This is a genomic window from Rhodopirellula sp. MGV, from assembly GCF_002251265.1.
In the GTDB taxonomy this organism is placed as follows: Bacteria; Planctomycetota; Planctomycetia; order Pirellulales; family Pirellulaceae; genus Stieleria; species Stieleria baltica_A.
This window is the reverse complement of record NZ_NPDI01000035.1, coordinates 1-41,490: the sequence shown is the minus strand read 5'-3', so window position 1 is coordinate 41,490 and position 41,490 is coordinate 1. Positions and strand designations below refer to the sequence as shown.

Annotated in this window: 27 protein-coding genes and 1 tRNA gene; 11 read left to right on the top strand and 17 right to left on the bottom strand. The window is 54.4% G+C overall.

Translation table 11 applies throughout. The features are described from left to right. From CGZ80_RS11990 to CGZ80_RS11975, 4 genes are all read left to right on the top strand, one after another. On the top strand, positions 1–528 hold a 528-nt coding region (locus tag CGZ80_RS11990), incomplete at its 5' end, for a PDZ domain-containing protein (protein WP_143543888.1). Between the two features lie 223 nt (positions 529–751). Continuing rightward, positions 752–1,852, top strand: coding sequence for a cis-3-hydroxy-L-proline dehydratase (locus tag CGZ80_RS11985; RefSeq protein WP_094414646.1), 1,101 nt, complete (start codon positions 752–754; stop codon positions 1,850–1,852). Between the two features lie 177 nt (positions 1,853–2,029). Continuing rightward, positions 2,030–2,218: a hypothetical protein gene (locus CGZ80_RS11980; protein ID WP_094414644.1), complete on the top strand. Its 189-nt coding sequence runs from the start codon at positions 2,030–2,032 to the stop codon at positions 2,216–2,218. 387 nt (positions 2,219–2,605) lie between these two features. Beyond that, positions 2,606–4,126, top strand: a complete 1,521-nt coding sequence (locus CGZ80_RS11975; protein WP_158222670.1) for an aKG-HExxH-type peptide beta-hydroxylase — start codon at positions 2,606–2,608, stop codon at positions 4,124–4,126. 228 nt (positions 4,127–4,354) lie between these two features. Here CGZ80_RS11975 and CGZ80_RS11970 read toward each other — a convergent pair whose 3' ends face one another. Then, positions 4,355–5,359, bottom strand: a complete 1,005-nt coding sequence (locus CGZ80_RS11970; protein WP_143543887.1) for a hypothetical protein — start codon at positions 5,357–5,359, stop codon at positions 4,355–4,357. 226 nt (positions 5,360–5,585) lie between these two features. Between CGZ80_RS11970 and CGZ80_RS11965 the strand changes: the two genes are divergently transcribed. After that, positions 5,586–5,659 (top strand) — tRNA-Val (locus tag CGZ80_RS11965). Between the two features lie 156 nt (positions 5,660–5,815). Here CGZ80_RS11965 and CGZ80_RS11960 read toward each other — a convergent pair. The 3 genes from CGZ80_RS11960 to CGZ80_RS11945 all read right to left on the bottom strand — a co-directional run bounded on the left by CGZ80_RS11960 (position 5,816) and on the right by CGZ80_RS11945 (position 9,925). Beyond that, the gene (locus CGZ80_RS11960; RefSeq protein ID WP_094414639.1) at positions 5,816–6,463 is read right to left on the bottom strand and encodes a hypothetical protein; all 648 of its coding nucleotides are present in this window, start codon (positions 6,461–6,463) and stop codon (positions 5,816–5,818) included. An 807-nt stretch (positions 6,464–7,270) separates the two neighbouring features. Then, positions 7,271–8,080: a hypothetical protein gene (locus CGZ80_RS11955; protein WP_094414637.1), complete on the bottom strand. Its 810-nt coding sequence runs from the start codon at positions 8,078–8,080 to the stop codon at positions 7,271–7,273. 1,200 nt (positions 8,081–9,280) lie between these two features. Beyond that, positions 9,281–9,925, bottom strand: a complete 645-nt coding sequence (locus CGZ80_RS11945) for a hypothetical protein (protein ID WP_146042952.1) — start codon at positions 9,923–9,925, stop codon at positions 9,281–9,283. Positions 9,926–10,755: 830 nt separating this feature from the next. On the opposite strand from CGZ80_RS11945, the gene CGZ80_RS11930 reads away from it, so the two are divergent. Then, entirely contained in the window at positions 10,756–13,737 is a 2,982-nt protein-coding gene (locus CGZ80_RS11930; protein ID WP_094414627.1) for a hypothetical protein, read from the top strand. Here CGZ80_RS11930 and CGZ80_RS11925 read toward each other — a convergent pair whose 3' ends face one another. From CGZ80_RS11925 to CGZ80_RS11895, 6 genes are all read right to left on the bottom strand, one after another. Continuing rightward, positions 13,738–15,732, bottom strand: coding sequence for a CHAT domain-containing protein (locus CGZ80_RS11925; RefSeq protein ID WP_094414625.1), 1,995 nt, complete (start codon positions 15,730–15,732; stop codon positions 13,738–13,740). Continuing rightward, positions 15,725–17,113: a lipase family alpha/beta hydrolase gene (locus tag CGZ80_RS11920; RefSeq protein WP_094414623.1), complete on the bottom strand. Its 1,389-nt coding sequence runs from the start codon at positions 17,111–17,113 to the stop codon at positions 15,725–15,727. The genes CGZ80_RS11925 and CGZ80_RS11920 overlap by 8 nt, the downstream gene beginning before the upstream one ends. 342 nt (positions 17,114–17,455) lie before the next feature. Next, positions 17,456–21,181, bottom strand: coding sequence for a trypsin-like peptidase domain-containing protein (locus CGZ80_RS11910; RefSeq protein ID WP_158222668.1), 3,726 nt, complete (start codon positions 21,179–21,181; stop codon positions 17,456–17,458). 449 nt (positions 21,182–21,630) lie between these two features. Further along, positions 21,631–23,100, bottom strand: coding sequence for a S8 family peptidase (locus tag CGZ80_RS11905; protein ID WP_094414617.1), 1,470 nt, complete (start codon positions 23,098–23,100; stop codon positions 21,631–21,633). A gap of 46 nt (positions 23,101–23,146) precedes the next feature. Then, the gene (locus CGZ80_RS11900) at positions 23,147–23,875 is read right to left on the bottom strand and encodes a hypothetical protein (protein ID WP_094414615.1); all 729 of its coding nucleotides are present in this window, start codon (positions 23,873–23,875) and stop codon (positions 23,147–23,149) included. Positions 23,876–24,036: 161 nt separating this feature from the next. Further along, complete coding sequence (locus CGZ80_RS11895; RefSeq protein ID WP_158222667.1) at positions 24,037–25,404, bottom strand: tetratricopeptide repeat protein; 1,368 nt, start codon at positions 25,402–25,404, stop codon at positions 24,037–24,039. 266 nt (positions 25,405–25,670) lie between these two features. Here CGZ80_RS11895 and CGZ80_RS11890 point away from each other — a divergent pair, with 266 nt between their 5' ends. Next, on the top strand, positions 25,671–26,357 hold the full coding sequence (locus tag CGZ80_RS11890) for a hypothetical protein (RefSeq protein ID WP_158222666.1): 687 nt from the start codon (positions 25,671–25,673) through the stop codon (positions 26,355–26,357). A gap of 101 nt (positions 26,358–26,458) precedes the next feature. Here the strand turns inward: CGZ80_RS11890 and CGZ80_RS11885 are convergent, their stop codons facing one another. Continuing rightward, a complete protein-coding gene (locus tag CGZ80_RS11885) occupies positions 26,459–27,613 on the bottom strand; it encodes a toll/interleukin-1 receptor domain-containing protein (RefSeq protein ID WP_094414609.1) in 1,155 nt (384 codons plus the stop codon). A gap of 614 nt (positions 27,614–28,227) precedes the next feature. Here CGZ80_RS11885 and CGZ80_RS11880 point away from each other — a divergent pair. Next, entirely contained in the window at positions 28,228–28,548 is a 321-nt protein-coding gene (locus CGZ80_RS11880; protein WP_103296305.1) for a TRAFs-binding domain-containing protein, read from the top strand. A gap of 445 nt (positions 28,549–28,993) precedes the next feature. Here CGZ80_RS11880 and CGZ80_RS11870 read toward each other — a convergent pair whose 3' ends face one another. After that, entirely contained in the window at positions 28,994–31,000 is a 2,007-nt protein-coding gene (locus CGZ80_RS11870) for an ATP-binding protein (protein WP_094414603.1), read from the bottom strand. Next, the gene (locus CGZ80_RS11865) at positions 30,997–32,514 is read right to left on the bottom strand and encodes an ATPase domain-containing protein (RefSeq protein WP_233148377.1); all 1,518 of its coding nucleotides are present in this window, start codon (positions 32,512–32,514) and stop codon (positions 30,997–30,999) included. The genes CGZ80_RS11870 and CGZ80_RS11865 overlap by 4 nt, the downstream gene beginning before the upstream one ends. A gap of 959 nt (positions 32,515–33,473) precedes the next feature. Between CGZ80_RS11865 and CGZ80_RS11860 the strand changes: the two genes are divergently transcribed. Together CGZ80_RS11860 and CGZ80_RS11855 are read left to right on the top strand one after the other, a co-directional pair. Beyond that, entirely contained in the window at positions 33,474–34,643 is a 1,170-nt protein-coding gene (locus tag CGZ80_RS11860; protein WP_158222665.1) for a type III PLP-dependent enzyme, read from the top strand. 37 nt (positions 34,644–34,680) lie between these two features. Continuing rightward, positions 34,681–36,141: a sodium:solute symporter family protein gene (locus tag CGZ80_RS11855; RefSeq protein ID WP_233148376.1), complete on the top strand. Its 1,461-nt coding sequence runs from the start codon at positions 34,681–34,683 to the stop codon at positions 36,139–36,141. 10 nt (positions 36,142–36,151) lie between these two features. Here CGZ80_RS11855 and CGZ80_RS11850 read toward each other — a convergent pair whose 3' ends face one another. The 3 genes from CGZ80_RS11850 to CGZ80_RS11840 form a co-directional block, all read right to left on the bottom strand. Further along, positions 36,152–36,838, bottom strand: a complete 687-nt coding sequence (locus CGZ80_RS11850) for a DUF374 domain-containing protein (RefSeq protein ID WP_094414597.1) — start codon at positions 36,836–36,838, stop codon at positions 36,152–36,154. A gap of 199 nt (positions 36,839–37,037) precedes the next feature. After that, complete coding sequence (locus CGZ80_RS11845; protein WP_094414595.1) at positions 37,038–37,247, bottom strand: cold-shock protein; 210 nt, start codon at positions 37,245–37,247, stop codon at positions 37,038–37,040. A 346-nt stretch (positions 37,248–37,593) separates the two neighbouring features. Continuing rightward, positions 37,594–38,865, bottom strand: coding sequence for a DEAD/DEAH box helicase (locus CGZ80_RS11840; RefSeq protein WP_094414593.1), 1,272 nt, complete (start codon positions 38,863–38,865; stop codon positions 37,594–37,596). Between the two features lie 788 nt (positions 38,866–39,653). Between CGZ80_RS11840 and CGZ80_RS11830 the strand changes: the two genes are divergently transcribed. Continuing rightward, positions 39,654–40,919: an ankyrin repeat domain-containing protein gene (locus CGZ80_RS11830; RefSeq protein WP_094414589.1), complete on the top strand. Its 1,266-nt coding sequence runs from the start codon at positions 39,654–39,656 to the stop codon at positions 40,917–40,919. Between the two features lie 194 nt (positions 40,920–41,113). Here CGZ80_RS11830 and CGZ80_RS11825 read toward each other — a convergent pair whose 3' ends face one another. Further along, entirely contained in the window at positions 41,114–41,353 is a 240-nt protein-coding gene (locus tag CGZ80_RS11825) for a hypothetical protein (protein WP_094414587.1), read from the bottom strand. Positions 41,354–41,490: the final 137 nt, after the last annotated feature.

Below are 41,490 nucleotides of genomic sequence, written 5' to 3'. Positions count from 1 at the left end.
GTGATGATCCAATCAGTCCTCGACGGAATGCCAGCCGCTGCCGCCGGGCTGAAACCCAATGACGTGGTCACCGCGATCGACGGCCGACAAATGTTGTCCAGCTCGCAAATGAAAAACTATGTTGCCAGTCGTCCGCCAGGCGCGTCGATGGCACTCACCGTTGATCGAAACGGTCAACCGCTGAAACTCCAAGTCGACTTGAAAGAACGCACCGACGAACTGATGGCCCAGTTCAACGCCGGCGAAGTACTCGGCGCCCGCGTCATTCCGGCGACCGAAGCGATCGCCAAGAAGTACAACTACGACAACTTGGATGGCGGACTGGTCATCACCGAGATCGAGGCCGGCAGCATCGCCGAACAAGCTGAACTGATGGTCGGCGATGTCATCGAAACCGCAGGCCGCTTCCCGCTGGAATCCGCAAAGCAACTTGAGATGATTGTTGCCGAATACGAACGTGCGGGTGAACCGCTGCGAATCACCATCCGCCGCGGACAACGTCGACTACTGGGCGTCATCCAACCCTAGTTTGCAAACAAACCTCAACGCCTCGTCCCCCCGTAGTGGACGAGGCGACGAGTCCCTCTACCTTTTTGTTTCCCACTGCCACACTGAATTTCCCACGTTCACACTGGCTCCCCCTTCTCCCAACTCTTCGACGGTCTTCTCACTCACCGCCAGCACCGGCAAACACGATCGCCTATAGTCATGCTCGACCGATCCAATGACACCACCTCGCGGACGAGCAACCATGAAGATCACCGGGCTGAAACTCTACCAAGTCGATCTGCCACTTCACGAAGGCAACTACAGCTGGTCCGAAGGCAAAAGTGTTGACGTGTTCGACAGCACGGTTGTCCAAGTCGACACCGACGCCGGCATCAGTGGCTTTGGCGAAGTCTGTCCGCTCGGCCCGGTTTACTTGCCCGCCTACGCACTCGGCGCACGCACCGGAATCCAAACACTCGCACCGTCTTTGATCGGAGCCGACCCGACACAGCTCACCGCGCTCAACCGGTTGATGGACTACACCATGAAAGGCCACCCGTACGTCAAGTCAGCCATCGACATGGCGTGCTGGGACATCCTGGGTAAAGCCGCCGGACTTCCCGTTTGCACGCTACTTGGCGGACGCTATGGCGACGACGTGACCTTGTATCGCGCCATCTCACAACGACCTGCCGCCGAGATGGCAGATAACGTGCAAAGCTATCGCGATCAAGGCTACCGGCGGTTTCAATTAAAGGTCGGCGGCGACGCCAACGAAGACATCGCGCGAATCCATGCCGTCGCCGAACGCTTGCAACCCGGCGACAAACTGGTCGCCGATGCCAACACCGGTTGGCTGATGCACGAAGCCATGCGAGTCGCCGACGCCGTACGTGACGTTGACGTCTACATCGAACAGCCCTGTGCGTCGTACGAACAGTGTCTCAGCATCCGCCGTCACACGAATTTGCCCTTCGTTCTTGATGAAGTCATCGATTCGATCGACGCGATCTTAAAAGGTGCCGCCGATCAGGCGATGGACGTGGTCAACATCAAGATCAGCAAGTTCGGCGGGCTCACCAAAGCCCGTCAAGCACGCGACCTCTGCGTCGAACTTGGCATCGCGATGACGATCGAAGACAGCTGGGGTGGCGACATCATCACCGCCGCCATCGCGCACCTCGCCCACAGCACCCCGACCGACTTCCTGTTCACGTCGACCGATTTCAATTCGTATGTCACACAATCGATCGCCGACGGGGCACCACAACGCATCGACGGACGGATGGCCGCGTCGACGCAGCCGGGACTCGGGATCACGCCCAAATTTGACGTCCTCGGTGCACCTATTTGGCAGTGCTAGCGTAGCGGTCGATCGATCTTGACCCTCAGCTTTTCCGAGAGCTACCCTCAGCCCGTACGTGTGACATCAACCGCCGGTCCGGCCTTTACCAGTCCGGGGGCACACGTCTTCACTGGATCGTTGCCCAATTCTTCGGTTGATCGTCTTCGCCCCTTCTGACGTCAAAAGGAATCTGAGATGCAAGGAAAGCAATCCAAGAACGAAGTTCGCCCGACCAAATCGGTTTCGGCTCTCGAAAACGAAATCCTCAACAGCCTGACCGCAGACCGCAAATCGCAAGACAAAACCGCAAACGTCTTCCCCGCCGACTTCTCGGCATCGGGCACCGGCAAAGGTACCGGCGGCAACACCGGCGCCATCGAATAGGCCAACACGAGCAAGTGTCACTCCACCTCGCCGCCCCACAAACCGCCAACCGCAGTTCCGTGAGGCGGCCGAGTTTTTAGCGCCACATCAGCCGAACGGCGCTAGCCGCGGTTCCCGACCAGCCACCAAACCACACACACCCAAACAACCGCTCGCTATCGCGAATACGGCTGATCACAACCACCCATTAGCCGAACGGCGCTAGCCGCGGTTCCCGACCAGCAACCACCTCACACACACCCAAATAACCGCTCGCTATCGCGAATGCGGCTGATCACTACCACCCATCAACCGAACGGCGCTAGCCGCGGTTCCCGACCAGCAACCACCCCACGCCAATCCGTACGTGTACGCACGTTTCACCAAACCAACGACGCCGCAGCAACCATGACGACCATCGCCCCGCTCACGTCGCCTTCTGATTCGATCTCACACCAAACACCGGATTGGGTCTGGGAATCGCATTCGATCCTAAACCTTAAATATCAAAAAACCGTCGCGACGCTCTCGGCAATCCGCAAAGCCCTCTTACAGCGTGGCGATCTCACCGCAATCCAATCGCGGTACTGCGAACAAATCGACTGGGTCCTGTCGCTGCCCGACGAAATCGCCGATCACGTTCTCACCGATCCCCAAGCCTACTTCTTCGCACGAACCGCGTATGACCTGTTCGTCTCCGCCTACCTGGGCACCGAACTGCCACGCGGCACGCAAGCTTACATCGACGAACGACACGCAGGCGAAACCCTGACGCTCAACCAACAACTGGGCGCACACCTCGAACGCTTCGGCCGATTCGTCGTTTCGCTAGCTCTGACCGCGAAACAGCCCACCAGCATCGCGCCGCTCCGTTTGAACCTGCCCGAAATCCTTCCCGGCACCGCCTACTCGTTCGCCGGGTCCTGCGACTTGGTGCTGCATGGCACCAGCGATTCAGGCAACCTCGAACTGACCGTCAACGGCACTCCCACAAGCTTGCGTCTGCCCCAAGTCACCGAAAAACACGGTGACCTGACGATTCATGTCGCCCCACAAGTCGGCGCGATACGCTTGCAGCCCCCGGCCTTCAACGTCGCCGGACTGTCCGACATTCGCTCCGTCGTCCCCGCAGACGTGGATGCCCAATCGGATTACCAATCGCTGCTTGACGAAACCATCCGACTCATCGGTCGCTATGCGCCTGATACCGCGGCGCAGTTAACCGCATCGATGCGCGTGATCGCGTTCAAGCCATTGGGCTTCGACGGCGTCTTCAACACCAGTTGCTCACGACTCCCCGGAGCGGCGATCTTCACCGGTGCCCGTTGCAGTCTGATGTTGGCCGACGACTTGATCCACGAGTTCTATCACAACCGATTGTTCGCGATCGAAGAACAAGGCGGCTTCTTCGTCCCAGCCGACGAAAGCCTTGGGCTGGGTCCCGACACCGTCTATTCACCCTGGCGAGACGACCCGCGACCGATCTACGGGTTGCTGCACGCGGTCTATGTTTTCGAACGAGTCCTCGAGTTTTGGTTGTCGGCGATCGAGAGCGGTGATCTCTCGACCGGTGATCAACAATTCGCCGCCTACCGCGCCGCGAAACTGGCCGGGCAATTGGAGCTCAGTCTCGACCAGCTGATCGCCTGGGGCGAATTCACCGAACGCGGCCAACAGCTTTGCGCCAGCATGGCACAATCGATCAAACAACAGCGTGCTCGCTGCGAAGCACTCCACCTCGGCGAACACACTCCGGCGATCACGTTGACCAACAAAGGCAACCCATGCGAAGTGCTCAATAGCGAAGGCAATCCGATGACCGTCGGAGAAGAGCTCCAGCGTCACATCGAAACCTACGACATCCATCACCGCATTAGCCGAACGGCACTAGCCGCGGTTCCGTCCAGTAGATTGCAAATTGCAAAATGAACATTGCAAATCGCAAATTGGCGACGGACCCCATAACCCAGTCAAACTTCCCGACCACGTCACCACCATTAGCCGATCGGCGCTAGCCGCGGTTCCGCCCAGCCACCACTCCCCACGGCAACAAAACTCAAAACGGATCGCGGATGCGGCCAATCAAACGCAAACATTAACCCCGCATCCAACACCAACGGCCACCCCGAAAAGATCGGCTAAAACCTAGACTCCAACTTATACCGCGACCTTCTTGCGCTGCCCTCGCGTCGCTCGCCGATAGACGAACCTTGCCGCGAGCGCTGGCGCCGCCCAGATCGGAACTGCTGGTCGCACCGACAAACTTGACTCGCCTTCCACATCACACGGCGTATCGATCACTCGCATCGCGTCGTTGAACCGCTGATTGAACGCTTCGTGCAACGCTTGCCTTGCCGAACCACCACCTCCGTAATTCACCGGCAACATCGGATTCGTGTTGATCTCCCACACCTGAAGCTTGCCATCGCGAACGCCGTAATCAATTCGCCCAAACTCGACACCCGCCAAATCAAAAATCTGCTGCAGCTGATCGTGATGCGGGAACGCATCGATGTACTCACGCTCTTCGGCAAGCAAGTGTTCGTCGAGCAGTTCCCATGACTTCACGCACCAATTGCTTCCAAAGAATAGATGCCGCGGCAAGATCGCGTCGCCGATTCGGAATGCGGCGTACTTGCGATAGACAGCGTGTTCGTCGGCCACATCACAGTGCTCGATCACCAGCTTGCGTGATGCCTTGCCCCAGCGGCCCGACCATTGTTCGTAGACCGCATCGAGCTCCGGCTGAGTTTCGATCAGCGATGACAGGGGACCTTTATGATCGTCTTCGCCACGGACGAAGACGGGGAAGCGTTGCGGACGCGGTTGATCTTCCAAGCGGTAGCCGGTGAAGTCATTGATGCCGGCCTGATGCAGACGCTCGAGCAACGCGAGCCGACCGAGCGTTCGGTCGGGCAGATTCAGGAGACGAATGTGCGGGTCGCGGCGAAGCTGCTCGCAGACCGAGTGCAGCTTGTCGAGGTCGCTTTCGGTCAGCCGTTCGTGGTCGGCAAAAACGTAGGTGCCGCGCGGAAACCGCCGCTTCAAGAACAGTGCGGCATAGCACATCGGTTGCACGATCGCCTGCAAGCACTTGCCTTCGGATCGCAAGCACTTGCGGATGGTGTAATCGTGGCGTTTGGTGGTCAGGAAATAGATCATGCGACCGGGCTTCGATGGAGGCGTTTTGGCAGGCTCTTGGATAGCGAAAACGGGGGCGTGCAGGCCAGTCCAGTTCCCGCCGCACGGCGGCAGCAGCATGCATAAGGGCGGGATTTATGAAGCGAAAGCTGAGAGCGAGTCAAGAAAACGTGTCAGACCGAGCGGGCGGCCTTGCCCGTGCGAAAACGAGAAGTTATTTTCAAAGCCACCCCAGAACGGGGCAAAAGGGCGATTGGCTCAGTTGGTTAGAGCGCTGCTTTCACACGGCAGAGGTCACTGGTTCGAATCCAGTATCGCCCACTTCGCAATCAGAATTGCCCGACAATAACGGCGATTCTGTCTCACCCCGCTCCGCTGTGTACCCGAGTGTGTACCGAGACGATTTGGAGCGAGCGATTCGGGTTCTCACCGCTGCCGGGTTGGACAACGTTGCCGAAATACTGCGTACGTTGTAAATCACTCTTGATTCGCGTACACAAAGTTCTCGCCCGGTCGAATTGACCCCAAGGGCGGGGCACAACTGATGTTGATGCAACCCGATTCCGCGAATGCAATGTAGGAATCAATCTTGGTCACAAATCCAGCGACTCGCCCGCGAACGAAATCCAGCAACAGTTCAGCATTCACTTCGATTCGTTCGTTTTCAAACTGGCTGACGAAATGGTGCTGATGCAGGAACGGCCCCGTCCAATTCAACAGAATGTGATAGTCCGGGCGGTCGTCCGCATCCAGATTCTCGTTTTCGTGGCACATGCAACGAATCGCGTACACGAGTTCGCCGATTGTAAATCGGACATTCTTTCCGTTCCTGGAATCGACAACGTCCCCGGACCGATAACCTCCATCGTCAGGACTGACACCACCGAAGAACTCCAAAAACCGAGCCTTGTTCTTGATGGGTGAAGTGTCTTCGCCACGGAGCGATCGTTCCAGCGTCTTTGCCGTGTCAATGGCATTGCAGAGTTCGGGGAAACATCGGTCGCGTTTCTCCCCATTCAGGAACGCCCGGTCGCACGCAAGTACGGCTTTCTTGATGTTGTCAAGCCACCGTTTCTCCCGATCCGTCAAGTTGAGAATGCGTTCTTTCGATACTCCGTCAATCATCGCAATTCACCCTCTCGTACTGAATCAATCTGATAACCAGCGACAAGTAGGTAGCATTGCAGGTTCGCTGATTCTGCGTAAGTCGGTCACAGAGTAGGAACCCGCAATCTCTGTTCAGGAGGCAGCCCGCAAAGCCTGGGACGACGTAGCGAAAGAGGTATAAATTCGGGTGGTTGATGAATCCGACCATGAAAGGATATCCTTTCGGGAGTAAATGCCACTATTCCTTGGAGCGGGAAAAGAAAAGGTTCCAGGACTCAAAACAGTGAGTCACTTGAGTTTGGGTCAGAGACAACGCCTAGGAAATTTATGGGATTCGCTGAAATCCAGGGGCGGACCTGCATCTTCCAGATGGCGAGTGCGTTTCGGTGACGGGCGCCGGAGTCTCTCTGCGAACTTAAACTTGAGACTTTGCATCCAATCCTAGTTGGCGAGAGATGAGCTAGCTGTCTTTCCAATCGACCAATTTGGCTTCGATTTGTGGGATGGATGAGCGGAATTGCTCGGAAAGTTTTTTGGTGATTTGGCATTCACTCGCTTCGATGGGGTTGGTGAGGTCCCGGAGTGAGTGCTCGAATTCGATGTCGCTTTTGGATTTGCGGAGTTCGATGTCGATCGCTGGGCTGTCGATTGCCGAGATCTCGACGCTCCGCTGACCGGCATATTCGGGCTGAAGCTGTCTAAGAGCGGTGGGTTGTGCCCCGCGTTATTGTGCAGCAACTTGCTGCACGATTAGCGTTTTTACTCTTTGAGATTTCACTGCGATTTACGCGATTCCGCGTCGACTTTGTTGCCCTGACTCCGTTGTCAGTCGCCGATTCCGATGCTTTTTAACAATCGCCTTTTGAGTTCTCGATCCTTGGCATCCGGATCGTAAACGTAGCCTTCTGCCTTGACCGGCTTTCTTGTGTCGAGGTCGATCCAGATGCTTGGCGACATCACATCGGTTTGATCCGATACGGTGACCTTCAATAATTCGCCGTCTTTGACTGCGGTGACAAACTTGGCTCTCGCGATCGATGCGCTGCCCAGCGGATTGGACAGCAGGTAGCCGAGATAGGGCTTGGGAATCACGTCGCTGAATTTGATCCAACAATTGGATTCGCCCGGTCGAATGTCTCGCACCCACTTGCGGAGAAACGCATGAATTAGATCGTCCATCGGCAACTCCGTCCGAAACGCTGCCATTTCTTCGGCAAGTGATCTGTCCTCGCGATTGTTGGCAAGATTGTCGAGCCAAGAGAAACCGCCACGCAGCGTCGCCAAGCCACTAAGACTTCCCTCACGATCGATGTAAATGTCTCCCGCCATCCCAATCCAGTGCATGTCTTCGTACGAAAACGCGGTGACCGTCATGGGATAGTTGTGCGGGGTGGCGCCGGGCCAATGGATTTCCCCCGACATGTAATCGCACTGACGGCCTTTGACTTTCGTGATAGCCCCCGTGCTCATATCGAGAACCTGACACTCGACGTCCTTCTCTGAACCGGGTTCGGGCGTTAGCGAAGCAGCGGAAGGACCGTCTTGCGGTTTTGTTTCGGACCCCGCTTCGATTGGGTTCATCCACCCGACCAAAAGCAAGACGACGCACCAACTTGAGATTGTGCCAGGTTTCATGTGTGACACCGGAGTTGCCGGAAGGATGTATACGAGACTCGAGGGATGCGATGAACGGTGGGTGCCGAGCATCAATGCATTTTACTCGTTGTAGTCGTCGGGTGGATTTGAGCAGGCGATTTGGTTTGGGAGGTGCGGTTGTTTGGGCTGGGGAACGCTTCTTTCACGGAGTGAAAGGCGACATTGGGCGTTGTTGTTGCGGGTGGCTTGAAGGAATTGGTAACGGACCGGGCCTTTGGCCCTCAGGTGTTCTGGGTTTCGATGGAGTCCCAGCCCGGTGGGCTGGGCTAGGTAACCGGTTGGACCTTCGGCCCGAATGTTGGTTGACCGCTCGATGAGTTGGTAACGGATCGGGCCTTTGGCCCTCAGTTGACCTGGGTTTTGATGGAGTCCCAGCCCGGTGGGCTGGGCTAGGTAACTGGCTTCACCTTCGGCCCAAGTGTTGGTTGACCATTCGGTGAGTCGATCGAAAACGATCCAATGACTCCATGGAGAACGAGCGGTGCCTGGAGCTGATGCTGAAAAAGAAAAGGTTCCAGGAAAATAAAAGGTTCCAGGACTCAAAACAGAGAGTCACTTGAGTTTGCGTCAAAGACGACGCCTAGGTGATTTATGGGATTCGCCGAACTCCACAGGCGGGCTTGCATCTTCCTGCTGGCGAGCGTGCTTCGGTGGCCGACGCCGGAGGCTCTCGGCGAATATGACCTCGAGACTCTGCAGCCAATCCTAGCTAGCGAGACATGGGCTAATCGTCTTCCCATTCACCCAATTTGGCTTCGATTTGTTTGATGCAGGAGATGGAGGAGCGAACTACTCGGGGAGGTTTTCGATGATTTGGTTTCCTGGACGTAAAAGATGGCGTCAGCTGGCCCGCTGAGGTTCTGCACCAGAATGAGGTTGTGGCCCATGTAACTTGCGACACAAGCTATTTCGCATTGACTGGCAAATTGGAAACAGCTTGTTTCCAATTTCCGCGGGCTGTGTCCAGAAGGCCTGCCACTGACGGATCGATCTCAGATTCCGTTATGAGAACTCCTTGATTTCGGGGAATTCCTTCAGCAGATCTTTGCTCATTGGTCCTAGGAAGCTGTCACCCCATTTTGCGGTTTCCTGCTTGCGCTGAGACAACCACCGATTGTTGGTTTGGCATAAGCCATTGCCGTTCGTGTTGGCCACCCTTTTTCGGCTTTGGTGTCACCCTTAGCCGCCGATTGGCGAAAGTCTCCGCAGCTTTACCTGTGCTTTTACTTGCGGAAGACCAATGAGTTCATCGTAGACGCGATTATATCCCACGACGAAGTTGGGCGTTGCCTCCTTCGCATCGGTCAGAATCCGAAGGTTGCCTTCGTCAGGCCACCAATGGTGACAGGGGATCCTGAAAACATGCCCATGGTGACTGCCATCGTTAGCCTCAATCAGCCAAGGTTCTCGGGCCGCTCCTAGAGCGTACCAGTGAGACCGTGGGCGAAATACCTTCCACACCCTGTCATAGAGGCCGAGAAATTCTTCGGGAATACGCCGCGTCCATTGCTTCACTCGTAAGAAAAATTCGAGAGATGCAACCCAAGAACCAAATGCATTTGACAACTGTTGCTTCGCAGCACTGCGGTCGTCGCTCGCCGAGTGTTCCGCATCTTTCAACATGAGCCCATACTTGATCATGCTCTGGTACAAATGCAGTGTTGTCGTTTCATATTCCCCTGATCGTCTTTCCTGATCCGCCATTTCTTGTGGCGAAACGGATAGGGTACTGGCAAGTCTCATGGGCACACCTTGGCTCGGAGAACGGTTGTCAAACGTTGTGCTAGGAGCATAGGTCGCATTCTTCTCTGAATCAAAAAACAACTTTCGATCATCAAGCCTTCATTCCGCGAGACCTTTTTATGGCCTAGAAAAGGTGTCGGGCACGAATTAGACACCCTCAATGTGGTGATGCAGACGCGGGAAGTTTCGCTCGAGTTGGCTTGGCCGAGACAGCTCCACAATTCGAGCCCCCCGAACATAGGAGAGGTACGAACATTGAAAAGGCTCGCGGATTCATTCGTTGTTGTTGCCGTAAGAAGTTGCTCCCCCGTGGCCGACGTTGGAGGAAATGGTCTGAAGGAATTGGTAATGGACCGGGCCTTTGGCCATCAGGTGTTCTTTGCTTTAATTGAGTCCCAGCCCGGCGGGCTGGGCTAGGTAACCGGCTGGACCTTCGGCCCGAGTGTTGGTTGACGGATCGATGAGTCGATGGACAACCATCCAAAGACTCGATGGAGAACAGGAGGTGTTTGTAGCTGATGCTGGTTTGGATCGGTTGCGGTTGGCGAGACGGTTAGTTGCTCGGATTGGTTCGTGGATTTGTCTGTGAGTTGCGGTTGTTGAAATACGGGAACGCTACTTTCACGGAGTGATAGGCGACATTGGGTCATTTTGGCCAGCCAATCGGTGTTTGGCAGCCTGCTAATTTTCAAAATCTCCCTCTGCCATTTTCGTGTTCTGCTCCGCAGAAAACCGCGTTAGAGAGCGTTGCTGTCGCCAAATGCAAGGCGACACTCGACAAACAACGAGCCAATAGGAGATGTCGAAGTACTGCCGCTTGATTGCATGCATCAAGCAGAAGCAGCGTCTATAACAGCTTTCGCCGAAAGTCCCGAATTCAGCGGCCACACTTGAGCGGAACGCAGATGTCAATGAAACACACGACAAAGACCGCCCCGACGTCTTTGCACTTCGACCGACGATGGATGGATCATTACGCTGCCGCACTGCGAACCGGTTCTGGCAAAGACCGACTTGCCTACCTGAGCGACTTATCTGAAGAGATCTTTCGGCGAATCGATGATAGCGCGAAAAATAAGCCAGCCATCACATTCAAAATCTACTCACTGGAACACGACTGGGCAGAAGATTTCATTGCCACACCGCCTTCAGGAATCGCGTTTGGGGCTGCAGCGCTCTTGCGATTAGACCAATCCCTTCGGTTGCTCAGCCGCTATCTCTTTGACCAATTCTTATCGACGACACAAAGCCCTTTCGTAGGATCGACCGCACCTCTGCCCAGTTATTGCACACCTGAGGAGTTTTCTCTCAAGGCGTTGCGGTTCGCATCTCCGGCGGGGCGTGCCCCGCGTGGGATCCAGTACGCCATGACGAATGGCGAAGTTGCTCTCCAACAGGCCGATGCGGCCCCCGATGGAATGTTGAAACTCCGAGACTTCGCGCCGCCCATCGTGTCGATTCCTTCAACCACGAAGTCCTTCGCCGAATTCCTCGAATCAGCGTCAACCGAGGAACCTTCACATCACTTCAGTCACGAGCAACCATCGCCTTATCACCTGCTCCTCTACCATCGCTTGATGGTAGACACGCTTGCATTCCTAATTGGGCACGAAGTGGGACACCATCGGCTTGCTCATTTCGATCAAGCTCCGAATGATGAACGTGCACGAACCCTCGAAATCGAAGCGGATCGGTTCGCGATGGAGTATGCATCGAAACTCCCGGGTTTTGAAATGCGATCGGTACTTGGAGCCTTCACCTATCTGCAGGGACTAGACCAGCGCACCAGAGAACTGCAGATGAGCCATCCCTTTGCCCGAGATCGCCTCGCTATCTTTGCCAACGCTGCTGGTCGCTACACGACAGACGAGCAGCTGATTTCAGACATCAACGCGAGCCTTTCTTCGTTGGCGAAATCGGTCCCGGTCAGCAACGATCCGGCTTGGCACGACGAACTATCAAACGATTTTTCAATCCACTGCATTGGCTATTCCGACCTCGACTACGCTTTTGAAGTCCGGATCGATATCGACTACCTACATGAGTCCTCTTCAATAGCCGTATCGATCGACAACTCCCTCAAGCCAATTCACCAGCTACTGCAGAACGCAAGCTTTGTATTTGACATCGCCCTGGTGGATCAAACGCATCCGACGAAGGTCTATTGCGAAGGCCGCGCGACTCTGATAGTCGGATCGGAACACCGAGGTTGGGCAAACCTGCGCGGCACAGAACAAGAGGTCAAAGCGAGATTGCTGGCGCCGTCGCGTATGATCGCGAGTTTTCCAGACGGCGTTTTGATCGCCCGTTCCGTCCAAGTACAACTCACACCACATACGGCGGATGCCACCGGTCGTATTGATTACCAATGGCACGATGCGGACGTTGGTGAGCACGTCCTGCCTCGACCGATCGGGCACCACCCCAGTCCTGGCGCTCTCCCGAAAGCGAGAGACTTGAAATTGCTGCAGGCCCAGCGAAGCCGGGAACTCTATGACCTCGACTCCGCCATTACGGAGATCCGTTGTCAATTTTACGAGCGAGGTGACCGAGATTATCAAAATACGATTTGGCTCGTCGATCGACTTCGAGAACGCGGCGAAATCAAGGAATCTGCCGAGATCGCTTCGCGATGGCTTGCCGAATCGAATTGGCCGGGCCCGGGAATGTACTTTGCTCTTGCCCAACAAGAGATCGCGTTTCGAAAAGGTAGCCATCGATGCTACGACTATCTGTTTATCGAAGAACGCCTGTTCCCTCACTCAACCTATGGCAGTCAATGCGCGGAGTTGGCAGCGCAACATTTTTCACAGAACATTGACGATCCGTTTCTAGGTGAATTCATGGACGCGATGCAATCCCACCAACCTGGCGTTCAACTTTGTATGGAAGGTCGATATCGCGAGGCGATGCCGTTGCTAGAACAGTCGCACGCCGCCATGCGGGCGGTCTCTGAGCATGCACCTGAAAACTTTGTTTTTGTCAGGCAACTACTCGCTGAAATGCGATTAGCGCTAGAACTTTCACGAGATCAAGACTGGGACGCATGCATTGAACTCTTCGAGCAAGTGGCTGAACTCTGTCCCCACTTCGTTCCCGCGATCACCGAACAGGCCAAGGTTTACCTGGAGGAGAAGCAGTTCGTGAAGTGCGAATCGAAACTTCAAGAAGCCGCGTCGCTCATCCCCAGTCACGCTTACGTTCACGAAGTGCAAAACGGTCTGCGAATCCGCATGCACGAGTTCTGCACCCCACTGCTAGATGCTGGAATCACTGCGCTGATGAACTGCGAATACGATTCTTGCATCGGCAAAATGGACGCAGCAATCACCGCCGCCCCCATGGAAGAAGGTTTTTGGAAGTGCCGCGGCACCGCGAAGTGGTGCGCTGGCGACTTCGTTGGAGCCGCACAGGACTTCACCAACTCCATGACCATAGCTGGACTAGAAAGTGACATGCTAGTCAAGCGAGGCTTTGCTCTCACCGAAGGTGGGAATCCGTTAGAAGGCCTCGTTGACTTTGACCGAATGCTCGCCCTTGCAAGAGTATTTCAGGTCGAAGAAGAGATTCCACTTGAATTTCGATCGAAGGTCTTGGCATACACATCGATTCAAGAACTTGCGTTTTGTCGAGCCGGACGAGCATTAGCGCTCGCGCTGTTGGATCGCGTTGACGAAGCGGAGGCGGAAATCGAAGCGGCAAAGCAAAGTCTCGACGGTGGATTCGTATCGGCGATCCATGCCGAAATCGCAAGAAAACTCTCTCAGCACTCTCTTGCACAGCAACTCGCATCACAATCGCTTCGTCGGGCCCAAGTGGATATCCCCCAACGCCTGATAATGAAGGTGAACGCATTCATCGCCGATGCGAATCATCCCATCTTCGTCGCCTAGCTACTCGACCACGCATCGGGTGTTCGGGTGACCGTACACCACATAGGCCAACCAGGAAGGATCGTTTGTCTTGGCGACCGCTTGGCGGGCAAGCAGCACGCTCTCACCCAGTTTCTTTTTATTTTGCAATAGCTCGCGATACAAGGTCTCGGAAAACAGATGTGCGGCATTGTCTCGCACCGACCACAGCGTGCAAATGATCGCTCCGGCATTTGCATTTTGCAGTGCCGAAGCCCATGCCTTGTAGCCCGTTAGTGATTGCGTTGCCTGCCCCGTCTGGCACGCATTCAAAAAGATAAACGGTCGCTCAGTTGCCCACACAGATCCGAGAGACGCGACGTCTGTCGGAAGCAAGCGGTGCACTTTGTCTTTTGTATAGCTGCCATATTGCACGTTCTTTTCGGTTTCCAGCTGGAGCACCGGCTCACCAAAAGTTCGCCCGGCAGCATTGGCGTGCCCCATGAAATGGAAAAGCCCGATCCCAGGATCCTTGCGTCCCAGGGATGCGATCACGGGCTGTGTATGCGCAGGAGTGATCTCTTGTGGCTTACAACCGAATTTCGTCAACGACTTGATCATTGCGATTTCGTCATCGACATACTTCAGTTGACGCGACTCTTCATAGATTGGAGCACAGTAAAGTATTTCCTTCACATTGATCGCTTCAGGTGGCCGCACCCCTTCGGTCCATCGCGTTACGGCAAAACGCTCGGCCAACAACGTGCGATCACCCAAGTTTCCTGATGGAACGCTAACCATCTCCCATGGAATATGGTGAGTACCGGTAATGACTTGAATCGTTTGGATTTCATCACCACGTTCGTTTAAAAGCGATCGCATTTCAGCTGAGAGGAGGTCTTTGCTGAATTCGACTCCTTTGCTCCTCAATCGATTGTCCAGCACCATCGCATCTGCGTCGTCAAGAAGATTGGATTCCTCGATGGCCCGAAACTGCTCCTTGAAGTAATCTGCCGCGACGGACTTGATGCGTTTGTATCCCAGGGGGGCGTTTAGGTGGGTCGAATCACTGTAGCTGAATTGGATTTCAAGCTCGCTCTCCACGGCACGTTCTTCGATGAAGATCGTGATATCCGGTTCATCAAATCGACTCGGAGGTAAAGTCGATCCGGCTACATTCAGCAATGAAGTATTGCCCGTTGGTACAGACACCACGTCCGGATGGAGCTTTAGGCTACCTCGAATTTCCGCCCCACTCGATGGCTGAAAGAGTCGAACGTTGATTCGCCCTTGCCCCGCAGGGTTTTGCTCAGAAAGTGGTAATGCCGTAATGTCGTAGGCAAGACATTTCGGATTGTTTGGGTTGGTAGGTACATCGATCTCTTGTTTCTCGAGATCAGGTTCATCAAGCACAAGGTTGCGTGAGACCTTAACTTGAACAATTACCTTTTCATTTGGCGACAATTCCGTTTTCGTTGTCGCTCCCTCTAGAAAAGCACCTTCCGCTGACAGGCAGACTTCCAGGGTTTCCGATTGACCAGCAACGATTTCATCTGGGAACGATGCACCTAAATCGCAACTGACGAGAGAGTCCATCGGCGTAGGACCTTGGATGCTCTCCAGTGCCCCTTCAGATCCGCTTCTCGGCCCGGCATGTGCGACCGGAGGAAACTGAATTGCATCGGGCACTTCATCTCGGACACTGACGACGCCATTGGCAAATCGCCCATCGAAACTCATTGAGTGGCGGCCAGCGAATCGGATTTTTCCGTCAACAAGTTGTGGGTTCGAATCGGCTTCCCGCAAATCCAAAAGCTGCCCAACGGTCTTCGAGAAATCCCCGTCAACGAATCTCCGCAGCAAATCAAGTAATTTCGCACGCGCAACAATGCTGAAATTTCGTGTTGAAAATGAATCGTTCGAAAGCAACACCCACGTTGCCGCACTGTTTTCCAGACGATCGATGATATTTTCGTAGGAGTCACTTGCTTCGCAAATGATGAAGTCTGTGCTTTTTATCCGTTTTGGGTCAGGCATTTTTGTCTCCTTGGCGGATCCATTCCTCTACGACAGGCAATGAGTCGGAGTCTGGATTGAGATAGCTGAAATGATTACTGTCGGAAGAGACGACTGTAACGGAGTCGCCGGCGAGATTGGCGATCGCAGTCATACTCTCCACTGGAACTACCAAGTCGTTCTCACCGCCATAAAACGCCTTCGCGGTCTTGCCGAGAATTCGCGTTATCAGTGGATGCAAATCAGTACGTGCTGTAGCATTCCCAGCGACGACGGTGATGGGTGTCGTCTGATTTTCCAATCCAGTATTCAACTTGGTGATGAATTTTGAATTCGGTTGCAGGTCATCAAGTCCGTTATCCACCCAATCAGCCAAGAATCGCAGAACAGGTCCAACAGGTACGGGCCCCAACTTAAGATTGATCAGAGCACTCACCAGTCGGACCGCGCCGTCGACCGAGTAAGCGATCGGCGTTCCCGCATTGGGCGGCCCCATCAGCAAAATGCGGCGAATTGCTCCTGGCAACTGACTTTGTGAAGAGACGAGACTGCGAGAGACAAGGCTGCCCATACTGTGGGCAATCACATCGATCCGTTGCGAGTTGGCTTGCACACCGGCACGCTGTAGTGCGGTCACAAGATCCATCGATGTTTCGTTGATCTCTGTCGTGATGGTTTCATAGTCGAAAGTCACAACATGCTCATAGCCTGAATCCATCAGCAGTTTTTTTAGAGCGGAAGCGAGCCAAGACGTTTCAGACAGAAAGCCGTGAACAAGCATTGCAACGCGGCCTGTCGCGAGTTCATTTTCCTTGATCGATCGGTATTCAACACGCCCACGTTTCAATTCCGGGTAACGCAAACCGGTCAACGAAGTTGGAATGCCGACAATTTTGAAAAAGCCCAATTTCAGTGATCGAAAACCAGAAATCCTCGCCTCAACCTCTTGGCTTGGGGGTGCGGCTTCGACGTCTGGGATTTGTGTGATATTGAGCGAGTAGGTGACCTTCCCTTGGCGGAACTCGGTGTGTTCGCCCTGATCTACGGGCGGTCCAGCGAGGTAAAAAAATTCGCCGTCGGTCAGTACGGGAACGATTGCTTTTGCATTGAGAACACGATCAGGGTGAGGAGATATTTCAACACGCATCGGCCGCTCTACGCTGACCGTTTCATGGAGATTTCCCGGAAACGCAAATGCCTCTGCCAATCCAGCATCATCCCCAGCAATCGGCTGGACAAATTCAGTCCCTAGCTCAAACAGTGGTGGAACTTTCATCCCATCCTTGCTGACTCTTACAGGATCCGTTTCGCCACGAAGTTTACTCTCGGCTTTGAGTCCCTTCACTGGGATTTCGAACTTTGCCCAACTCGCTTCCGCATCAATGTAGTCTTGGTCACCCATTTCTCTCTCCATTAGAAAGTTGACAGAAGTATTCCCGCGGCGTTGCCGCCGGCAAGGATGTGTGAGGCCTTTGGCAAACGATTGCCAGAAAGTCACGGTATCCGATCGATCGAATTTCGCCGTAGCGTTGAATCATTGACGTTCGCACGCGGCGAGCGGACCACGTATCCGCCATCCACGCTTCCGCGTGATGACTTGCGAGTGTCGATCGATCAGTCCGTTCCAGAGAAGCTGATCAATTCAGTTGCCGTTCGATTGAACGGCGATGGGGCTACTTTGCCAGGCTGCACGAGATTGCGCTGTGATCAGCGTCACAGGTGAAACGGCTTTCACGACCGTGATTTACTTCACGCGTGAAGCCATTCGACGACCTCGATTTGATTCGAACTTGTCGTGTTTCTTTAACCAGTCGAGTGTGGCCAGTCCGAACAGCAGTTCTTCGATCTCGCTGATACTCTTCATGTAACAGCGCCAGTTTGCTGGAACAGTGAATTCCAAATCGACGTTCGACAGGTCTTGTTCGAGAACAAACCCGAAGGCTTCCGGGCCGTCGTCACCTTCGGCAACGATGATTTTCCAAAACCGGCCTGGAATTTGGACCAAGACGTCCCCACGTTTGTCCCGTCCTTGGAACCGCAAGTCGTCTTCGTCTAACACAGGGCCTGACATGACGATGACACGTTCGGTGCCGGTATGTCGCTGCACCATATTTTCCAAATCGCCCCAATTGTCGCGACCGCGCGATGACTGATTGAAGCCGGCAACTTGTGGTGAGCAGTTGGTCGTGTGAAACGTATCGCCATTGCCCTTTTGCATCGACTCAAAACTTTTCCCCCAAGTGACGTCGTCGCGTCTGACAAGGTGTCCACGATCGAAGGCACCGCCGTCCTTGGTGAAAAACACGTCGGGCAATTGATGAGCTTCAGGGATACGATCGTCGGTGACCCACAGTTCCCGATCATGCTCACCGAAACCGTTGAGTTCACGACGCGTTGGTTTCCGCCCATTGATCTTTCGCATTCGGTCACGCCAGTCGACATTCGCGGCGGTGAATAGAGCGAGGCGACGAATTTTGTGCATCACGACCGAGAAGTGATGGTACTTCAGCACGTGGTCCCCACTATCGAGTCGTGCGACGATCTTCTTTCCCTCGTCGGTCAATTCTGGAAGTGGGACTTCGTCGACGTTGCGTCCCAGAAAGCCTGGATCATAACCGTTTCGTTTATCCAACCTTGGGAAAATGACCGGCGGTTTGGTCGCTTCCAGTGGGTCGACAGAAACGTTGACCGCTGCCGACTCCTGCCCGGACACCGATGACAGATTGAATGGAATTGAGAACTGCGTGCTACCAAAACGAACTGTGAATTCGCCCGTCTGAGACGGTTTAGGCTCATTGCGGTAGGGTGAATTCGTGGCATAAGTCTGTCTAGTCGTTTGCGACCCTTCATGCCCGGCCCAATATTTATCAAGTGCTGCGTTCTCCGGCGCGGCCGCGTCGAACTTTACTCCGGCGTCGACAACGCGAGGATCGCGGGCGAGCTCATACGAAGGAACGCAGTAGTTGGCATGCAAGTAAATTCCCGCAAAGTGCAGTCCTACTACCTTCCCCGATCGGGCATCAACGACAGCAGAACCGGAATTTCCACCCAACGTCGAGCTATCGTGCGTCATGGCTGAAACACTATTTCCGAAACTGTTAATCGCCTCGCGAGCAACGATCTTGCCGGGCTGCAAGCGTTTGACGTTGTAAACACGTTTGAAGATGCTGTCCTGCAATTCGGAATCGTTTCGCCAATCCTTGGCGGGATAGCCGATCACCGCGACATCGCTTCCGTACAAGCCTTCCGGAGGTGTTGCCGCGAGAGTCAGCGGTCCCTGTGAAGGCTGAAGCCCAGCCACTTCCAACAACGCCATGTCCCAGTAGGGATGGATCATCCGGATGTCACGGACTTCCAGCACCGTTTGGTCGCCTTCGGGAGAACCTTTTTCACGAAGATAGTCCCAACCCGCCGTCTGCCCGGTGAGAAAATGCACGAGGTTTCCGAGTCCTGTCGCAAACAGTTCCGCAACGTGCCGGTTCGTCATCAACAGGTTGTGTCCAACGACAAAAGCGGTTCCGCCGAATGGGATCAAGCGATTGTTGGGAAGCTCAACTCGTCCGATCGAGTGGATTGCCGAGCAGAGCGGCACCTTGTATTCCGATTGACTGTAATGTCCCCAAGGATTCTCTGGCGTCATAAATGAATTGTTTTGAACAAACACGACCGGCCGTTCACGAGGCAGCACAATCGCTTCCATCGCAAACATTTCAGCCTCGTTGAGCGACTCACCTCTTTGGATACGTTCGATCGCGCGTTCGGCATCTTCGGGGCGCGGTTGCCGATAACCAAATCCTCCAGCCGATTCAAACCCGATTGATTCCGTCGCGGCGACCATCTGTGGGATCTCGGTCTTCAGATCCTCCATTCGACCTTCCGACACGATCTGCTTGGAGTACTGATGTAGCCTCGATTGCTTGTCGAACTTGGACACTGGACTCTCTCGTTGGAATTGAGGACGTAAAGATGAGTTGAATGTATCGCTCATCGTTGTGACTGGCTGATACGATAGATGCGACTTCCGGAGTGGCGTCCGGGTCACCGACTGAAGAGCTGCCCGAGACGTTTCAGACAGGACGGGAGGCACGACGACGGGTGGCTGACCTTGAAGAAAACGTTGGATCGATTTGATCCAGATCCCTTCGTTCGCCTCATAGCACCCATCGCCATGCAATCGCTGCATTTGCGAACTTCCTGCATGATGAATTGCGACAAGTTCCCAATCAGAATCGCAGATCGGGCTTCCCGAACTCCCGGGATCGGTCGGTGTTCGATAATGCAAAAAGGGAGCGGCGAAGTCGATCAATAAGTTGTCGTGCAATGAGACCGAAAGACCGCCGCCGAGCGGGTGTCCAATTGCGTAGAGCCGCCTTGATTGCTCCGGAGAAGGAGTGACTGGCGAGACCGGAAATGGCGAAACGCTGGGCAACGTTCCCGTTACCGACGCGATCGTAAAGTCAAGTTCTTCCGGAGGCGAAGTCGCAATGATTTCACCAATTCGATTCCGAATACCAGCCGGACCAGAGGAAGCCTCAAACTTTAGATAAGCTTGCTCAGGCGTGAGTGCCCCATGATCGCCATGGAGATCAAGAACGTGAGCATTCGTCAGCAACAAGGTCCGGCTGCCGATTCCAAAGAATTCATTTTCGTTGACCAAAAAGCCAGTGCCAACACCTTTCGCCGTTGCCGTTTCGATCCTGGCCACTGCCTGACCACGCTCAAGCCCCGTCACGTACCATTGCCAGGTTCGATAGGAATCTTGACCAAAGACTTTTTCCAGTTGATTGTTCCTGGCAAGCTCGTTCGCTTTCTTGGACTCGAACTTGCCATCCTGGATCAATACCTCGCCGCCAAGTCGCTTCAATAGCTCCGCTTCCAACAGCGGCAGGAGAAGATTCCCGGGTTCGCTGTCCTTATTGAGCTGCCAGATCTCTTTCATCTGCCGCAGCGTACTGGCGAGCTCGAATGCGTCGGTCTGCTCCGATGCCACATACCGACGAGCCCATTGCAGTGCACCCTCGGTATTTGCAACCGCCAGCGAGGCCTCCATCCCCGTTGCCAAGTCCCAAACATTGACCTTACCGGCGGCATCTCTCGCTTCGATGATTCGCAAGATCCTTTTCCCGAGGACATCCGCTGTCGGATACGCAAGCGTCTCGATCAAACCACTCGCGCGATGCAGCAATGCGGCCGCGTTGATTCCGTGCCACAAGTGACTTTCCGGTAATTGTTGATAGACCGGAAGGTAGGAACGGATCGACTCGTCCAACCAGATGGGATCCTCGGTATTGACGAAACGCTGCTTGTGAACTCGGCCGATCAGTCCTTGTATTTCAAGATGTTCACTTGCGGCTGCTGGATCGGCGAGTAACTGCTCCGCGACGGCTAAGCCCGCCGACAATTCCCCCTGATCGATCAATCCTTGAATGTATTGCCGTTTGACCTGCGGGGCGTTTTCGTGGGCCGCCATTAACGCATCGCCCACAAGACACATTTCGGTGAAATGCCGTTTGCGTCGCAGCTCAGATAGAATCTTTGCAGAATCGTCCGAATCGGGTCGAGTCGCACGCGAGTGGAGTTTCTCAACTAGGCCCCGACAGAGATCGGAAACTGCTTGTCGGTCAAAACGATCGAGAGCCGCCGATAGCTGACTCAAGAATTGCTTATCGCTGACCCCACTTGCAAGACGATCGCAATCAAATGCCATTTTGGTTCGCGCTCTGGCTGAAATCTTCCAACGAAGAAAACACACAGCCGAGCTTCCACTCGACAGTCCATACCGGCATCGTCTCGCACCGGGCCCCCATTCGATCGGGTAGCACGCACCACTCTAGTTTTCAACGCAACTGTTTTCAACCAGTTCACTTCGTAGAAAACATTGGCGAATCGACCCCAGTAAGAAACGCGATTGGCTGATTGTCATACTGACTGAATCGCGCGCATCAAATCGATCAAGCCGCTGCCTTGGAAATAACGTTCGCGGCCCAGATCTGTCGCTGTTTCCATGAAGATTTCTTTAATTCGCTCCGGCTGGTTTTTGAATTCGCGACGGATAGAAAGGAATCCTGCGATACAGCCCGACACATGAGGTGCGGCCATACTGGTTCCGCTGCTTTCAACATACTCACAGCCGTCATCGCACGCATTTGAAGAACACGAGATAATTTTTTCTCCTGGCGCAACTAGATCGGGTTTGAGTCGCCCATCACCTGTTGGCCCCTTGGCTGAAAAGTACGAAACGCCATAGATATGTGGCATGTTTCGATGCGTCGACCCAACAGTTATCGCCATTCTTGCGTTGGCCGGATCAAGCAACGTCGAATGCAGGCCAGCTTGCATATGCTCTTTGAACTTGGAGTTGACGGTTCCGAAGCCACCGTTTCCCGCTGCAACCACGACCACCGTCCCTGAACGCACGAGCCGATCGACTTCCACGCAAAGCGGGCTCTGGCCACAGGCAAACCATTCCGGCTCAAACGAATGCCCCAGGCTGATGTTTACGCCATGGATTCTCGCCAACCGTCCGTCCCCATTGATTCGGCGAATCAATGCGAGGGCGGCAAGAATTCGACTTGCACGAGTTCGCCCTTCGCCATCGGTAACGCGAAGGCTAACTAATTTGCATTCGGGTGCGACGCCTCGGATTTCTGACAGATTCAACGTTTCGATCGTTGGATCGCCGACACCGTCACGTGTAAAGACGCGGGCACGTAACGGACTGCTTTCGCTCTTATTCTCACCTGCGATGATCCCCGCAACGTGCGTCCCGTGACCGGCGGGGTCTGACAAATCGTAAGGGTTGCGAATCTCACGAGGTTCGTCAGACGTAAAGTCCCAATGAGCCAACGGGGAAGGTAATTGAAGATTTTGGTGATGTCGAAAGTGAGGGTGTTTGCCTTGGATACCAGAATCGATCACCGCCCAAACGATCCCGCGCCCCGAGGCAGCGAACGCAACCCTCGCCGCATCGGCCTTGACGGTACTGACCGATTCACTGAGTTGCATTTCGACGTCGAAGTCGGGCCAAATTTTGTAAATTGGCCGCAACTTCCGCGACTCAACGTCAGAGCGACCATCCCGCCCTCGTTCATTCAAAACGCATAGCCGCTGAATTTCCTTGGAGCTCAAATTGGCAAACACGTATTGCTCTGAATCGACGCTGAGTTGCTCATTGACCGCACTCGCACCGCTGATGCTCTTCACAAGTTCAGTCACCCTCTCCTTGGTTCGTTCACCGCCCATCGAGCTCAACAGGTTGACTTCGATAATCACCGGGTGCTTTTGCGTTCCGCCCTCACTCACCTTCTCAAGCAATGGAAGTGCGACGACCGTCGTGTCCATGTTCCTAAGACGACTGTCGCTTGAGGGACGGTCCTGCTGGCTACTCATTCAAATTCCTCTGCATGTGCGTTCCGCCGCAATCGGTCAGATGCGTTCAATCGTGTTCAATCTTGAGGTGCTGATTCGCTTCCATTGCCCGATGTGCTTCACCGCGAAAGTCAGTCGGAACCGGCTGGCTTTTGCGCTCAGCTTTTTTGATTGCGTTTGCATGATTCATTTCGGCGGTGAAAAAGCGAACCGGTTTGCCGCAGCGCAGTGCCTCACTAAGTTCTTCGCCCGCCACCGCGCCGCCTCCGATCCCAATTAGAGAGTCGCTGCATTCGACGACCGCTTTGGATGTCTCGGACAACTCACCGTCTTTTATCAGTCCACCCCACGTGTCGTCTTTTACATAAACGACCAAGTCGACATTTTTTGAAATCCCATCTGGATATTGCTTTGCGAGGATCGAGACCACGCCAGTCGTCCGGAATCCCATTTTTTTCGCCACGTCGTAGACTTGCCCGATTCCCACCGCCGTTCCGCCAACGTTCACGATCGTCCGCTTCGGATCCAGCGAAGCCAACACTTGTTCGGCGATCCGATTCAGGCGTTTAGGATTCTGGTATCCAAGTCCCGAGTAGCCACAGAACGTGACTACGACTTTACCTTCGTTTCGAATCATGCCAATGGCGGTTTCCGCGTCGTCGGCATCCATGAAACGAGTCGTAACGAATTCCTGAGACATGCCATTGATTCCACTGCTGATCCCACTGCCTATGAGTAAAAAAAGGATCGCCAGCATTTGAAAAGTGTTTATATCGATCCGGCAGAGCTTCGCCATGTTTTTAACTCTCATCAATCATGCCTGAAACATCCGATTCTCATCTTAGCAACGCGTGATGCCTTGTTGAATTTGAAACTTGCGACTTCTCATTAAATGGCAAGTGCGGATGAGTCGCCGGTTGTGGGCCAAGCATCTGTTATCGATGGCGGATCGGCGAACTAACCTTTCGCTTTTCGCTCATAAATTTTGCGAGTTTCCGCAGAGGCCTCTACAAATCTCATCGGCCCATGACTTTTGAGAGAATCTTCGCCCAATCGCTGAAAGCGGGCCGCACGCACGAAGTCACCATATGCAGCATTGACCGCAGCGAGAGCACGGTAATCCCAAAACGTCTTCGCGTCTTGACCTGCAAATACGACACGAAGGTGCTGCTTCGCTTCGTTCAAGTCATCGGAAACGCTCGGTTGCTGCACCGCCAATAGGTATGCCAAATGACTTCGCGCCTCGGCGAATTTCGGATCTAACCGGATCGCATTTTCAAGTGATGCCCGAGCGTTGGTAAAATCCCCCAGTTCGAACTGGGCCTGCCCCAGGTTGCTCCACAAAAACGCTTCGTGCTCGGCAGGATCAAGCAAACGAAGTGCTTCTTGAAAATCCTTCGCCGCGCCAGACAACTCCTTACCAATAGCGTGTCGTGTCACACCACGCCCGGTCAATGCCTCGACATCTGAAGGAGCAAGGTTCAATGCGATGCTAAATTCGTTCAAAGCTTCGGGAAGGTCACCCTGCTCAAAAATCAAGCGCCCCAATGCCTTGTGTGAAAACGCGTCAAAGGCATCAAGCTTGACCGCCTTTTCAAGCTGCGTGCGGGCTTCGACGAGTTGTCCGCGATCATGCAATATCACACCAAGATACTTCCTTGGAAATGCGTGGTCGGGAACCAATTGGTGAGCCTTGTAAAAATCCTGGTAGGATTCCTGATGTCGGCCAGCTTGATAGTGAAACAAGCCTCGCCCCATCCACGCCGATGCGGACTTCGGATCATTTTGAATCGCTTTGGAAAAAGTCACGGATGCAGATTGGTGCTCTCTCGTCGCGAGTTGCGCGAAACCGAGCTGTTCTAGATATCCCGGACGATCCCCAGATATTTCAATGGCCTTGCGCAAGTCGCTCACCCCTTCTTCAGCCTTGCCCACTGCGACCCGAACTGCACCGCGCGCAAAGTAATCCGCAGAATCCCCGCCCCTCCCAATTCGAGATTCGAAGAACGATTCGGCGTGTTCGAGCTCAATCATCGACTTCGCCGAAACCCAACCAGGAAGCCCTCGACTGACCCAATACCTATCTTCGCTGATCGCAAGCACGCGTAGCACCTGCCCCGCCTGAACATGATCAACGGTTTTATTCTCAAACCGCAATGCAACGTCTTGGCGTGCGACAACCAGATCTCCGACTCCCACAGCACCGCGTTCAGAGGTATCGCGCGCGGGGTCGACCTTTGCAGCTCCCTGCGGTGACACTGCAACAGCAGGATTCGCAGCATCGAATAGGCCTCCCAAACCGATCGCCAAGGCGCAAGAAAACATACTGGCTCGAAACATCACAATGACCCTAAACGGAAGTATTTGACCTCCCTTCCAGTGTTAGCTACACTCACCCCCCGTTCAAGAGTTTGCGGCTTAGAGTCTTCAACTTTAGGGGCGATGCGATGCTGTGCCGAGGAACCGTTCTGCTGGTATCTACCATCTTGGGATTTGCGGGAATTTCTGACGCGGAGGGCGCCAGTTTTGGGAAACGCCGCTGCTGTCGGGTGACACCCGTGGTCTGTCCAGTCGGAGTTACGTCACCTTGCATGTCCCGCCAAGTGACCGCAAGTTCGGCCATCAACAACCGCTGCGGTGTCGTCGCTCAGTCGCCCATCTGCTCGCCAAACGCTACGGCAAGCCTGCCTACGCAATACCGAACCGAAAATCGGATCCGTATCGAACAGGTTACAAAGTATCGAACGGAAACCAAAACACGTTCGGTGAATGTGACCAAGTATGTGCCTCAAACACGGACCCGCACCGTCGAAGTCACAAAGTACAGGACCGAACAGAAAACCTATCGCAGGCCGGACGGTTCCACTTACCAAGTCACCAGACAAGTTCCCTATACGACGACCGAAGAGCGGGAGTACACCGTCCAAGTCCCCGTCATGGAAACAAGGGAAGAAACATACGAAGTCCAGGTACCATACACCGAAGAAGTCGAAAAGAGCTATCAGGTGAAAGTCCCGGCAGGAGGCAGCAGAAGCGTTGCCAAAGAGTTCGTTGTTGAGACGATCGAGTTCGTGGTCAATGGAACGAAGAAGACCATGAAAATTAGATTGCCGGCGTCGACCAGCGAATCCGCAAAAGAAGCCTTTCGTGTACTGTTCCGCCAAATCGCAGAAACGGTGGACGTCAACAACATCCAACAAGACTCGATTGATGACCACGATGAACAGCTGAAAAAGCTGCCCAAAGGCGAGTCAGATGGATCGGGCGTGACCGGGTAAGTCAACCATTCGGTTTGCTCGCCACCCAGGCGATTCGCAACCACTGTCTACTAAAAATGCGAAAGTCGGTGTTGGGCGTCGTTTCAATCTTTGATGAACGATCAGTTCTGAGCGGGAACAATATAAATAATCTTACCGATGAATCCGCTGCTGCCGCTCCATTGGATGACTTGGAGTCGAACACGTAACGGCTGTTTCGACTTGACCGCTTCATCAAGTGCTGGGGAGCTATTTTCCGGAGGGTAGAGATTGATATTCGGCGAATCGTCGACGCCCGTTTCTTCGAATCGCCAGCTACCACTATTGGAGAGCTTGTTGAATGTCAACGTTGTCGTTGCGATTGCCCCAATAATCTCAGCCTTTTCGAGAACAGCGGTACCAGATGCCTCACTGGACAAAAGTGCCTTGTGAAGTTCAGTCAGCGAACTTGGCAAAACTCGCTTCGACGCTTCAACCTGTTCCTCGATGTCTTCCCTATTTTTCTTGTCCGTTTGTCTGATTTCTTTTCGTAGTTGTTCCTCCGAATTACCAATTGCTTCTTGCCGTTCTGTGGCAATTGTATCGCTGTCGAACATTTGACGATCACTGGACTGTTTGGCATACACGGAAGTCACCCAAATCAGGCCCAATCCCGCAACCAGTGCCGCCACATCGCTTCCGATCAGATATCGCGTTTCGGGAGTGGAACGCGAATACTTACAGCACTCTCTACGGATCCGCGCAACATCGGTGGTGAAATCGCGATCGGATCTCAATGGTGTCGCATTACGCAAAAGCATTGGGTGTAGCCCGGCGGGAAGATCGCTCTCGATCGGCATCGCTCGCGTGCCGAGTGTGACCGGAATCACGTGCTTTGCATACTCCATTGCGAGTTCTACCTCACGCCGAACCCAGTCGTCTTCAGCCATGATGCGTGGTCGCCGCTGATCATTTGCGATCGACTCCCAGACCGGTCCAATAACGACCAAGACAACATCTGATTCCCGAAGCCGGTAATCGATTTCCTTCGGAAATTCGGCACCTGGTTCAATGGTGTTGGTATCAAGAAAAACGGCGGATTCACCGAAGTCTCCGGCGAGTGATCGCCACAATGCATTCGAATCGGCACGTGAATCATCTCTACGATACGAGATGAATACCTTGGGCGACGGCGCCGTGACACGAAGGAACAACCAACATCGAAGTCCCCACAGAAAGATCGCAATGCAGGTCAGAACCGACGCGATGGCATAAAACTGGTTTTCAACAATTGACATAGTCGGCCTGGAACTTCGTGAAATCGTAATTCGCTAAATACGTCGCATTTGGGCCAGTTGATCCTCCATGAATCCGCCGTGGTCCGCCAACTCCACTCTGTCGCTTCTTATTCGCTACCATCAGGTCCGGCTAAGGCCAATCATAGTGCTCCCGCCGAAACGAATCAGTGGTCTGCAATGATCGAGCGTGTCTAGAACTCCATTTCAAATCGGCCTGACGTATCACTTCACTTGCGAATCGTATCATGCCCGCCCCTTCCCATACAATTGACTCGACAAAACCACATGCCAGCTTTCGAGTGAACATGCAAACTTGTATTGGCGATATGCCATTTGGTCAAAGGTCGATCTGAGCCATCGGCTATGACCTGTCCGATGGCCGATTTGATGAAGAAGTATGCGGGCAACTCCAAGCGTCTCTTCGGGAACGGATCAAGATCGCATTGAAAGGGCCAGTGACAAAGGACAGCCCACTATTTCAGCTCGTTGAGGGCATTCAAGCGGTTGAGATGAACAAATAACTGACCGACGCATTTCAAAAACGAATAGAAGTCTCGCAGGGATTTCAACAGAAACTCGATCTTGCATTGTTGCCTGTCCCACTTCGCGACTCGATGGGAGAACGTCGTGCGCATCACGGCGAAAACGCCGAAACCAACGGGATACCCGGTCGTGTCTACAAAGACAAATTCGCCGAATCCGAACTTGAGAATCCGACGATCGCGAGCGTCTACTTGGATCGCGTGATCGAGGCATACATCCGCATTTTTGAGTGCGAACCGGCAGACGATTCCCCAGGCGTCAACGCAATCAACTTGCTGATACTAAAGGGTGCACTAGACGCACTATTGGAAATCGAACATCTCGCCCCAGCGGTCAGTTTTGCAGTCGTTCCCCGTTTGCAGTCGCGCGATGGGGAGACGCTGCCTCAATGAACTACTGGGATCTCGTTACTGTCCTCGAACTTGCGTTACCTGGCCGCGACAAAACGACAGTCAACAGTTCGCCATCGCTTAGGGCCGTTCGATCTGACGAGGATTCGAGACTTTCAACAAAGACGATCGACAGGATTCTCAATCCGCATCAGTGATGCTTGATTGACCACAAACCACCGGCATGCCCCGCAAAAACTTGTCGCGATGCTACCTGTTGCCCACTCGATCCACCATCGCCAGGAATACTGTCTCGGTCTCTCCTTCATTCAGTTCATGAAATCGGAGTTTCGCCAACGGTTGGTCGACGGTGTTTGCGATTTCGGTGCGGACTGACAAGCCGGATCTTTGACAAGATCCATTACCGCTTGGGATCGTGGTGCTGGGAGGATCTTCGACAAGATCCACTACCTTGTTGTGGTGCTGGGAGGATCTTTGACGAGATCCACTACCTTGTTGTATGGCGTCTGACGCAGGAGACGAGGGCGGTTTTGTCGATTGGTTTGCTGAGGTAGTCGTTACAACCACATTCGAGGCAACGCTTCATATCGTCCTTCATCGCGTCGGCCGTCAAAGCCACGATAGGACCTTGAAAACCGAGTCGCCGCAATTGCTCGGTCGTTCGGTAGCCGTCTAACCGAGGCATTTGCATGTCGAGCAAAATCAGGTCCACGACGCGATCGTTTCGAATCATCTCCTGTACGATCTCAACGGCCTCTTGGCCGTCATCAGCCTCTGTGATTCTCGCGCCAGCCTTACTTAACAGACGCGTTGCGAGGAATCGAATATCGCGACGGTCGTCGACCACCAACACGCTGCAGTCCAGCGGCGTGTTTTCATCAGGTGCTGCTGATTGTTGTTGCTCAGGACTTGCGACGGCGACGACCATTTCGCCAGTCTTCACATTTCCAGCATCGATCGAAGCGGTAAAGCAACTGCCGACGCCGGATTCACTTTCGACGGTGATATTGCCGCCCATGATATTGGCCAAACGCTTTGAAATCGCCAAGCCAAGCCCGGTGCCTTCATGCCGTCGTGAATCCGACGCGTCCACCTGCGTGAATGGCTGGAACAGCCGCTTGATCTGGCGTTCTGTCATCCCAATACCGGTGTCGGTTACTTGAAAACTAATCAGGTTCGTCGCTGCCTCATACTGCGTCGAGAGCGTTACGGCACCTTGATCGGTAAACTTGATCGCGTTTCCGACGAGGTTAATCAGAATCTGTTTGAGACGTTTTTGATCGGCGAAGACCGTCCCCGGGATACCATCGTGACACTCGACAACAAATCGAATCCCGTTGTCCGACGCACGAACCGACATCATGTTTCGAACATCCTCGACGAGTTGCAGTGGCGAGAACGGCTCAGACACCAATTCCACTCTCTCTGCTTCGATCTTCGACAAGTCCAAGATGTCGTTGATAATATCCAACAGGTAAAAACCGTTCCGCCGGATCGTTTCGATATAGTCATTTGTCTCGCTACCCCCGGAGCTTTCGCGGAGCAAGTCGACGTAACCGAGGATCGCGGTCATGGGAGTACGAATTTCATGGCTCATGTTGGCAAGAAATTCACTTTTGGAACGGTTCGCTGATTCGGCAAGTTCTCGCGCTTCGCGGAGCGATGCTTCTATCTCATGTCGTTCAGTGACGTCCCAGATGACCCCCGTATTTCGCACCACTTTGCCGGACGTACTACTGAGCGGTTCGCCGGCGGCGGAAAGCCAACGCAGCCCAAGCGTCGGATGATAAATCCGAAACTCGATATCCAGGTCGGTCGCTTCGGTGATCGATTTCGTCCATTGCTCGATAAGCTCGTCCCGGTCGTCGGGGTGCACCCGTTCGAAGCAACGCTCGGGATCAGGCGTCACTGCCGAGTCGAATCCGTACAGTTCATAAAACCGCGGAGACCAGTAGAGCCCCTGCGGACTCCACTCCCAGATCCCCATCTCTCCGGCTTGCAGTGCCATTCGAAGTCTGCGTGAATCGACCTCAGCTGCATCGGCCGCTTGGCGGCGTTCCAAAAGCAAGTTGCGCACGGCGACTTGACGCTGACGATCTCGTAATCTCGCTTTCAACTTGCTGACGAAAACTGCGATCCGTATCGGGCTGGGCACCAAGGTGACGTTGCCCAGAGAAAGCAGACGGTCGACGCGTTCTGACGACAGTTCGTGGTTGCCGAGCAGAACGAGCAGCGGAAAATCGGACCACTCTGGTTGATCACGCAAAGCGTTTTCAAGCTTTACCAAAGCGGAGTCATTCAGATGCCCTTCAGGCGCCAAGCCGACTCCGATCCCTGAAGAGATCGCGGCACACAAGCTCGTCATATTCGCGCACAGTTCGAAACCGATTCCTGCGTCAGTCAGGATTTGCCCACACAATTCGGCGTCACGCGGGGTGGGCGCGAGGATTGCCACGCGTTGGGTGGCTTCTTCGAGAGGATACTCATCACTCATTCGTTGCGATTCCCCTTCGCTGGCATCAGTGCTTCATGAGCACCGACAAACTCGGGTGTACCGCTAAAGACGCCGCGGAATTTCGTGAGCGGCTCGCCAATCGTTAGCCCCTTGGAGCTGAGAGCGAATTCGCGAATCGTATGTTCGTGACTGGCCGTTCGGTTTTTGACGACCGAGATCGCGCGATGGATTTGACCTTCAGCCTCGAAGTAGCGAAACAAGACAACTGCATCGGCCAAGTAGCTGGTATCAACCGGGGTCGAAGTGGCGCGGCCGAGCATGCCGTGCTGCGCCACAACAAGAAACGTACAAACGCCTCGTCGGCCGAGATAGTGCAGAATATCGTTGAGATGAACGACCAAGAATTTCTCGTGGGGCATGGCGTTCAGATAGCCATTCAAACTGTCGATGATCACCACCGATGTTCGTTTTTGATCTTGGTCGACTTCGACGGAAGACCGCACCAATGAAGCGAACTCATTCGGTGTCACTTCACCGGGACGCAAATGATTTACCTCGATCAATCCTTCGGCGATGTATTTTTTTAGAGGCAGCCCCAGCCCTTCGGATCGATTGAGCAATGCGTGTTCGCTTTCTTCGAACTCAAAGAGGATGGCACGATCGCCACGCTTTGCCGCTTCGACAGCAAACTGCACTCCCATGCTCGACTTCCCGACCCCGGCAGGGCCGAGCAACAAAGTACTCGAACCTTCGGCGACGCCGCCGCCCAGCAGCTTGTCCAAAGCGGGAAGCCCGCTACTCAAATGTTTTCCATCTGGCAGAGGCTGCGTTTCACTATCAAGCCACTGCGGAAAGACGACCAGTCCGCCCCGCGTGATCTGAAGATCGTGGACGCCGCCTGCAAAATCCGATCCGCGATATTTGATAACGCGCAGGTACCGGCGTTCCTTCCCGTAGTCGGTCAAATGCTGTTCAAGGCGAATGACGCCGTGCGACAAGCTTTGAAGTTGGTGGTCTTCACCCGACGCTTTGTCATCGAGGAGAAGCGTCGTGCAATTTCGGCCCGACAGGAACTGTTTCAAGGCAAGGATCTGGCGGCGGTATCGAAATGCGCCTTGCGAAAGTAAACGCATCTCCGAAAGCGAGTCGAACACAAGCCGATTCGGCTTAAACAATTCGATGTGTTCTTGAACACTGCTCAGTGTGTTGCCGAGCTCGATCTCACCCGGCTCGAACATTGTGTAGTGACTTTGACCAGCCTCACCTTGTGGATCGACTAGCTCGTGAACCTCGATTCCGTCCAGCGACCAACCATGTGATCGGGCGATCGCGATCAGCTCTTCCTTGGTTTCGGAGAGGGTGACATAAAATCCCTTTTCCCCGTTGGCTCGCCCCTCCAGCAGGTACTGCAGCCCGAGTGTCGTCTTTCCCGTGCCGGGGCTCCCTTCGATCAGATACAGTCGCTCTGCTTCCAGTCCGCCATAGAGAATGCCATCCAACGCTGCAATTCCCGTGCTCACACGCCGGGGGGCATTTTCAATCAACTCGCTCACCGCATCACTCTCCTCAATTGACCCGGATAGCGAGGCCGATCTGCATCCAAACACTAGCGGTTCACCGCACTCGCTTCCATCGATTTTAGCTTTCGTGAAGAATACCGTAAATGTACACCTCGGGCCCCGAATTGAGGGTCCTTTTGTGTCAAGTACTCTCGCCAGGAGAGTGAAACCTCGCTCGCAAACGAGCTTCATTTGTGTCGGTGAGGTAGCCACGGTGACGGAGGGATCTTTGACAAGATCCAGTACTGCTTGGGCAAGACGGATCTTTGACAAGATCCACTACTGGAGGGCCCGGATTTTTGACAAGATCTAGTATTTGGAGGGCCCGGATCTTTGACAAGATCCACTACTGGGCGGCGCCTACGATTGGGGCTTGATCCCCAGCCGGGGCATCGCCACTGAATCAGTGGAGTTGCTGCCAGAATCACGGGGTTAAAAGTTGGCTTTCTGAGGCGGGAAACCGCTTGACGATTTTCAATTTGTTGCTTGAATACCGCGCGAGGCGGAACAACGATTTTGGACGCTTAACCAGCGGCCTGCGAAACGTCTAACGGGTTGGCACCGGAGCCGAAAACTCGTTGGCGTGATGGATCGTTTCTCTTGCCGGTTCGGCGTGCCAGTCCCTTGAACAGCTCACGTGTCTAAGTCGCCCCATTTTTGAAAAATGGTGTTGCAACAGAACGGAAAAAGTCGAAGACTGACACTGGTTTTTAATAACGGATTGTGTCGCCAGCTTCAGCGATGGCGACGCTTCCGAGGCAGGACGGTCCACAGCGAGATCAGCCCGCCGCATGCCGGTACGTCGCCATACCGTAAGGCTCTAAAAATCCCCCAAGGTCAACGCGTTGTCGCTGCATGATTGCGGTTAGATGACAGCTAAAGAAAGGTCGGCCAACAGCCGTTGAGGCTGGTTTGATTGTCGTTTCTTTTACCAACAATGGAGGGGATTCCCCTTGATCCAACTACAGGGTGTTGCGCGCGCTGCGTTTGTTCGTGAAGCTCGTACGGTTCTTGATTTTGACTTGGCTCGGCAACTCGCTTGCGAGTATGGGACACCACTGCTGGTGGTCTCCAAATCTAAACTGATCGACACCTACCATGCGATGCGTCAAGCATTGCCCGGCGTGGACCTGTACTATGCCGCGAAGTCGAACTGCGACTTGAACATCCTCTCGACACTGTGCGCCGAAAACGCCTTCGTCGACATCTGCTCCGAAGGCGAACTGGACGCCGCGTTGGCGGCCGGATTCACCCCGGACCGAATGCTGCACACTCACCCCTGCAAAACCGATCAAAACCTGCTGCGCTGCTACGAAGCAGGCGTCCGCTGGTTTGTATTCGACAACCCTCTCGAAGCGGAAAAAATCGCTCGACTGACCCCCGATGCTTCGCTGCTGATGCGGCTGGCTGTCTCGGGTAATTCCAGCATGATTAACCTGTCGTCCAAGTTTGGTGCGCCACTCGAAGACGCCCTGGAAATCCTTCAACACGCTCGCGAATTGGGCCTGAACGTTCGTGGTTTTTCATTCCACGTCGGCAGCCAATGCACCGACCCCGAAGACTACCGTTCGGTACTGCGTTCGGTTCGTGCGTTCTGGGACCAAGCAGCCGAACTGGGCTTCGACTTGGAAGTCCTAGACATCGGCGGCGGCTTCCCGGCGCCGTACATCGAAAACGCTCCTACCATGGAATCGTTCGGCCAGGTCGTTTCCGAAGGCTTGCGTGAATCGTTCGGCGACCTGCCGATCCGACTAATCGCCGAACCGGGCCGTGGCTTGAGCGCCGAATGCACGACACTGATCACTCGCGTGATCGGCAAGAGCACTCGCTGGGGAACCCCGTGGTACATCATCGACGACGGCTTGTACGGCAGCTTTTCGGGCAAAGTATTCGACCACGCAGACTTTCCGCTGATCGTCGAAAACGCTTGGGGACGCGACACCGAAGCCTGCGTCATCGCCGGCCCGACCTGCGACTCCAGCGACGTGGTCAGCCGCGATCAATACCTGCCAGCACTCGAAGTTGGTGAACTGCTGCTTGTGCCCACCATGGGCGCGTATGCAGGCGCCAGCGCCAGCCCATTCAACGGGCTGCCGGTCGCGCGCACCATCCAAATCGATTGACGTCACCCGTCACCCTTCGTAAACGCTGAAAGGATTGATGCTCACCTTCGCCGTACTGCTTTATCTTGCATTGACGATCGGGATCGGCTTGTACGCGTCTCGATTGGTGGGAGATTCAAAAGACTTCATGATCGCCGGCAGGTCTCTGCCGCTGTACATGAATTTCACCTGCGTGTTTGCGACTTGGTTTGGCGCCGAAACCGTGCTGTCGGTTTCGGCGACCTTCGCGAATGAGGGTCTGTCGGCGATCCCGGGAGACCCGTTCGGTTTTTCCGTTTGCCTAGTGCTGGTCGCCGTCTTGTTCGCCAAGCACTTCTATCGTCTGAACCTGCTGACGATCGGCGACTACTATCGCTTGCGGTTTGGCAAGCGAGTCGAGATTTTGACCTCGGCAGTCATCGCGTTTTCCTACCTGGGTTGGGCGGCGGCACAGTTCACGGCGTTCGGCTTGGTGCTGTCGGTACTCGGCAAGTCTGCCGGTGCGGACTGGATGACGCTGAACTATGGCATCGTCATGGGTGCCATTGTGGTGGTGTTCTACACGGCACTCGGTGGCATGTGGTCCGTCGCACTGACAGACATGATTCAAACGGTCGTGATTGTGATCGGCCTGCTGATCGTCGCGGTCTTGGTCGCCAACTTGGCCGGTGGATTCACGCCCGTTTTCGAAGCCGCCCGCAGCGGCGGTAAACTGCAACTGTTCCCGCAAGGTGGCACCCGAGAATGGTTCGCCTATGTCGCCGGCTTTTTGACGGCAGCACTCGGTTCGATCCCCCAGCAAGACGTCTTTCAGCGTGTCACCAGTGCAAAGGACGAGCGGACCGCAGTTCGCGGTACGCTAATGGGCGGAACGTTCTACTTTGTATTTGCCTTCGTTCCGATGTTTATCGCGTACGCCGCGACGGTGATTGACCCCGCATTCATGGAACGGTTTGCAAGTGACGACGAACGCGAAATCCAACGCACACTGCCAGACCTTGTCCTAACGATGATGCCGTTCTGGGCGCAAGCGATCTTCATGGGCGCGCTCGTCTCGGCGATCCTATCAACGGCCAGCGGAACGCTGCTCGCACCGACGAACCTGTTGGTCGAAAACATCCTACGATCGTCTCGACGAAAGCTGTCCGAGAAAGCGATCCTGCTGTCGCTACGGATCGTATTGGTGCTGTTCGCTATCGTGGTCACGATGCAAGCAGTTACCAGCAGCAAGACGATGTACGAGATGGTGCAAGCCGCGTACAGCATTGTGCTTGCCGGGGCGCTCGTCCCACTCGCATTTGGCATTTACTGGAAGCCGGCAACAACTCAGGGCGCTTTGTTATCGATCGTGATTGGCGTTGCCGTGTGGGCCGTCATGAACTTCGTGCTGCAAGATGAGTTCATCGTACCGTCACAGCTTTGCGGCTTAGCTGCGAGTGTCCTTGGTATGATCGCCGGATCATACGCTCCGCAGTGGGTCAGCGACAAACGCTTGGCTCCGGCGGCCAGAGCCGAATAGCATCGACTAACTAGGCTTTGCGTTTTCGGGCAGCAGCTTTTTCAGTTGCCGCTTTGTGCTCGGCAGCGTCGTGAATTGCCTCAAGCTCATTGAGCGACTCCTGGATACGAATCCGATAGTCTTCGACGGATTCGTTTTCGTCAGGAACGAGCGGTTCGCCGAAATAGGCATCGACGCAACTGAATGGCCATGGAATCTGCATTCGGTCCCAGGTTCCGCGAAGCACGATCCGTTTGCGAGGCACCATCGCGACGTTGACGACCGCCGCACCCGATTGCCGGGACAACACCGCGATGCCTTTGCGGACGTGATTGCGCGGGCCCCGAGGCCCATCAACGGCCAACACGATCGACGAATCGATCGCGACGTGTTCGACCAACTGTTCCAACGCCTCCCGGCCGCCTTTTTGACGACCGGTCCGTCGGCTCGATCCGCGAATCGCCTTGATTTGCAACAGCCGATAGGCCGGGATCAGAAGCTGCCCATCCTCGGACTGCGACACCATTGCGGCGGTATTCGGCTCGCGATTGATCGCGGCAGCGACCGAATGTGCATGAAGGATTGAAAACGCGTAGGCTTGGCCACGATCGCGCAGTGTCCCACGCGGATCGTTGTGCACCTTCACACGGCACGTCATGCGCAGCCCCAGCATGACGAACCCCAGCATCCACGATTGTATGGTTATGGAAAACGCCATGCGATTACTATCAATAACTCGTTAATCGATTGCGTGAGATACGAAACAACCTGCTGAAATTTAACCACCGGTGCACCTCCTCGGAAGAAGCCCCCGTCAGGGGACAAGGCACCAGTGCGGCGCATAAAGATCATCAGGCTGAAACGATGCAAAAGCCGATTATGAGGGGCAACAACGCGCCCTACCCGGCCGGCGGATTCTATTCACTACCAAGCCGAACGTTTTCAGCGCGAGGACCTTTAGGGCCACGACCGATCGAATAGGTCACGACCTGCCCCTCTCGAAGTTCATCAAAGTTCACCCCTTCGAGGGCAGAACTGTGGAAAAACATGTCCCCATCCCCAGCATTTGGTGCGATGAAACCGAAGCCTTTGTCCGTGATCCGCTTGATTGTCCCTTGTTCCGTCATACTTCTGCTCTCTAAAAAAATCATGCATCTTCGAGTCCAGCAAACGCTTGCCAGAGCTGATCGATACGGTGGTTTTATGTATTAAATCGAAGATCGCTAACTCGATTCAACTGATGATTGCGTTGACTCTGGCAGGGACGCTTCTGTTGAAGTCGCGTCACTATTTCGATTTGTCTCATCAGTGCGAACCGATTCTTGCTCGGCCGATTTCCGCTCTTTGCGGCGGCTTCGCTTTTCCTCCGCCTTGCGTTTTTTTTCCATTTCACGGGCACGCTTGGCAAAGGTATTTTGGTTTTTAGCGATATCAATTACTCCTCTTAATCTCTATCAAATCGGTAAGCTAACTTCAGGCGGATGCCGTCTTCGAGCGACGCTTGTTACGTCCCTTCATTTGCCAATGGGGCTTGTACGACTTGTTCTTGCGACGCGAGCCTTGCGACTTGCCGCTTGCCGATTTACCGCCCTTTGCTGCGGGAGCACTTTCGCCGAACTTGAACTTGGGGTTTTCGACACGAAGATCAAATCCGATCAACTTTTCGATCGCCTTCAACTCTTTGGTTTCGGCAGAGGTGCAATATGAAATGGCGATGCCTTTTGCACCCGCACGCCCAGTCCGGCCGACGCGGTGCACATAGCTTTCGGGCTCGACGGGCATGTCAAAGTTCACAACGTGCGTGACACCTTCGATGTCGATCCCACGTGCGGCAACGTCTGTCGCGACCAGAGTCTTGATTTTGTTGTCACGGAACGCGTCCAGCGCTCGCTGGCGAGCACCTTGGGATTTATTCCCGTGAATGGCCAGCGCGACGATGCCTTGCCGCTCAAGCTTCTTGACAAGATTGTTCGCGCCATGCTTTGTTCGCGTGAACACGATCGTGCGATCGACTTTGTCACTCGACAGATAAGAATGCAGCGCGTTGACTTTTTCGTCACGCTGAACGTATCGCACTGATTGCTTGACGCCGTCCGCGGTCAACGCCTTGCTGGGGACGGTCACCGAAATCGGGTTGAATAGGAACGTCGCAGCGAGTTCGCGGATGGTCGGCGAAAGCGTAGCCGAAAAGAACATCGACTGACGGTCTTCTGGAAGCTTGGCAACAATCTTGCGGAGTGCTGGCAGAAAGCCCATGTCCAACATCCGATCGGCTTCGTCCAAGACGAAAATCTGGATGTCGTCGAACTTGACTTTGCCCTGTTCCATCAAGTCCATCAATCGGCCCGGCGTGGCGATCAAAACGTCCGTGCCGTGCTTGAGTGACTTGACTTGAGAGTCTTGCCGAATGCCACCATAGACGAGCGTCTGGCGGAACTTCATGTGCTTGCCGTAGTCACCGAAGCTGTCGGCAATTTGGATCACCAACTCGCGAGTCGGCGCGAGAATCAGAACGGTCGGATGATACGCCCGGGTCCGTGGTTTTTCGTTGCCAAGGAAATCCAAGATCGGGATCGCAAAAGCGGCCGTCTTGCCAGTACCGGTGCTGGCACAACCCAAGATGTCCATGCCTTCGATGGCTGGCGGGATGGCCTTTGCTTGGATCGGTGTGGGTGTTTGGTAGTTGAGTTCGCGGAGTGCTTTTTCTAGCGGCGCGAACAGATTCAATGATTCAAAGTTTTGCATGTAGAAAATAGTTTCAGTCCGACGCATCGACTCGATGCAGATGGGTGGACTGTGTCGCTTCTCAGCGGCTTGGCTTCGCGGCGGATCAAGAGGTGCGAAGTGGAGACGAATGCGTCTAGCGAACCAAAGTGCTGGTGCTCGCCCTGGAACATTCCAAGGCTGCTGATCCGACAGCGTCGATGGCCGCTCTTCATCAGCCCGTTGTCAACAAGAAAACAATCGGGCGAAGTGCGTCGTGATGACGCGTGCAGCTTTTCCAGAGGGTCGACGCGACCGTTGATTGGCGGCAATTGGCAAACGGTCAGTTTGCCACTCAAGAAGCGTGACCCCTATCCTCAGGCGAGCTTCTTCTGATTGGACCACGCGACCCAGTCAGAGCCGCCTCTCTCATTCATCCAATCGAAACAGTACATGGGATATGCAGAGCGCTATCCCATCCCACGAAGCCTACACTCCGCAGTTGGGAAAGCCAATGGCAATTCGAGCGGAGAACGATTATTGCGGCCGAGGCAGGCCTTATTGGCACTACGGCAGCGTTTATAGCCGACTGGGCTGCGTTACGGCGAACTGAGGGTAAATCCCCTCACCGGCACGACCGACAAATGCGTGCCGTCATACTGCAGGCAATGCAAACGGCTTCCCGGCCGAGTTTTCGCAGAGCTGTAAAAACGGCAGTGAATGCGAATCCCCCGCCGCGGCGAAAAATTGGTTAAGGCCGGATCCGGTGGTTTGCGCAGGTCAAGGTGTCCACTTACGCCACTTCGACTCAAACCGTACCGACCCGAACCATGAAACGAAAAAACCGGCTGTCACCCTTTGTTTCCGTCCTCACTTTTCTTGCTCTGATCACATCGACACTGCTAGCGTCAAACTTGATCGCCAGTGACGCTTCGCCTTCGCAGAACCGTGCGTACAACCAACAGCAACACGCTGTCTACCGAGCCCTTTGCGAACTCAACCGACAGTGGTCCACACGTTCGCCTGACTTAAATGTGATCAACACCGACTTCGCAATTGCTTCAGATGTGCCGTTGATCCGCATCCACCTGAGCCTTGCGCTAAGAGAACTCCACGACGCAGATACCAGTCGACTGAATGCAACGCAAAAGCATCAGCGCAAGAACCACCTAAAAACACTTCAGACTTACATCAATGCCGGCCAGTTCCCACAAAACGTTTTTGTCGAAGGACGCCGCCCTGTCTTCATCGATCCCTGTGGAACGCACTGTGCTGTTGGTCACTTGATCGCGATGTCAGGTCACGCGTCGCTTGCGAACATGATCAACGAAGAACACCAACTGGATTACCTGTCCGACATTCGAACCGAAGGACTACGGCAATGGCAAGAAGCGTCTGGCTTCAGCCTTGCTGAGCTCGCCTTGATCCAGCCGACCTACCAACACCTTCGCGGTACCACGTTGACGTATCCCAAAGAGGTCGAAGAGTACTTGCTGGGAAACTCCGACGCACTGATGTCCGCTCTTAAGAACGGATCGATCGATGTGAACGCGCGAGTCGGCGGCAAGACGATTCTGCATCTTGCGGCCGCCGCAGGCGACCTTGACCTGGTAAAGCGATTGCTCGAAGGGGGTGCAGATCTCGATGCGGTATCGACGCTTGGCTGTGATAAAACCACCGTGAAACGTGTTGGCCGTTGGACGCTCGTGTCCGTTCACTGGAATACACCGACCGTGTTTTCTGGCAAAGGAAAACCTGGAATCGGGTTTAACGGTGCGGTCTATCAAAATGCAAGATCACGCTACATCGCAAACGTCTTGAACGACGTCGATGGCGGCCGGGAAGGATTCAACGCATTGGACTTTGCGATTCAACCTCCGGCCATGCACGGCAACTACGCTTACTGGGGCAGACAGCTTAAAGCGTATCCGTTTGGAGCAAAGCGTTTCGGCCACAAACCAAACCAAGAAGCCTCAACCGAGCCAACACCGATGGAGCGATTGACGCAGGACCGTGCCGCCGTCGCCAAATGGCTTCGGCAGCAGGGTCTGCAAGAGAACGGCCTGCAAGATGTGAAACAAGAATCTCCGCAATAGCATCTGTTTTTGCATCGCTGGACGAAGCGAGTGCAATCGCACAGTCGCGGAACAGACAGGAGCCCTATCACAAGTCGCTCTCAATCTCGCAATTCTTCGATCAAAGAACCGAACGAATGACGACACTGGGAGAGAATCAACGTGAAAACCCACAGGCCGTTAGGGGCTGACTTGCTACTAGGGCTAACTTGCTTCTAGGGAATGGGTACTGCTTCAGGGGCCGTCGTCGCCTCTGGAGCAGGCATCGGACGCATCAATGCAGTCACATATTGCGCAGCCGTTTCGAAGACCTCGGCTGGCACAATCGCATCGACCTTGATTTGATCTTCCTGCGCTTTGACCGTCCATCCGATCGGTGGCGTGCTGGGGAAATCAGGAAGTCGCACCGAATTTGCAACCGGGGTCATTGCAATGATTCGTTTTGCAAATGCCATGGTGCCAGATCAGCAGCTCCCGGCCTGCCCGTTTGAGACAACATTTCGTTGAGTGGTCCCTGGAGTTGGGAGCTACTTGGCGAGTTTCTGCTTTGCATTACCGCCAACTCGCGTCTTGGCAACTTCGCCTTAGGGTT

Coding starts and splice junctions, on each gene's coding strand:
- CGZ80_RS11985 (WP_094414646.1), top strand. CDS start 752: ATGAAGATCACCGGGCTGAAACTCTACCAAGTCGATCTGCCACTTCAC.
- CGZ80_RS11980 (WP_094414644.1), top strand. CDS start 2,030: ATGCAAGGAAAGCAATCCAAGAACGAAGTTCGCCCGACCAAATCGGTT.
- CGZ80_RS11975 (WP_158222670.1), top strand. CDS start 2,606: ATGACGACCATCGCCCCGCTCACGTCGCCTTCTGATTCGATCTCACAC.
- CGZ80_RS11970 (WP_143543887.1), bottom strand. CDS start 5,359: ATGATCTATTTCCTGACCACCAAACGCCACGATTACACCATCCGCAAG.
- CGZ80_RS11960 (WP_094414639.1), bottom strand. CDS start 6,463: ATGATTGACGGAGTATCGAAAGAACGCATTCTCAACTTGACGGATCGG.
- CGZ80_RS11955 (WP_094414637.1), bottom strand. CDS start 8,080: ATGAAACCTGGCACAATCTCAAGTTGGTGCGTCGTCTTGCTTTTGGTC.
- CGZ80_RS11930 (WP_094414627.1), top strand. CDS start 10,756: ATGAAACACACGACAAAGACCGCCCCGACGTCTTTGCACTTCGACCGA.
- CGZ80_RS11925 (WP_094414625.1), bottom strand. CDS start 15,732: ATGCCTGACCCAAAACGGATAAAAAGCACAGACTTCATCATTTGCGAA.
- CGZ80_RS11920 (WP_094414623.1), bottom strand. CDS start 17,113: ATGGGTGACCAAGACTACATTGATGCGGAAGCGAGTTGGGCAAAGTTC.
- CGZ80_RS11910 (WP_158222668.1), bottom strand. CDS start 21,181: ATGGCGGCCCACGAAAACGCCCCGCAGGTCAAACGGCAATACATTCAA.
- CGZ80_RS11905 (WP_094414617.1), bottom strand. CDS start 23,100: ATGAGTAGCCAGCAGGACCGTCCCTCAAGCGACAGTCGTCTTAGGAAC.
- CGZ80_RS11900 (WP_094414615.1), bottom strand. CDS start 23,875: ATGGCGAAGCTCTGCCGGATCGATATAAACACTTTTCAAATGCTGGCG.
- CGZ80_RS11895 (WP_158222667.1), bottom strand. CDS start 25,404: ATGTTTTCTTGCGCCTTGGCGATCGGTTTGGGAGGCCTATTCGATGCT.
- CGZ80_RS11890 (WP_158222666.1), top strand. CDS start 25,671: ATGTCCCGCCAAGTGACCGCAAGTTCGGCCATCAACAACCGCTGCGGT.
- CGZ80_RS11885 (WP_094414609.1), bottom strand. CDS start 27,613: ATGTCAATTGTTGAAAACCAGTTTTATGCCATCGCGTCGGTTCTGACC.
- CGZ80_RS11880 (WP_103296305.1), top strand. CDS start 28,228: ATGGGAGAACGTCGTGCGCATCACGGCGAAAACGCCGAAACCAACGGG.
- CGZ80_RS11870 (WP_094414603.1), bottom strand. CDS start 31,000: ATGAGTGATGAGTATCCTCTCGAAGAAGCCACCCAACGCGTGGCAATC.
- CGZ80_RS11855 (WP_233148376.1), top strand. CDS start 34,681: ATGCTCACCTTCGCCGTACTGCTTTATCTTGCATTGACGATCGGGATC.
- CGZ80_RS11850 (WP_094414597.1), bottom strand. CDS start 36,838: ATGGCGTTTTCCATAACCATACAATCGTGGATGCTGGGGTTCGTCATG.
- CGZ80_RS11845 (WP_094414595.1), bottom strand. CDS start 37,247: ATGACGGAACAAGGGACAATCAAGCGGATCACGGACAAAGGCTTCGGT.
- CGZ80_RS11840 (WP_094414593.1), bottom strand. CDS start 38,865: ATGCAAAACTTTGAATCATTGAATCTGTTCGCGCCGCTAGAAAAAGCA.
- CGZ80_RS11830 (WP_094414589.1), top strand. CDS start 39,654: ATGAAACGAAAAAACCGGCTGTCACCCTTTGTTTCCGTCCTCACTTTT.
- CGZ80_RS11825 (WP_094414587.1), bottom strand. CDS start 41,353: ATGGCATTTGCAAAACGAATCATTGCAATGACCCCGGTTGCAAATTCG.